This is a genomic window from Vibrio sp. SALL6, assembly GCF_002002385.1.
Taxonomy (GTDB): Bacteria; Pseudomonadota; Gammaproteobacteria; order Enterobacterales; family Vibrionaceae; genus Vibrio; species Vibrio parahaemolyticus.
This window is the reverse complement of the sequence record NZ_MQVK01000010.1, coordinates 57,672-108,912: the sequence shown is the minus strand read 5'-3', so window position 1 is coordinate 108,912 and position 51,241 is coordinate 57,672. Positions and strand designations below refer to the sequence as shown.

The 51,241-nt window shown below is 44.7% G+C and carries 48 protein-coding genes and 1 tRNA gene (1 of these 49 running past the window's edge); 33 read left to right on the top strand and 16 right to left on the bottom strand.

Translation table 11 applies throughout. The annotated features are described in order from the left end of the window. The first annotated feature begins 68 nt into the window (after positions 1 to 68). The 6 genes from rsxD (at position 69) to BIW15_RS06975 (ending at position 4,195) form a co-directional block, all read left to right on the top strand. Positions 69 to 1,115: an electron transport complex subunit RsxD gene (rsxD, locus tag BIW15_RS07000; RefSeq protein ID WP_023585259.1), complete on the top strand. Its 1,047-nt coding sequence runs from the start codon at positions 69 to 71 to the stop codon at positions 1,113 to 1,115. Positions 1,116 to 1,122: 7 nt separating this feature from the next. Further along, on the top strand, positions 1,123 to 1,758 hold the full coding sequence (gene rsxG, locus BIW15_RS06995; protein ID WP_005494487.1) for an electron transport complex subunit RsxG: 636 nt from the start codon (positions 1,123 to 1,125) through the stop codon (positions 1,756 to 1,758). After that, entirely contained in the window at positions 1,755 to 2,447 is a 693-nt protein-coding gene (locus BIW15_RS06990; protein WP_005480817.1) for an electron transport complex subunit E, read from the top strand. Before rsxG ends, BIW15_RS06990 begins: the two co-directional genes overlap by 4 nt. A gap of 79 nt (positions 2,448 to 2,526) precedes the next feature. Continuing rightward, the gene (gene nth / locus BIW15_RS06985) at positions 2,527 to 3,168 is read left to right on the top strand and encodes an endonuclease III (protein WP_005480814.1); all 642 of its coding nucleotides are present in this window, start codon (positions 2,527 to 2,529) and stop codon (positions 3,166 to 3,168) included. Positions 3,169 to 3,200: 32 nt separating this feature from the next. Further along, positions 3,201 to 3,617 (top strand): lactoylglutathione lyase, encoded by a 417-nt coding sequence (gloA, locus tag BIW15_RS06980; protein ID WP_005480812.1) that lies wholly within the window; start codon positions 3,201 to 3,203, stop codon positions 3,615 to 3,617. A gap of 143 nt (positions 3,618 to 3,760) precedes the next feature. Continuing rightward, positions 3,761 to 4,195, top strand: a complete 435-nt coding sequence (locus BIW15_RS06975) for a DUF2753 domain-containing protein (RefSeq protein WP_005490627.1) — start codon at positions 3,761 to 3,763, stop codon at positions 4,193 to 4,195. 212 nt (positions 4,196 to 4,407) lie between these two features. Here BIW15_RS06975 and BIW15_RS06970 read toward each other — a convergent pair whose 3' ends face one another. Next, the gene (locus tag BIW15_RS06970; protein ID WP_077280726.1) at positions 4,408 to 5,289 is read right to left on the bottom strand and encodes an OmpA family protein; all 882 of its coding nucleotides are present in this window, start codon (positions 5,287 to 5,289) and stop codon (positions 4,408 to 4,410) included. A 348-nt stretch (positions 5,290 to 5,637) separates the two neighbouring features. Between BIW15_RS06970 and rnt the strand changes: the two genes are divergently transcribed. Both rnt and BIW15_RS06960 read left to right on the top strand, forming a co-directional pair. Next, a complete protein-coding gene (gene rnt, locus BIW15_RS06965; protein WP_021453389.1) occupies positions 5,638 to 6,282 on the top strand; it encodes a ribonuclease T in 645 nt (214 codons plus the stop codon). A gap of 28 nt (positions 6,283 to 6,310) precedes the next feature. Beyond that, positions 6,311 to 7,636: a Na+/H+ antiporter family protein gene (locus BIW15_RS06960; RefSeq protein ID WP_005490613.1), complete on the top strand. Its 1,326-nt coding sequence runs from the start codon at positions 6,311 to 6,313 to the stop codon at positions 7,634 to 7,636. A gap of 93 nt (positions 7,637 to 7,729) precedes the next feature. Here BIW15_RS06960 and BIW15_RS06955 read toward each other — a convergent pair whose 3' ends face one another. Next, a complete protein-coding gene (locus BIW15_RS06955; RefSeq protein WP_005494474.1) occupies positions 7,730 to 8,359 on the bottom strand; it encodes a DsbA family protein in 630 nt (209 codons plus the stop codon). A gap of 75 nt (positions 8,360 to 8,434) precedes the next feature. Next, positions 8,435 to 8,770 carry a Grx4 family monothiol glutaredoxin gene (locus BIW15_RS06950; RefSeq protein WP_005494473.1) on the bottom strand — a complete coding sequence of 112 codons (336 nt, stop codon included), beginning with the start codon at positions 8,768 to 8,770 and terminating at the stop codon, positions 8,435 to 8,437. A gap of 317 nt (positions 8,771 to 9,087) precedes the next feature. On the opposite strand from BIW15_RS06950, the gene sodB reads away from it, so the two are divergent. The 3 genes from sodB (at position 9,088) to BIW15_RS06935 (ending at position 11,208) form a co-directional block, all read left to right on the top strand. Then, entirely contained in the window at positions 9,088 to 9,672 is a 585-nt protein-coding gene (sodB, locus tag BIW15_RS06945; RefSeq protein ID WP_005485383.1) for a superoxide dismutase [Fe], read from the top strand. 154 nt (positions 9,673 to 9,826) lie between these two features. Beyond that, entirely contained in the window at positions 9,827 to 10,330 is a 504-nt protein-coding gene (locus tag BIW15_RS06940) for a VC2046/SO_2500 family protein (RefSeq protein WP_005494471.1), read from the top strand. Between the two features lie 134 nt (positions 10,331 to 10,464). Then, positions 10,465 to 11,208, top strand: a complete 744-nt coding sequence (locus BIW15_RS06935; RefSeq protein ID WP_005479565.1) for an SDR family oxidoreductase — start codon at positions 10,465 to 10,467, stop codon at positions 11,206 to 11,208. 149 nt (positions 11,209 to 11,357) lie between these two features. On the opposite strand, the gene adhE is transcribed toward BIW15_RS06935, so the two are convergent. Beyond that, positions 11,358 to 14,060 carry a bifunctional acetaldehyde-CoA/alcohol dehydrogenase gene (gene adhE, locus BIW15_RS06930; RefSeq protein WP_077280725.1) on the bottom strand — a complete coding sequence of 901 codons (2,703 nt, stop codon included), beginning with the start codon at positions 14,058 to 14,060 and terminating at the stop codon, positions 11,358 to 11,360. An 803-nt stretch (positions 14,061 to 14,863) separates the two neighbouring features. Here adhE and BIW15_RS06925 point away from each other — a divergent pair. Together BIW15_RS06925 and BIW15_RS06920 are read left to right on the top strand one after the other, a co-directional pair. After that, complete coding sequence (locus BIW15_RS06925) at positions 14,864 to 15,502, top strand: YchE family NAAT transporter (protein ID WP_005461786.1); 639 nt, start codon at positions 14,864 to 14,866, stop codon at positions 15,500 to 15,502. Between the two features lie 35 nt (positions 15,503 to 15,537). After that, complete coding sequence (locus tag BIW15_RS06920) at positions 15,538 to 16,395, top strand: ion transporter (protein ID WP_005461750.1); 858 nt, start codon at positions 15,538 to 15,540, stop codon at positions 16,393 to 16,395. A 74-nt stretch (positions 16,396 to 16,469) separates the two neighbouring features. On the opposite strand, the gene asd is transcribed toward BIW15_RS06920, so the two are convergent. Continuing rightward, a complete protein-coding gene (gene asd, locus BIW15_RS06915; RefSeq protein WP_005479551.1) occupies positions 16,470 to 17,585 on the bottom strand; it encodes an aspartate-semialdehyde dehydrogenase in 1,116 nt (371 codons plus the stop codon). A 434-nt stretch (positions 17,586 to 18,019) separates the two neighbouring features. Here asd and nhaC point away from each other — a divergent pair, with 434 nt between their 5' ends. After that, positions 18,020 to 19,453 carry a Na+/H+ antiporter NhaC gene (nhaC, locus tag BIW15_RS06910; protein WP_005494466.1) on the top strand — a complete coding sequence of 478 codons (1,434 nt, stop codon included), beginning with the start codon at positions 18,020 to 18,022 and terminating at the stop codon, positions 19,451 to 19,453. Between the two features lie 87 nt (positions 19,454 to 19,540). On the opposite strand, the gene BIW15_RS06905 is transcribed toward nhaC, so the two are convergent. The 3 genes from BIW15_RS06905 to yejK form a co-directional block, all read right to left on the bottom strand. After that, a complete protein-coding gene (locus BIW15_RS06905; protein ID WP_021449865.1) occupies positions 19,541 to 20,704 on the bottom strand; it encodes a hypothetical protein in 1,164 nt (387 codons plus the stop codon). Positions 20,705 to 20,812: 108 nt separating this feature from the next. After that, entirely contained in the window at positions 20,813 to 22,003 is a 1,191-nt protein-coding gene (locus BIW15_RS06900) for an Hpt domain-containing protein (RefSeq protein ID WP_373270252.1), read from the bottom strand. A gap of 207 nt (positions 22,004 to 22,210) precedes the next feature. Further along, positions 22,211 to 23,209 carry a nucleoid-associated protein YejK gene (gene yejK, locus BIW15_RS06895; RefSeq protein ID WP_005461746.1) on the bottom strand — a complete coding sequence of 333 codons (999 nt, stop codon included), beginning with the start codon at positions 23,207 to 23,209 and terminating at the stop codon, positions 22,211 to 22,213. Between the two features lie 85 nt (positions 23,210 to 23,294). On the opposite strand from yejK, the gene BIW15_RS06890 reads away from it, so the two are divergent. From BIW15_RS06890 to BIW15_RS06880, 3 genes are all read left to right on the top strand, one after another. Then, the gene (locus tag BIW15_RS06890) at positions 23,295 to 23,522 is read left to right on the top strand and encodes a YejL family protein (RefSeq protein WP_005461743.1); all 228 of its coding nucleotides are present in this window, start codon (positions 23,295 to 23,297) and stop codon (positions 23,520 to 23,522) included. Between the two features lie 23 nt (positions 23,523 to 23,545). After that, positions 23,546 to 25,354, top strand: coding sequence for a DUF3413 domain-containing protein (locus BIW15_RS06885; protein ID WP_017447824.1), 1,809 nt, complete (start codon positions 23,546 to 23,548; stop codon positions 25,352 to 25,354). A 153-nt stretch (positions 25,355 to 25,507) separates the two neighbouring features. After that, a tRNA-Ser gene (locus BIW15_RS06880) sits at positions 25,508 to 25,598 on the top strand. 168 nt (positions 25,599 to 25,766) lie between these two features. Here the strand turns inward: BIW15_RS06880 and BIW15_RS06875 are convergent. Then, positions 25,767 to 26,675 (bottom strand): histone deacetylase, encoded by a 909-nt coding sequence (locus tag BIW15_RS06875; protein ID WP_025442127.1) that lies wholly within the window; start codon positions 26,673 to 26,675, stop codon positions 25,767 to 25,769. Between the two features lie 269 nt (positions 26,676 to 26,944). Here BIW15_RS06875 and BIW15_RS06870 point away from each other — a divergent pair, with 269 nt between their 5' ends. Continuing rightward, complete coding sequence (locus tag BIW15_RS06870; RefSeq protein ID WP_077280723.1) at positions 26,945 to 27,634, top strand: SDR family oxidoreductase; 690 nt, start codon at positions 26,945 to 26,947, stop codon at positions 27,632 to 27,634. A gap of 121 nt (positions 27,635 to 27,755) precedes the next feature. Then, positions 27,756 to 27,962, top strand: coding sequence for a hypothetical protein (locus BIW15_RS06860; RefSeq protein ID WP_005461782.1), 207 nt, complete (start codon positions 27,756 to 27,758; stop codon positions 27,960 to 27,962). 50 nt (positions 27,963 to 28,012) lie between these two features. Here the strand turns inward: BIW15_RS06860 and BIW15_RS06855 are convergent, their stop codons facing one another. The 3 genes from BIW15_RS06855 to BIW15_RS06845 form a co-directional block, all read right to left on the bottom strand. Continuing rightward, positions 28,013 to 29,977, bottom strand: a complete 1,965-nt coding sequence (locus tag BIW15_RS06855) for a DNA topoisomerase III (protein ID WP_077280721.1) — start codon at positions 29,975 to 29,977, stop codon at positions 28,013 to 28,015. A gap of 105 nt (positions 29,978 to 30,082) precedes the next feature. Further along, positions 30,083 to 30,631 carry an NAD(P)H nitroreductase gene (locus BIW15_RS06850; protein WP_005461733.1) on the bottom strand — a complete coding sequence of 183 codons (549 nt, stop codon included), beginning with the start codon at positions 30,629 to 30,631 and terminating at the stop codon, positions 30,083 to 30,085. Between the two features lie 179 nt (positions 30,632 to 30,810). Continuing rightward, complete coding sequence (locus BIW15_RS06845) at positions 30,811 to 32,823, bottom strand: NADPH-dependent 2,4-dienoyl-CoA reductase (RefSeq protein WP_025535494.1); 2,013 nt, start codon at positions 32,821 to 32,823, stop codon at positions 30,811 to 30,813. Positions 32,824 to 33,048: 225 nt separating this feature from the next. Here BIW15_RS06845 and sppA point away from each other — a divergent pair, with 225 nt between their 5' ends. Together sppA and ansA are read left to right on the top strand one after the other, a co-directional pair. Further along, on the top strand, positions 33,049 to 34,899 hold the full coding sequence (gene sppA / locus BIW15_RS06840; RefSeq protein ID WP_005494455.1) for a signal peptide peptidase SppA: 1,851 nt from the start codon (positions 33,049 to 33,051) through the stop codon (positions 34,897 to 34,899). A gap of 164 nt (positions 34,900 to 35,063) precedes the next feature. Beyond that, entirely contained in the window at positions 35,064 to 36,077 is a 1,014-nt protein-coding gene (gene ansA, locus BIW15_RS06835) for an asparaginase (RefSeq protein ID WP_005479567.1), read from the top strand. Between the two features lie 87 nt (positions 36,078 to 36,164). On the opposite strand, the gene BIW15_RS06830 is transcribed toward ansA, so the two are convergent. Next, the gene (locus BIW15_RS06830) at positions 36,165 to 36,449 is read right to left on the bottom strand and encodes a YeaC family protein (RefSeq protein ID WP_017447818.1); all 285 of its coding nucleotides are present in this window, start codon (positions 36,447 to 36,449) and stop codon (positions 36,165 to 36,167) included. Between the two features lie 101 nt (positions 36,450 to 36,550). On the opposite strand from BIW15_RS06830, the gene BIW15_RS06825 reads away from it, so the two are divergent. Further along, on the top strand, positions 36,551 to 37,372 hold the full coding sequence (locus BIW15_RS06825) for a DUF2989 domain-containing protein (protein ID WP_029999776.1): 822 nt from the start codon (positions 36,551 to 36,553) through the stop codon (positions 37,370 to 37,372). Positions 37,373 to 37,478: 106 nt separating this feature from the next. Here BIW15_RS06825 and msrB read toward each other — a convergent pair whose 3' ends face one another. Further along, positions 37,479 to 37,922 carry a peptide-methionine (R)-S-oxide reductase MsrB gene (gene msrB, locus BIW15_RS06820; protein ID WP_011106032.1) on the bottom strand — a complete coding sequence of 148 codons (444 nt, stop codon included), beginning with the start codon at positions 37,920 to 37,922 and terminating at the stop codon, positions 37,479 to 37,481. Between the two features lie 303 nt (positions 37,923 to 38,225). Here msrB and gap point away from each other — a divergent pair, with 303 nt between their 5' ends. The 10 genes from gap (at position 38,226) to BIW15_RS06765 (ending at position 48,379) form a co-directional block, all read left to right on the top strand. Then, entirely contained in the window at positions 38,226 to 39,221 is a 996-nt protein-coding gene (gap, locus tag BIW15_RS06815) for a type I glyceraldehyde-3-phosphate dehydrogenase (protein ID WP_005479552.1), read from the top strand. A 157-nt stretch (positions 39,222 to 39,378) separates the two neighbouring features. Further along, positions 39,379 to 40,263, top strand: coding sequence for a D-hexose-6-phosphate mutarotase (locus BIW15_RS06810; RefSeq protein ID WP_029837540.1), 885 nt, complete (start codon positions 39,379 to 39,381; stop codon positions 40,261 to 40,263). Positions 40,264 to 40,456: 193 nt separating this feature from the next. Next, the gene (locus tag BIW15_RS06805) at positions 40,457 to 42,493 is read left to right on the top strand and encodes a methyl-accepting chemotaxis protein (RefSeq protein ID WP_077280720.1); all 2,037 of its coding nucleotides are present in this window, start codon (positions 40,457 to 40,459) and stop codon (positions 42,491 to 42,493) included. A 147-nt stretch (positions 42,494 to 42,640) separates the two neighbouring features. Further along, complete coding sequence (gene rlmA, locus BIW15_RS06800) at positions 42,641 to 43,480, top strand: 23S rRNA (guanine(745)-N(1))-methyltransferase (RefSeq protein WP_043043467.1); 840 nt, start codon at positions 42,641 to 42,643, stop codon at positions 43,478 to 43,480. An 84-nt stretch (positions 43,481 to 43,564) separates the two neighbouring features. Then, positions 43,565 to 44,512, top strand: a complete 948-nt coding sequence (locus BIW15_RS06795) for a ChaN family lipoprotein (RefSeq protein WP_077280719.1) — start codon at positions 43,565 to 43,567, stop codon at positions 44,510 to 44,512. 242 nt (positions 44,513 to 44,754) lie between these two features. Beyond that, positions 44,755 to 45,114 carry a hypothetical protein gene (locus BIW15_RS06790; protein WP_077280718.1) on the top strand — a complete coding sequence of 120 codons (360 nt, stop codon included), beginning with the start codon at positions 44,755 to 44,757 and terminating at the stop codon, positions 45,112 to 45,114. 386 nt (positions 45,115 to 45,500) lie between these two features. Continuing rightward, positions 45,501 to 47,078 (top strand): alkaline phosphatase, encoded by a 1,578-nt coding sequence (locus tag BIW15_RS06780; RefSeq protein ID WP_005460094.1) that lies wholly within the window; start codon positions 45,501 to 45,503, stop codon positions 47,076 to 47,078. A gap of 136 nt (positions 47,079 to 47,214) precedes the next feature. After that, positions 47,215 to 47,514 (top strand): ribbon-helix-helix domain-containing protein, encoded by a 300-nt coding sequence (locus BIW15_RS06775; protein ID WP_005460130.1) that lies wholly within the window; start codon positions 47,215 to 47,217, stop codon positions 47,512 to 47,514. 152 nt (positions 47,515 to 47,666) lie between these two features. Continuing rightward, positions 47,667 to 48,062, top strand: a complete 396-nt coding sequence (locus BIW15_RS06770) for a VOC family protein (protein ID WP_179115240.1) — start codon at positions 47,667 to 47,669, stop codon at positions 48,060 to 48,062. A 32-nt stretch (positions 48,063 to 48,094) separates the two neighbouring features. Further along, positions 48,095 to 48,379 carry a putative quinol monooxygenase gene (locus tag BIW15_RS06765; protein ID WP_020838681.1) on the top strand — a complete coding sequence of 95 codons (285 nt, stop codon included), beginning with the start codon at positions 48,095 to 48,097 and terminating at the stop codon, positions 48,377 to 48,379. Between the two features lie 70 nt (positions 48,380 to 48,449). On the opposite strand, the gene BIW15_RS06760 is transcribed toward BIW15_RS06765, so the two are convergent. Beyond that, on the bottom strand, positions 48,450 to 50,129 hold the full coding sequence (locus BIW15_RS06760) for a mechanosensitive ion channel family protein (RefSeq protein ID WP_077280717.1): 1,680 nt from the start codon (positions 50,127 to 50,129) through the stop codon (positions 48,450 to 48,452). Between the two features lie 238 nt (positions 50,130 to 50,367). Continuing rightward, positions 50,368 to 50,808: a YcgN family cysteine cluster protein gene (locus BIW15_RS06755; RefSeq protein ID WP_005460092.1), complete on the bottom strand. Its 441-nt coding sequence runs from the start codon at positions 50,806 to 50,808 to the stop codon at positions 50,368 to 50,370. A 187-nt stretch (positions 50,809 to 50,995) separates the two neighbouring features. On the opposite strand from BIW15_RS06755, the gene BIW15_RS06750 reads away from it, so the two are divergent. Continuing rightward, on the top strand, positions 50,996 to 51,241 hold the 5' portion of the coding sequence (locus tag BIW15_RS06750) for a GlsB/YeaQ/YmgE family stress response membrane protein (protein WP_005397239.1). Its footprint extends 3 nt past the window's final position; the window shows 246 of its 249 coding nt (coding positions 1-246); its start codon is at positions 50,996 to 50,998; its stop codon lies beyond the right edge, outside the window.

Below are 51,241 nucleotides of genomic sequence, written 5' to 3'. Positions count from 1 at the left end.
ATTGCTCGTGCAAAAGCGCGAAAAGCTCAACAAGACGCGAATAAAAATAATACCGAGGAGAACGAGTAATGTCGTTTTTTATTGCCAGTTCACCGCATGCGCATAGTCGTCGCAGCACGCCTGACTTAATGAAATGGGTAGCCTTATGTGCTATCCCTGGCTTGGCAGCGCAAACGTACTACTTTGGTTGGGGCACATTAATCCAGCTGATTTTTGCTATCGCCGTTGCAGTATCACTTGAAGCACTCGTGATGATCTGTCGTAAACGCTCGCCAATGAGAGCGTTACGAGACAACAGTGCAATTGTCACCGCATGGCTACTCGCCGTTGCCATTCCACCTTGGTCTCCGTGGTGGATCATAGTTATTGGTTTAATTTTTGCGATTGTGATTGCCAAACACCTTTATGGTGGCATTGGACAGAATCTCTTCAACCCAGCAATGGTCGCTTACGTTGTACTTTTGATTTCCTTCCCGGTTCAAATGACCAGTTGGAGTGCACCAACACTGTTGATTCCAGACCATGTGAATTTCGCAGATACCCTCTCTTTGATTTTTACTGGTTTTGATTATGACGGTCTTTCATTGCAACAAGTTCGCGCTGGTGTTGATGGTGTAACAATGGCAACTCCACTGGATGCCTTTAAAACAGGTATTCACACGGGAGCAACCCCTAGTGAAGTGCTTTCACAGCCGATCTTTGGTGGCTTGGCTGGCATCGGCTGGCAGTGGGTGAACATAGCCTACCTGATTGGCGGCTTAGTGATGATCAAAAAACGCATCATTCAGTGGTACATTCCAGCAGGCTTCCTCGCGAGTTTGACTCTGTTTAGCCTTATTTTCACCGTTATCACGCCGGGAGAGACGGCTTCGCCAATCTTCCATCTGCTGTCAGGCGCAACCATGCTAGGTGCGTTCTTTATTGCGACAGATCCAGTATCGGCATCTACCACAGTAAAAGGCCGCCTTATTTTTGGTGCGCTAATCGGTGCTCTTGTCTTTATTATTCGTAGTTGGGGCGGCTTCCCTGATGGCGTCGCATTTGCGGTTCTTTTAGCCAACATGTGCGTTCCGCTTATCGACTACTACACCAAACCTAGAACTTACGGCCACTGAGGTAAACATGTTAACCGCAATTAGAAAAAATGGTCTGACACTGGCAATCTTTGCTTGCGCCACAACAGGTTTGGTCGCGTTGACTCAGTACTTAACCGAAGATCAAATCAAGCTTCAGGAACAAAAGCAGCTACTTTCAGTGCTTAACCAAGTAATTCCTGAAACGATGCACGACAACGCATTAACTCAATCATGCACTTTGGTGACATCTCCAGAGCTTGGCACGATGCACGCGATGCCTACCTACATTGCCACCAAAAATGGCGAGCCAACAGCCATCGCCATTGAGTCGATTGCACCAGATGGCTATAACGGTGAAATCAAAGTCATCACAGGTATCGATAATCAAGGTAAGATTTTAGGTACGCGCGTACTTAGCCATCAAGAAACACCGGGGCTAGGCGATAAAATAGATCTTCGCGTTACCAGTTGGATTCTTGGCTTCACGGGTAAGCAAGTCACCGAAGATAATTGGAATTCTTGGAAAGTTCGTAAAGATGGTGGAGACTTTGATCAGTTTACTGGCGCTACCATTACGCCTCGAGCTGTCGTCAAAGCAGTCAGAAACACCGTAAACTACGTAAATCAATCTCGTGATGAGATTCTCAGCCAGCCACTAAACTGCGCAGGAGACAATCAATGAGCGAAAACAAACAATTGATGAAGAACGGTATGTGGAGCAACAACCCAGCATTGGTTCAGCTGCTCGGTTTATGTCCTCTACTCGCCGTTTCATCGACGATCACCAACGCGCTGGGGCTTGGTATTGCCACATTACTGGTACTAGTGGGGTCTAACGTAACGGTTTCACTGATCCGTAACTATGTTCCTAAAGAGATCCGAATTCCGGTTTTCGTTATGATCATTGCGTCACTCGTAACCTGCGTCCAGCTACTAATGAATGCTTACGCTTACGGATTGTACCTATCACTGGGTATCTTTATCCCGTTGATCGTAACCAACTGTATCATCATCGGTCGCGCCGAAGCTTACGCTTCAAAAAATGATGTGCTTCCTGCCGCATTGGACGGCTTATGGATGGGACTGGGCATGACCAGTGTGCTAGTTGTGTTGGGCTCAATGCGCGAGCTTATCGGCAACGGCACATTGTTTGACGGCGCAGACTTGCTATTGGGTGACTGGGCTGCAGCGCTGCGCATTCAAGTATTCCAATTTGATAGCAGCTTCTTATTAGCACTATTACCACCAGGTGCTTTCATCGGTGTAGGACTTTTGATTGCGTTGAAAAATGTTATCGACAGCTCAATTCAGGCTCGTCAGCCGAAAGAAGAAAAACCGGCCATTGAGCGTGCTCGCGTAACTAACGCATAATATAAGAATTCTAAAATCAAGGCTCTACCACTCGTAGGGCCTTTTTCATAAACCGCAAAGACGGGTTTGGAAGTCAGCAATGAACAAAGAAAAAAGAATAGAAATTCTTGAACGATTAAGAGAAAACAACCCCAATCCTGAAACGGAACTGAACTGGAGCTCTCCATTTGAGTTACTCATCGCTGTGCTACTTTCAGCGCAAGCGACCGATGTTAGTGTAAACAAAGCCACTGACAAACTCTTCCCCGTTGCGAATACGCCACAAAGTATTCTCGATTTGGGTGTCGATGGTTTGAAGGAATACATCAAAACTATTGGCCTGTTTAACTCAAAAGCAGAAAACACCATCAAAACCTGTAAGATCTTATTAGAAAAACATAATGGCGAAGTGCCTGAAGATCGCGACGCTCTTGAAGCTCTTCCAGGAGTCGGACGTAAGACCGCCAATGTCGTGCTCAACACCGCATTTGGTTGGCCAACCATTGCCGTCGATACGCACATTTATCGCGTTTCGAATCGAACTAAGTTTGCGATGGGAAAAACGGTAGATGATGTCGAACAAAAACTATTAAAAGTGGTACCAAAAGAGTTCAAACTCGATGTACACCACTGGTTAATTCTTCATGGTCGCTACACTTGTTTAGCGAGAAAGCCTCGCTGTGGAAGCTGCATTATTGAAGATTTGTGCGAATATAAAGAGAAAGTATACCCAGATAGTTAACACTATCTGAAAACAGAAGCTAGGAGCTAAAAATGTCAAACGGTCGAATTCTACACACTATGCTTCGCGTAGGTGATCTAGACAAATCAATCAAATTTTATACTGAAGTCATGGGCATGCAGTTGCTTCGTACCAACGAAAACAAAGAGTACGAATACACACTTGCCTTTGTTGGTTACGGTGATGAATCCCAAGGTGCCGTGATTGAACTGACTTACAACTGGGGTAAGACAGAATATGACCTAGGCACAGCATTTGGTCATATTGCAATTGGCGTAGACGACATCTACGCAACATGTGATGCAATCAAAGCCGCAGGCGGTAACGTTACTCGCGAAGCGGGCCCAGTGAAAGGTGGTACAACACACATCGCCTTTGTAAAAGATCCTGATGGTTACATGATTGAGCTTATCCAGAACAAACAAGCTTCTGCGGGTCTAGAAGGCTAGTTCATCTGATTCACTTGCATTGCAAGTCGAACCTCAATTACAGGCAGGTCTGCGATCTGCCTGTCCTTTTGTAAACAAACCACTTTACTTGATAATAATTATCGTTTAGATTCATCCCAAATTCGATACGTGGGACAACGATAATGATCAGTGAATGGGAAAAACACACACTCCTAGCCGATACTGCCCTGCAACTAGATGATCCTGTACGCAGCATTCTTCACTATCAACAAGCTTTAAGCTTAAGTGAAGACATTAGTGAATGCGTGGAAATTGAAGCAGACGAACGCCTTTTGATTTCTGTAATCTCTTGTCACAACCTCGCGCAATTTTGGCGCTGGGCTGGTGATACCGAATACGAACTCAAATATCTTCAGCTGGCATCTGAAAAAGTGCTCACACTTATTCCCCAATGCCCAAACCAGAATTGCGCGAGCTTTATTGACTCCATCGGCTGTTGCACAAAAGCACTTATCGATTTTATGAAGCGTCATCCAAACCCAGCAATTGCGAAACAAGTAGAGAAGATCGATACCGCAACCAATTGCGAAGTGATCGCTAAGTTTCGTTTAAATTAATGAGCAAAGGTCGAAAATAAGCTGACGCTCATCACTTGGAAATGACTCAACGAAAGTTATTCGACAGTAAGTAGATACTCACTAACATATACAAAGTAAGACTTGAGCGTTTTCGATGCTCTTACTTAATTTACAAGCTAACAACGTCAATATACAAAAACGCCGGAGATTATTTCTCCGGCGTTTTTTATGTAAGCATGCTTTACTACGGCCTAAACTTGAGTTCGACCTAAAGAGATGACCACACGACGGTTCTTGTCTTTACCAATCGGCGTGCCATTATCAGCAATAGGTCGGCGCTTGCCATAACCTTGCACTTGAATACGATCCTCTGGCAAACCCAGTGATTCAAAGTAAGTACGTAGAGACTCTGCTCGTCGCTCCGATAGGCTCTGGCTTTCGCTCTTACCATCGGTTGAATCAGTGTATGTCGCCACCAGCACGAGGTCGATATCTTGATTGTGACGCACATAATCAGCAATCTGAGCAAGACGCTTTTTAGACGCTTTCGTCAGTTGGTCGCCCTGACGTTCGTAATGCAAAATCGTAAACGCAATATCTTCGAAACTGTACTTCAACAAATTGGCGATACAGTCACTAAACGCATTGTACTTACTTTGGAATAATACGGATGACAACGCGACTTCAATTCGTTGATCGCGACTTTGCCAATCTTGATAGCTGAATGTTGGGTAACGGCCTTTCTCTAATTCAGATAAAATACCCCAAGCAGTTTGACCACCGACATACCCATCAAACTGTTTGAAAAACTTCAGATTCGTGATGCGGTCGGCGTGCTCACCCGGTCGCCAAGGCGGTGGCATTGAGATCAAGCTGACATTGCGTGTTTCACCCATAGGGCGACGCATCTTAAGTTCAAAATCCAAATTGATTTTTTTACTCGCACGCGACGAAAACACCGCATCACCAAAGCTTGGAATTGGATGCACAAGCTGACATTCCAAAGGGGTATTTACCACCATTTCCCATTGTGATTGCTGCGGAGTAGCGACATAACGCTTGCCCACCACCGCGTAACTGTTTGCGCTAAGCAGTGAAAGCATGACACCACTGGTTATCAGCCATTTATTCATCTAGTACAATCTCTCAAACGGCAGTCTTTTGCCGTTAATTGGAATCATTAAAACTACAACGATTGTCATGCAAAAATCCCGCCAATGCTCTAACTTTCTTGGTGAGAGTATCAAAATGAACGATTCTAGCTCTGATTTCTCCCATAAATGCCGCTAAATCGTATCTATTCCCGAGTTAAATATGCACCTGCGTGATACAAAAATCGGTACTTGTGTTCTTTATCTCAAGCGCCGCGCGAGCTTATTGATTAGGTGGAAAATAGAATTCCGTTTTTCTCCGAAATTGCGGTTTTTCTCATCGATATAATCTGCAATAATGCAGCCTTCGTCACACAAAAATAAGCCAACATGACAATAGAAAATGAAGCCCTAACCCTGAAAAAGCGTTTTCGTGGTTATTTCCCAGTGGTTGTTGACGTTGAGACCGCTGGTTTCAATGCTCAAACCGATGCACTTTTAGAAATCTGCGCCGTCACCCTTCGTATGGATGAAGAAGGCGTTCTGCATCCAGCCTCCACTATTCATTTTCATATTGAACCTTTTGAAGGCGCGAATTTAGAGAAAGAAGCGCTTGAGTTTAATGGTATTCGTGACCCTTTCAGCCCGTTACGCGGTGCAGTTTCTGAACAAGAAGCATTAAAAGAAATTTATAAGCTGATTCGTAAAGAACAAAAAGCATCTGATTGCTCACGTGCAATAATGGTTGCACATAACGCCGCTTTCGACTTAAGTTTTGTTAATGCAGCAAACGAACGCTGCAAGTTAAAAAGAGTCCCTTTTCATCCCTTTGCTACTTTTGACACCGCCACATTAAGCGGCCTTGCTTATGGTCAAACTGTTCTCGCTAAAGCATGCAAAACGGCAGGGATGGAATTCGACAATCGTGAAGCGCACTCTGCCCTTTACGATACACAAAAAACTGCAGAGTTATTCTGTGGCATCGTGAACAAATGGAAGGCCCTCGGCGGTTGGCCGCTTGTTGACGAAGAATAATAAGTAAACACAACATATTGGGAATAGTATGAATCCTGTCGTTATCTCAGTTTGCGTCATGCTCGTGTTAGCATTGATGCGTGTAAACGTGGTGGTCGCCCTCACGTTTAGTGCCATTGTTGGTGGCCTTGTTGCGGGAATGAGCTTAGGCGATACCGTAGCGGCCTTCGAAAGTGGCTTAGGTGGCGGTGCAACGATTGCACTTAGCTACGCTATGCTTGGCACATTCGCCGTTGCCATTTCTAAATCTGGTATCACTGACCTGCTCGCAAAAAGCGTGATTAAACGCCTAAACGGCAAAGAAAGTGCAGCATCGACTACTGGCCTGAAATACGCTGTATTAGTGGCGTTAGTGCTCGTAACCATGTCTTCTCAGAACGTAATTCCTGTTCATATCGCCTTTATTCCAATTTTGATTCCACCTCTTTTGGGCGTATTTGCGAAGCTTAAACTGGATCGTCGCTTAATTGCGTGTGTGCTGACTTTTGGTCTGATTACACCTTACATGGTGCTTCCTGTTGGTTTTGGCGGGATCTTCTTAAACAACATCTTGCTGAAGAACCTGCATGACAACGGTTTAGAGAACGTTGTCGCAAGCCAAGTACCAACCGCAATGTTGCTTCCTGGCGCGGGTATGATTTTTGGTTTGCTACTGGCCATTTTTGTTAGCTACCGAAAACCTCGTGAGTACAAAGAAACAGAACTGACTGTAGTCCACGAAACCGACCACAGCATTAACAAACAGCACATCCTAGTGGCTGCACTTGGTATTATTGCCGCGCTTGGTGTTCAGCTTTACACCGGCTCAATGATCATCGGTGCTCTTGCTGGTTTTATGGTGTTCACGTTTGGTGGCGTTATCGCGTGGAAGGAAACCCACGACGTATTCACCAAAGGCGTTCACATGATGGCGATGATCGGCTTTATCATGATCGCAGCCGCGGGTTTTGCAGCGGTAATGAAACAAACCGGTGGCGTAGAAACCCTAGTTCAGTCACTATCTACAAGTATTGGTGACAACAAACCGCTTGCAGCGCTACTTATGCTGGTTGTTGGTCTATTGGTAACCATGGGTATTGGTTCTTCATTCTCGACGATTCCAATACTTGCAACCATCTACGTTCCGCTTTCTTTGGCGTTTGGTTTCTCACCAATGGCAACGATCGCATTAGTAGGTACAGCTGCAGCGCTAGGTGATGCTGGCTCTCCTGCATCCGACTCAACATTGGGCCCAACTTCTGGCCTAAATGCTGACGGCCAGCACGAACACATTTGGGAAACGGTTGTTCCAACCTTCATCCACTACAATATCCCACTGATCATCTTCGGTTGGATCGCTGCAATGGTGCTTTAGTATCAAGTTTTCGAACAGAAACGACTGATACCTTTGGTAACAAAAAAACCGCTCGATATGAGCGGTTTTTTTAATTCAATCGAAACGAAGCCACTATTGCGCAGGCATGTTTTCGATAATGCGCTCACGAATCAACTTAAGCGTTGGCTCGGTCGAAAGGTAATCCACTTCAATTGGGAAATACGCATCGTTGATTTGCAGCACCAAACTAGGGTAAGAGTTAACACCCAAACTTTTCGCTAAACTCAGTTGGTCTTGGAATACACCTTCCAATAACGTGCCATCCATATCATTTTTAAACTGCTGCACATTCAAGCCAATCTCTTTCGCTAATTGAAGATGCGTTGCTTCTTCATGAGGCGGCATTGCACGTAGATAATAGGCGTGCTGAATCGCTTCGAGCATTTGCTCATACGAATCTTGGAATCCCGCGGCGATAACAGCGCGGCATGATTGATACGTACTTCTCACTGGTGTGCACAGTTTCCAGAAATCGTAGTTAAACTTGGTGCCTAGCTGAGTTTCGATTTGCTTCCAAATCCCTTCAAGCTTTTGTTGCATTTCTGGCGGCATTGGCAAATTAGTATCTGGTGCAAGCCCACCCACCACATACTCAAACTGAATCACACCTGGCAGTTGTTGTTTTAGTTTTTCGATGGTTGGTTTGTATCCCCAGCACCAACTGCACATAGGGTCATGTACGTAGTAAAGCTTTATGTTCATTCCACTAACCTAAAAAAGAAAAAGGAGCCAATGCGGCTCCTTCGTATTCTATCGCCAAATGTGAGTATTTACGAATTACTCAGCTTGACCTTCAGCGCGTGCTGCAGCTTCTTTGATTAGAGGCTGAAGTTCACCCTTCTGGAACATTTCCAGAATGATGTCACAACCACCAATTAGCTCACCTTCAACCCATAGTTGTGGGAACGTTGGCCATTGTGCGTATTTTGGTAGCTCAGCGCGGATGTCTGGGTTTTGTAGAATGTCTACGTAAGCGAACTTCTCGCCACATGCCATTAGCGCTTGTGATGCTTGAGAAGAGAAACCACAGCTTGGCAGTTTCGGTGAGCCTTTCATGTACAGCAGGATTGAGTTTTCAGAGATCTGCTGTTTGATTTTGTCGATAGTTTCCATCGCTTCCTCATTCATGGATGTGAACTTGTTTATTTGCCACATTCTACTCAATAACGACAGAATAAAAACCATATAATTGATACGGTTTATACTGAGATGATTTAAAAGCAAAAAGTTTGACCGCTTACTACCACTTCGTTGGTAAGTGGAGGAGCATGAACAACTCTTAGCATCTCAAAATATTTTCATATCGGGGTTTTAATAAAGTAAAAACTTGCTAAAATACCTAGCAAGTCAGCCGTAAAGGCTACATAGCTATAAAAAAACACTGGAAGCAATCGAAAGGTTAACCTTTCATATCAATGGAGAATCGAGTAATGGCATTTGAACTACCAGCTCTTCCTTACGCGAAAGACGCACTAGAACCACACATCTCAGCAGAGACTCTAGACTACCACCACGGTAAGCACCACAACACTTACGTTGTTAAGCTTAACGGTCTTATCCCTGGTACTGAGTTCGAAGGCAAAACTCTAGAAGAGATCATCAAGACTTCTACTGGTGGCGTATTCAACAACGCAGCGCAAATCTGGAACCACACGTTCTACTGGCACTGTCTTGCTCCAAACGCGGGCGGCGAACCAACTGGCGCAGTTGCAGATGCAATCAACGCAGCATTCGGCTCTTTCGAAGAATTCAAAGCGAAGTTCACTGACGCAGCAATCAACAACTTCGGTTCTTCATGGACTTGGCTAGTTAAGAAAGCTGACGGTTCTCTAGAAATCGTTAACACTTCTAACGCAGCAACGCCACTAACAGAAGAAGGTACTACTCCACTTCTAACTGTTGACCTATGGGAACACGCGTACTACATCGATTACCGCAACGTACGTCCTGATTACATGAACGGCTTCTGGGCTCTTGTAAACTGGGACTTCGTAGCTGAGAACCTAGCGAAGTAATTGACTTCCCCCTAGTTCAATTTAGTCTTATTTTAAAAGCTCGCTGAATCAGCGAGCTTTTTCTTTTCTCGCTTAAAAATACCCATTTAATCTCTTCTTTTTCCTAAAGTTCTTCTTTGATGCGCCGTTATAAAAGCATCTCAAGAGGAACATCATGCAAATTCATACGTTAGACAAAGCAGCAATTATCAACGAAATTCAGTTCGGCAACGGTATCAACCATGCTGTTCACGAAGGTCGTCGTGCCGATTTTTCGCTGATTTTGTCTATGTTCTCAAACGATGTTCGAGATGTCGTACCGGTTGAAGAAATTAAAGAAACGGCCACAAGCGACGAGATTCTTCGTCAACAGTTTGGGCTCTCTCAGCCTCAAGCTTTGCGCTCCGATAGCAGCAGCTACGAGCTCGCCGCATTACAAGCGAAACAATTCCATAATGCGGGTCTGCCATCTGCAAAGTTAAGCCACTACCTAAAACCAGACGCCCTAACCTATTTGCCAGAAGATACGTTCGATCTTCCTGAAGACGTTTATCATAATTTGTCAGGCCACGAGCGCCGCACTTTAGGTGAGCGCAACAAGAGCCTTATTCCTGACGCGGGCCTCTACAATCAGCTAGTGACGGCTCAACGTCAGTATCAGATCCAAGCTCAAGCATAGAGATCAGCTTTTCATCCAACAGCTTGCAGTATCAACACGTCAGAAATGTGACGCCTTACAAATTACCGCACAATAGTCCTTACTCGAAAGCGTTAGTTTGAAGCCTTTCACACTGAGCTCAACGAATTTCAACCATGCTGATAGCACAAACCACTGGTGTATTGTTTTTCACACATGGATACAGTGAAGGTGTTATGGATATTAAAGAGTCAATCATTCTCGTCACATCTGCGGGTTCGGTCATCGGAAGAACGTGCTCCAGCCATTTCGCTCACCTCGGAGCGACGTTGATCCTGTGTGACCAAAATTCAAGCGCCCTAAAGGCGAGTTATGATCAGATCCGCGCATTTACCGACAAAGTCTATGCAATGAATGTGTGTAGTGATAACCCCACATCTATAAACCTATTGTTTGATCAGATCGAATCGCAGCTAAGAGCAACGCCAGATGTTATCGTTAATTGTTGGACGAGCTCACCGATGCCAAGCCTAATGGCGCCAGAACCAATGAGTATCTATATCGACCACCTATCTTCCGCGGCACGTTTTCTCTATACCTACGGGCAAGTCGGCGCCGAACGATTTAGAGCGCGTAATAAAAAAGGCGTGATCGTGAATGTCATTTCGCATGATAACCACGAAGATCTGACTGGTGTTGAAAGCATGGCGGCTTTGGTGTCTGGCTTTACGCACAGCTGGGCAAAAGAGCTCACCCCTTTCAATATCCGCGTCGGCGGCGTGATTCCCTCTGTCAGTCATACACGAGAGGATCTTGACGAAAGGCACTGGGCAGAGATCCAAGACGAACTGGTCCGTAACACAGCGTACATCGTCTCAAATGAATACTTCAGTGGCCGAGTAGTTGCGACCGAAGTGTAAACATACACCATTGTTCTGTGCTTCCCGGCTCCGATGTAAGCAACCTCCAGCTCCTAAACAAAAAAAGCCCCAGTCATTTGACTGGGGCTTTAACCTTTTCCCGATTAAGGTTTCGTGCTAGCGAAAACCTTACTCAAAGCGACTCTTAATTACGCGTCAGCTTTTTCTTTTTTAGCTTTAGGAGCAGATTTCGCTGCTTCTTGGTCTGCTTTCTTCTTGATTACTGTAGTACCTTCGAAAGTTTCACCTTCAACGAAAGCTTTACCGTAGTAAGAAGCTAGTAGAACGTCTTTTAGCTCGCTAATTAGAGGGTAGCGTGGGTTCGCACCAGTACATTGGTCATCGAACGCTTCAATCGCTAGCTCGTCTAGTTTCGCTACGAAGTCAGCTTCAGCAACACCTGCCGCTTGGATAGACATTGGGATGTCTAGGTTAACTTTTAGTTCATCCAACCATGCTAGTAGACGTTCAATCTTCTGAGCAGTGCGGTCACCAGCTTGGCTTAGGCCTAGGTGGTCTGCAACTTCAGCGTAACGACGACGTGCTTGTGGACGGTCGTATTGAGAGAACGCAGTTTGTTTAGTTGGGTTGTCGTTCGCGTTGTAACGTACCACGTTAGAGATTAGTAGTGCGTTAGCTAGGCCGTGTGGCAAGTGGAACTCTGCACCTAGTTTGTGCGCCATTGAGTGACAAACACCTAGGAATGCGTTCGCAAATGCTACACCAGCGATAGTTGCTGCGTTGTGAACTTTCTCACGAGCGATTGGGTCATTTGCACCATTCGCGTAGCTTGATGGTAGGTATTCTTTTAGCATCTTAAGTGCTTGAAGAGCCTGACCGTCAGAGTATTCGTTCGCAAGAACAGATACATAAGCTTCTAGAGCGTGAGTTACTGCATCGTAACCACCGAACGCTGTTAGAGACTTAGGCATGTTCATTACTAGGTTCGCATCAACGATAGCCATGTTTGGCGTGATTTCGTAGTCAGCTAGTGGGTACTTAGCACCAGTCTTGTCGTCAGTAACAACTGCGAATGGAGTAACTTCTGAACCAGTACCTGAAGTTGTAGTGATACATACAAGCTCAGCTTTTTTACCCATTTTAGGGAACTTGTAGATACGTTTACGGATGTCCATAAAGCGCATTGCTAGTTCTTCAAAGTGAGTTTCTGGGTGCTCGTACATTACCCACATGATTTTCGCTGCATCCATTGGTGAACCACCACCTAGTGCTAGGATAACGTCAGGTTGGTAGCTAGCCATTTGAGCCGCACCTTTTTCTACTACAGATAGTGTTGGGTCAGCTTCAACATCGAAGAATGTTTGAACTTCCATGCCTTGAGCTTTCAGTAGGCTTACTACGTCATCTGCGTAACCGTTGTTGAATAGGAAACGGTCAGTTACTAGGAATGCGCGTTTCTTACCTTCTAGGTCGCCAAGTGCGATTGGAAGGCTACCACGACGGAAGTAGATTGACTTAGGTAGTTTATGCCACAACATGTTTTCAGCTCGCTTCGCTACAGTTTTCTTGTTGATTAGGTGCTTAGGACCTACGTTCTCAGAGATAGAGTTACCACCCCATGAACCACAACCTAGAGTTAGAGAAGGTGCAACGTTGAAGTTGTACAAGTCACCGATACCACCGTGTGTAGTCGGGATGTTGATTAGGATACGAGCGGTCTTCATCTTGTCACCGAAGTAACGGATGCGGTCTGCATTCACGTCTTGGTTAGTGTATAGACCAGATGTGTGACCAATACCGCCGATCTCTACCATTGTTACTGCTTGAGCAACTGCATCTTCGAAGTTGTCAGCACGGAACATACCTAGAGTTGGAGACAGTTTCTCGTGAGCAAATGCGTCATCGTAAGATACTTTGCCTAGGCCTTCACCGATAAGCACTTTAGTATCTGCAGGAACTTTAACCCCCGCCATTTCAGCGATAGCTGTAGCTGGTTGACCAACGATTTTCGCGTTTAGCGCGCCGTCGATTAGAAGCACTTTACGTACTTTGTCAGCATCTGTTTTAGATAGAACGTGAGCTTTATGAGAAGCAAAACGCTCTTTTACTTCGTCGTAAACTTCGTCAACTACGATTACAGCCTGCTCAGAAGCACATACTACGCCGTTATCGAAAGTTTTAGACATTAGTACAGAAGCAACTGCACGTTTGATGTCTGCTGTTTCATCGATAACTACAGGAACGTTACCTGCACCTACACCGATTGCTGGCTTACCAGAAGAGTAAGCTGCTTTAACCATGCCTGGACCACCAGTTGCAAGGATAAGCGCGATGTCATCGTGTTTCATTAGAGCGTTTGACAGCTCAACTGAAGGTTGGTCGATCCAACCGATGATGTCTTTTGGTGCACCTGCTGCTACTGCTGCATCTAGAACAAGTTTCGCTGCATCGTTAGTAGAGTTTTTCGCACGTGGGTGTGGTGAGAAGATGATACCGTTACGAGTCTTCAGAGAGATTAGAGATTTGAAGATCGCTGTAGATGTAGGGTTAGTTGTTGGTACGATACCGCAGATGATACCTACAGGTTCAGCGATAGTCATAGTACCTAGGTTGTCATCCTCTTCTAGGATGCCACACGTTTGTTCGTCTTTGTATTTGTTGTAGATAAACTCAGAAGCGAAGTGGTTCTTGATTACTTTATCTTCAACAATACCCATACCAGATTCTTCTACCGCTTGTTGCGCTAGAGGGATACGAGCTTGGTTAGCTGCAAGAGACGCTGCACGGAAGATTTTGTCTACTTGCTCTTGAGAGTAAGTAGCGAACTCTTCTTGCGCTTTCTTAACGCGAGCAATCATTGCATCTAGTTCAGCCATATTAGTTACAGGCATAGGGATTCTCCTAAAATTAACAAATATTAAAAACTTTTTATTAAGGCAATTGTCTTTCGTTTTTACTGTTTATCAGTCACTTAGAGAACAAATATCTTAGTAAATTGCTTTCAGGACTGAGTATAATATTTCAGAGTGTGAAAAAAATTGACTTGGATCAGTTCTCACACTCGAAATACCACCAAAGTAGTGGTTAACCACAACAATTTAATGTAACTATTTGATAAACAAACAAATTAAACCAACTTATTTATTGCATAAAAAACAAGCAAACAGACAAAAAAATAAAAGAAACAACAACAACCTGTAAAAAAGTTTCATTTTTAGCCAACAAAATTACATGTAGGCCTAATTTTTTGTGCTACTGAGAGTATATCGAATCAAATACATCTCTCTACAAACCACCTTTGTTTTTATCAAAAATGTGCGAATGTTAACGTTTGTGTAAAACAGCACAATTTCACAGCAACATCCTATGTAACATTTCACCTTCAGATTAGATACATTTTATTAAAAAATTAGTTTTTCTCACAAATAGTGGGGTCAATACGTTAGTTTTTTTCATTTCTTCCTAATGCACTTTTGCCTTACATTTAGCGCCGAAAACCAATCTGGAATCTGGTAAGTAGATGTTCCAATAATTGCGCAGAAATTCGATAAAAACAAAGGTGCATATCGCAGTTATCCATCCCTTTCTAACTGTAGTCACCTCCCACGAATTTACTTAGCAACAAAACCCGATAGATTGGTGTAAATTTACCCTTTCCGTTTTTCACTAATGTGAACATTTACGAGTACGCAATATGCAGACTTTAGAGCTAGCCATTTTCCTGCAGTTTTTCTTGGGGTTGGTTGCCGCCGTTAACCCTGTAGGCATCATGCCTGTTTTCGTGTCTTTAAGCGGACATATGACACCAGAAGAAAAGATCAAAACCGCGACAACAGCCAATGTGGCAGTGGCCGTCATCCTGATCATTTCCCTGCTTGCAGGTCAGTTACTGTTGGATATGTTCAGTATTTCACTGGATTCATTCCGAGTGGCAGGTGGCTTGTTGCTGTTAAGCATCGCCTTTTCGATGATGAGCGGTAAGCTCGGTGAGGATAAGCAGAACAAACAAGAAAAATCTGAATACGTTAGCCGCGAACAGATCGGCGTTGTACCACTAGCGATGCCACTAATGGCTGGTCCTGGTGCAATCAGCTCAACAATCGTTTATGGCGCGCGTTACCCAAGTATGTTCGATACCGTGGGCATCGTTATCACGATTGGTCTGTTTTGCCTTTGTTCTTGGTTGCTATTTCGTTCGGCACCTTTGATCGTTCGTTTCTTGGGTCAAACAGGCATCAACGTGATCACACGTATCATGGGTTTGATTCTTGGTGCGCTAGGCATCGAGTTTATTGCAAACGGCTTACGTAACTTGTTCCCTGGATTAGCCTGATTTTATTAATGACGTTATGATAGAGCGATTCAACAATGGATCGCTTTGTCATGACGACTCACTCTCTAAAAAATACACTTTACGTCACTATATTTGGCACCCACACCAAAGCAGGCCGTGCTTTTGATATCGCGCTTATTATTGCCATCATCAGCTCATTAGCCGTTCTTGTTCTAGATTCCATTCCCTCGGTACGTGCTGAGTGGGCAAAAGAACTGAAGTACCTTGAATACACCTTCACCGGCCTGTTTACCATTGAGTACTTGCTACGTCTGTATTGCTCGCCAAAACCGGTGGCGTACGCAAAAAGTTTCTACGGTATTGTCGACCTGTTGGCGATTATCCCAACTTACTTAGTATTGTTCTTCCCATCCGCCTCTTTCATGGGCGTGATCAGAGCACTACGTGTGATGCGTATTTTTCGTATCTTGAAGTTGGTGAGGTACCTGCAAGAGTCCAACATTTTGTTGCGCTCATTACTAATGGCTCGCAGAAAGATCTTCATCTTCTTCACAACCGTCGCCATTTTGGTCACGATTTTCGGTTCATTGATTTTTATTGTTGAAGGGCCAGAAAACGGGTTTACCAGTATTCCGAAAAGTATTTATTGGGCTATTGTGACCATAACCACCGTGGGATATGGAGATTTGGTTCCGCAAACTAACTTAGGTAAAGCGCTGGCATCTATAACCATGCTCTTGGGTTACTCGATTCTCGCGGTTCCGACAGGGATATTTACAGCTGAGCTACATCAAGAGATGCAATCCCACAAAGTACTGGTGAAGTGCCCTAATTGCTCTCAAGCTGGACATGACTCGGACGCTATCTACTGTAAACATTGTGGAAGCGAGTTGGCCGACCCGGACAAAAGAGTGGTTCGAGGTGAAGGTTAAAATAGAAGGTTAAAATAGAAGGTTAAAAAAAGAGCTCCTACTATATAGGAGCTCTTTTTACGAAGTTTTGTCGATTACGCTTTTTCAGAAAGGATAATACGAAGCGTACGACGCAGAGGCTCAGCAGCACCCCAAAGTAATTGGTCACCAACAGTGAACGCGTTTAGGAAGTCATCGCCCATTGCCATCTTGCGCAGACGACCAACAGGAACTGACATAGTGCCGGTGACCTTCGCTGGCGTTAGCTCTTGAGCCGTGATGTCACGATCGTTTGGAATCACCTTCACCCAGTCATTGTGAGTTGCAATGATTTCTTCGATTTCATCCATCGGCACATTTTGCTTAAGCTTAATAGTCAATGCTTGAGAGTGACAACGCATCGCACCGATACGCACACATGTACCATCGATAGGAACTGGAGCGCCTTGAGAACCAAGGATCTTGTTCGCTTCAACACCCGCTTTCCACTCTTCTTTGCTTTGACCATTATCGCGCTTCACATCGATCCACGGGATCAACGAGCCAGCTAGTGGTACGCCGAACTTGTCGGTAGGGAATGACGCGCTGCGCATTGTGTCTGCAACTTTCTTGTCAATATCAAGGATTGAGCTTGCTGGATTTGCCAGTTCTGAACTTACTGCATCGTTGATAACGCCCATTTGAGAGATCAACTCACGCATGTTTTGCGCGCCAGCGCCAGAAGCCGCTTGGTAAGTCATCGCACTGGTCCATTCCACCAACCCTTTTTCAAACAGGCCACCAAGACCCATCAGCATCAGGCTAACGGTACAGTTACCACCTACAAAGGTGTTCGTGCCGCCATGAATGCCATGTTGAATTTGTTTTAGGTTCACAGGGTCTAGCGTGATGATCGAATCTTCCGCCATACGCAGTGTTGAAGCTGCATCAATCCAGTAACCTTTCCAGCCTGCTTGACGAAGTGCTGGGTACACTTTTTCAGTGTAGCTGCCACCTTGACACGTAATGATCGCATCAAGCTGTTTTAAACTTTCGATATCAAAGGCATCTTGAAGCATACCTGCATCTTTTCCTAGATTAGGCGCAGGGATACCTACTTGAGAAGTGCTGTAGAAAACTGGTTCAATCAAGTCAAAGTCTTTTTCTTCGACCATACGCTGCATTAGAACCGAACCGACCATGCCGCGCCAACCAACTAAACCTACTCTCATCGCATAACTCTCCATGTAATAAATTAAACCTACCCCATAGTTCATTTTTCGCAGAAAAATCTCAAGCCCTAATTTGTAAATGAGGTCAATTTTTACCCTTTTACCGAGAAAATTAACGTTAGCCGTAATTTCGAACTATTTGTGCTGCCTTTACTCCTCGATTAACAAGTAGGGAAATCCCCTACTCCGAGCGTATTGGTCTTACCACTCAGTGAGAAAACAACAACTGAAGCACAATAAATTCACATCACACAACATTTAAATACATAGATTTTAAAATTAATTGGCAGTTAATTTTACAAGCAAACGTTTTAGCCGACGAACATCAAGATAAAACACCAAATATTCGAAATATAATTTTTGTTAATGTATGTTATGCGCCATTACAACAAGGAGCGCCTTCCTCTATTGCTCCAAGATTGACAGAGGCACATATGAAGCAAGTTACAACACGCCTTCCTAGCTTGATACAGGTATTTATCTCGCTAGGTTTATTTCTACTTCTGGCATTTTCCTTTACTGCCAAGCTAGACCTACCAATTCAGCTCGCGCTGTACATCGGCTGGTTTATCATCATGCTATTGGGTCTTAAACTTGGTCATCAGTACAAAGACTTAGAAAAAGCCGCGCTAAACGGTATTTCTAATGGTCTGGGTGCAGTATTGATTCTCCTTGCCGTTGGTGCACTTGTCGGCACTTGGATTTCAGGCGGAATCGTACCAACCATCATCTACTACGGTCTTAAAGCCATCCACCCTTCTATCTTTTTGCTAGCAACAATGATCATCTGTTCATTGACTGCGTTGGCAACCGGCACATCTTGGGGTGCAGCAGGTACCGCAGGTATCGCAATGATGGGGATTGGCCAAGGTCTTGGCGTTCCTGCCCCAATTACAGCGGGTGCAGTACTTTCAGGTTGTTACTTCGGTGACAAGATGTCGCCTCTATCAGATTCTGTGATTCTTGCTTCATCAATGTCTAACGTTGAAGTGATGGAGCACATCAAAGGCATGCTGCCTATCGCGCTGATCAGCTACGTGATCACTGGCATTATGTTTACTGCTTTTGGTTTCCACTACGCAGGTCAAGTAGACATGAGCCAAGTGGACTCAGTGATTAAAGCGATGGAACAGCAGTTCTACATCACGCCTTACTCATTTGTTCCGGTGATCATCGTATTGTCACTTCTAGCAATGCGTATGCCTTCATTCCCAGTGATCAGTTTTGGTTCTCTGCTAGGTATTATTTGGGCAGTAATGATTCAAGATGTGGACTTCCTGACTGCGTTCAACACTGCTTGGGCTCCGTTTGCAATCTCATCTGGCGTAGATTTCATCGACTCGATTCTTAACCGTGGCGGCATGTCTTCAATGCTTGGTTCGGTAGCGGTTATCGTGTTCGGCCTTGGTTTTGGTGGCCTGCTAGACAAAGTGGGCGTGCTTGAAACTATCGCGAAACTGTTTGAAAAACGCGTTCAAAGCGCAGGTTCACTGGCAACAAGCACAATCGGTACGGCCTTTATGGGTAACGTATTTGGTTCGGCGATGTACGTTTCACTTATCCTGACACCAAAAATCTGTGCGAAGAATTACGACCGTCTAGGCTACAAACGTAAGAACTTATCTCGTAACGCAGAATTTGGTGGCACGCTAACATCAGGTATGGTTCCTTGGAGTGACAACGGTATCTACATGGCAAGTATTTTGGGTGTTGCTACGCTGTCTTACGCCCCATTCATGTGGCTAAGCTTTGTATGTATTATTGTGACTATCTTCACGTCTTACATGGGTTGGTTTGTTGATAAATGCGAACCAACAGCAGAAGCAGTTGAACAAGCTGAAGGCGAATTAAAGCAGCAAACGGCTTAACTTCGCAGAGTTAGGAAGAACCTCCCTTCCGAATGAAAGACAAAGAAAAGAGCGCATTCGCGCTCTTTTTTGTATCTAAACTACACGTTAGCTTTGTTTTACTTTTGTTTTCACCGCCGCTCGCTTGCCAAGCACATAACCTAAACCAAGCGGAGCGAAGAATATCGCAGCAATGAACAGAATAAAGTAGACAATTGTGCTCTTCACTAATTCTATCAACTTGGTCATGGCGAGATTCACAACCTCTTGAGACACTCTATCCATATCCTGAGCAAACTTCTCACGTTCATGAGTGATGATCAGAGCGATCTCTTGGCGCTCTCTTGCCACCATTTCTTCTAATGCTTGTCGCTCTTCACCTAACTGAGACAAACGCGCTTCGGTTTTTTGATCAATGTCGTCCACTAAAGGCTGCAGTTCAACCGCCATTTGTTCAGCCAAATAACGCATATACTCAGGGTTGTTATCGATGAAATCTCTCATTGAGTCAGCAGTCACTTGCAGACTGTTCAAAGCGGCATTCACCTTCTCAATGCTTGCCGAACTGTTCAACGCTAATAACTGCGCCTTCCAAGTCATGATCTTTGGCGTTTGTTCAGAGACCAAACTCAATCTATCGGATACATCTCCCAATGCTTCCGGCATCGTACCCAACGTTGTTACCGCGTCTTCCTCACTGATTTGATTGGCTTCTAACCAAGCACGGTAAGCTGGCGTTCTAATCATGCTTAAATCAGCGAACGGATACTGTTTAACAAAGTCTGCAACAAAAAGCTTCGTTTTATCGTAAACCTCTTTTTTCAACAGTGATTGAGCGAGCTGGTCCACCTCGTTGGCTAAGTGTGCCGAAACTTGTTTGGCTTCATCCGTAGCAAAAATGTCACGGCCAGCGCCCGTTGCATAAAACTGGTTCATTTGATGGGTGAACACCCACGTATCAATCAATGCAGCCATTGGTGATACTTGATATGCTGCAGCTTGCAAGCCTTCTTCTGCATTGATCTTCCACAGCAGGACGTAAGACTGGTTCACTTTATCATTGGGATCATACTGCTCTTGAAGCACATCGGCGGCTTGCTCAACTTGAGCAAAAAATTGAAGTGCATATTCGCGCGTTAAAATGCGCATATTAAGCTCTTGCTTGGTGAGAGGAACGGTCTGGCTGTCAATTTTCACTTCTAACAGGGAGCACCCTGAAAGAGTGGTAACCAACCACAAAACCATTAGTGACGATATTCGACGAATGGACATGAAGCTACCTTTATCAAATTGTATAGAACAGGAATTAAGCGGAACCCAAGTGTAGGTTCGAACGCGCCTTTAATACCTCAACCGCCAACATTTTAAGTCAGAGGAATATCAATCTGTTAGCACTTCTCGTATCTTTTCACTGTTAAGAACTTTCTCTGCGAAAAGTGTTGTTTGTTGTAATACATCCCTTAATTGACAGAGCTTATTATCCGGCACTTCTTTGCCCTGTTTTATCAATAATTCTATCTCACCTGAGATGTAATGCAGAGGCATTGCACCTAAACTTCCTGACACCCCTTTCAGGCTGTGCGCCGCGCGCTGTGCGTTGTCTATATCTTCGTTTAGAAGTTTATGTAATTTAGAACCATCTTCAGCATGATCTTGAATAAAGACCTCGAGCAACATTCGGACAGCGCCTTCATCGCCAGAAAGCGAATCCAGCATTCTGTTTATATCGATAAACGGTTCTTGCGGAGCCTGCAATTCTTGTCGCGAATCAGGGGTTAGCTCTTGCGTTTTATTCGCTTGAGCATCACTTGCCAACTCACGCGCTTTGTTCTCGTGTTCTAAAGAATTGGATGCGTTTTCAGTTTGAGAAACGGCAGGCTCTGATGAACTTGAATTCGCCACCGCATTTTTAGAGAAGACAGCCCATGAAACCACCGCCAACAGACAACCGCTCACGACAATGAGCCAAAAGATAAAAGAAACCAGTTTTTGTTCGAGCGTAGCCTTCATCGACACCAACTGATTAGGAAAATCTGGCTTTAATAACTGATTCGCCAAATAACTGCCCTGCGCATTCGCCGCAAGAACACTTGAGGTTTGTGCGAGTCGACGTTGAAATGCAGAACGCTCCCCTGTCGACAGTGAATCCGATTCGATGAACAGTAAATCCAGTTCGCGATAGGTATCCGTATTGGTGTTGGAATCGCTAAAAATCGATTCAAGAACCAAGGCTCCCAAGCGGTAATACATGTTTTCAATTTGCTGCGAGTTGTTTTCCGCACCTCGGCTGGTGTGCAGTTGCTCCGCCAACGATACCAACTCACCATCACTGCCAATAAAAGAGCGTGCACTTTCCAAAAATCGGTCAGTTGAATAAAGCAATTGCGTGACGTCTGGCCCATTCGCATCAGAGACCTCACTTTCTAATTGAAGACGAACCGCGTACACAAGCTGAAGTTTGAGTGAGACTTGATCGACATGCTTAACTCGATACGGCAACTCAAAATTAAAGAAGTTACGTACTTCCTCAACTTTACTGCCGAGTTCATTCAATGTGGAAAGCGTTTGCATCGTCTGCTTTGCTTGAAACCAAAGAGTTGCAGAAAATACACACCACAAAATGAATAAGAACCAAATAATCCGCTTAATCCCTGCTCTTAATTGATGCAACGCTCAGTCCTCATATAATCCATTGATTACAAGCATATACCATGTTCTGAGCTCTGGCTGTGCTTGCTTCACATAAAAAAAGAGAGCCTAGGGCTCTCTTCATAAGAATTAGTTACGACTTAACTGATCTTTCAAGTTTGGCGGTGTCCCTTTGATCGTCAGCGTATCTGTTTCTGGGTCGTAGAAAATACGCTCGCCCAATAACAAGCTGTCAAAGCTGATATTTAAACCACCGCCAGCACCCACATATTTAGTCAGCTTACGAACCGTTGAGCGATCACCAGGGAATGATTCTTCAAGCTCGTAACCTTGCTCTTTGGTGAAGTCCATAAAGCTCGTACCATCTTGGCTTGGCGGTAACTCACCAGAAAGTTCAGAAATTTGAACCTCTTCACCAGATTTGATCTGCTCGTTACAGTAGTTATAAACCTGCTTTTTGTACTCGTTAACTTCTTGCTTTTCCAACTTAGAATCCGCACAGAAGTCATCCACCGCTTGCATCAACACAAGGTTTTGCTGTTTCGTGTCTAAGCCAATATCGGCTTGCAGAAAGTCAAGGAAGAAGTCAGCGACTTTACGACCAACACGCCCTTTGATGTATTGTAGGTAACGGTTAGATTCTTTATCCGTCTCGTAACTCGAAAGGTCAATGCGCGCCGCGATGTCCATCTTCGTGATATCGAGGTAGTCCGTCGCGCTGATGTCCAAACCCTCAGTCACTTTCAGGCTTTGGTTCATCGGCAAGATACCAATGAAAAGATAATCTGTTGCTAAACTTTGGTACTCAGCAAAAACCAAAATGCCTTCATCCGCAAATGGGTACTTAATCAGTTCTTCTTTCAGGCGATTTGCACTAATTTGTGAGAAGTCGTAAAAATCTCGCTCTCCTTTGCGCATTTCTTGAAGCCAAAATTGAAATTCGCTGTCTGACTGGAAAGAGCCAAAACCTTTACCAGCTTTAGAATGGAATACTCGATGGAGCTCTGCGACGAGATTTTCAGTTGAAGCATCGTTTTCTAGTGATGCTGGACGAAGTTTAACAACCAGTTCGTCCTGATCGTTTTTGCACAGTTGATGCAGAATAACGTTTGAAAGATGAAGGCTCATAGTGATTTTATCTTGCTACAAGGTTTTAGTTGATGGGCATTGTAGGTTATCATAAGCCGCTTTTACTATCATTATTAGAGTCTTTATGCCGATTACATCTAAATATACTGACGAACAAGTAGAGAAAATTCTTGCTGAAGTCGCTTTGGTTCTTGAAAAACATGCCGCTTCTCCTGAATTGACGCTAATGATTGCCGGAAATATCGCAACGAATGTCTTAAATCAACGTGTTGCAGCTTCACAACGCAAACTGATTGCTGAAAAATTTGCTCAGGCGCTGATGTCTTCATTAGAAACACCAAAAACACATTAATAACGGATAAATAGAACACATACATGGTAGACAGCGGAAACTCATACGGCGAACGTGTATCTCGACTGGTTGGTTGGGGTCATTGGTTTGCATTCTTCAATATCGTAGCTTCGATGTTGATAGGCACACGCTACATTGTTCAGTCGCCTTGGCCCGAGACGTTGCTGGGTCAGTTCTATCTTGCGGTTTCGTGGGTTGGCCATTTTGGCTTCCTTGTTTTCGCTCTCTACTTATTGGTTCTGTTCCCGTTGACGTTTGTCCTGCCATCACGGAAGTTATTCCGTTTGGTGGCAGTGATCTTTGCCACTGTTGGACAAACAATCTTATTGATTGATACCCAGGCGTACCAATCCATAAACCTGCACCTAACCCCTGTGGTTTGGGAGCTGTTATTCAGCGATGATAAAAGTGCGTTAAGCTCGGATCTACAACACCTGTTTGTTGTGATGCCGCTGATATTCCTTGTTCAGCTCGCCTTATCAGAATGGGTTTGGCGTAAACAACGCAAACTTTCTCACAAACACGTTGGTCGTCCACTGGCTGCCGTGTTCTTTTTGAGCTTTATGACCAGCCATTTGGTCTACATTTGGGCTGATGCCTATTTCTATAATCCGATCACGAGCCAACGCTCAAACTTCCCGCTTTCTTACCCAATGACGGCGAAAAGCTTTATGGAAAAACATGGTCTGCTTGACCGTGAAGAGTACCTAAAACGCTTAGCGGAGAATGAAAATAACGTTGAGCTGGTGAACTACCCACTAGAAAAACTTGAATTCAATCGCCGTGTAAACAAGTTGAACGTGTTGATGATCAGCGTAAATAACCTGCGTGCAGACGCGCTGAATCAAGAAGAAATGCCAAACCTCTACGAGTTTGCACAACAAAACCAAAACTTCCGTAAACACTACAGCTCAAGCAATGACACCTATGGTGCATTTGGCTTGTTCTATGGTTTACCAACGAGCTACGCATCTAGCATCAAGGCACAAGGTGCCTCGCCTGTACTTCTTGATGTACTTAAAGATCAAGGCTACACCTTCGGTTTGTTTAGCGGCAGCGGTTTTGAAGATGACCTTTATTCAGAAATCGTCTTCCGAGGCGTAAACCTAGCTGAAAAACTGGATGGTACTCAAGCCCATACAGATAAACAATCTATCGCCGATTGGAACATGTGGCTAACGGAAAAAGCGAACCAGCCTTGGTTCAGCTACATCGAAGTTACTACGGTAGATAATTTTGAATCTATCCCGTCGAACTCGAAAGAAGATATGTCGGCAAGTGAACGCTTCAAAAATGCTTATGAGTTTGCCGTGAAATCGGCAGATGACAAAGTCGGCGGTATTATCAAAACACTTGAAGACACTCAATTATTGGCAAACACCGTTGTTATCGTTACTTCCAACCATGGCAGTGAGTTTAACGAAACCAATACCAATAGCTGGGGCGCAAACAGTAACTACAGTCGTTACCAATTGCAGGTACCAATGGTAATCCATTGGCCTGGTATGATGGCTGGTGAGTTTAATCACAGCACGAGCCATTTAGACCTTTCAGTTACGCTACTGCAAGATATGCTTGGTGTATCGTCCAACCCATACGATTACAGCAGTGGTCGTAACTTATTTGACGAAAGCCGTCGCCGGTGGATTCTTGCTGGTGATACTCGAGAACTTGCTCTCATCACAAATAACCAAACTACCGTGATCGATAAGTTCGGGAACTACAAGCTATACGATGAGAACTACAAACGCATGCGTGATGAAACGCCTAAACTGCCGGTTCTTATGCAAGGCTTAACCGAGTTACAGCGTTTTTACTCTAAAAGTGAATAGTTGAACACTCAAAGTTGATAGAAAAGCTCACCAAACGGAGGGCTTTTTGTTTATTTAAGCAACAAACAACACAAAATCGAACAGGAAACACTCAAACGAATAATTTAGGGGTTTACAAGGTTTTCAAAGCCTTATATTATTCGCGTCAACAACGGAGAGATGGCTGAGTGGTTGAAAGCACCGGTCTTGAAAACCGGCATACGTTAATAGCGTATCTAGGGTTCAAATCCCTATCTCTCCGCCACATTTAGAAAAAGCCCGCTAAGAAATTAGTGGGCTTTTTCGTATATTCAGATTTGAAAGGACTTGGACAAATCCCTCCTTGAATACAAGCCCAACACTCCGCCACATTTAGCAAAAGACCACTAATAAGTTAGTGATCTTTGTTCTGCCTAATTACCTTCTTCAACTATCAAGAGGCAAAGACTTCTGTCGCCGCTTTTATTAACTGCATGTGAATAGGTACAAGGTCTGCGTGGTTTGTTCTATATCCACCACCCACAACGGCGGCAACAGGAATCCCTCTGTTTTTCATCAGTTGAAAAAGAAACCGATCACGCTCAAAAATTGCTTGAGTCGATACGTCAAAGTAACCAAGCTCATCATCTTGATGAATATCTACCCCAGCGTCGTAAATCACCATATCTGGACGATGGAGATTCAACGCCATCTCGACCACCTCTTTAAACGTCATCAAAAATGTTTCATCGTCTGTTCCTTTTGCTAACGGAACATCCAAATCAGACTGTGGTTTTCTCGCAGGAAAGTTTTTATCGCAATGAAAAGAGAGCGTCACGATGTCCGGCTCTTCTTGGCACAAGGTGGCGGTTCCATCACCATGATGAACATCACTATCAATAATTAAAACCTTATCAACGTGCTCGTTATCCAACATGTGTTTAGCCGCAATCACTAAATCGTTGAACAAACAGAATCCACTACCAAAATCTTTGTGAGCATGGTGGTAACCACCACTTAAGTGCAGTGCGATACCGTGTTCAAGCGCTTTTTCGGCTGTCAGAAGTGTACCAGCCGCTGAAGTCAGTGTTCGAGTGATCAGAGCTTCACTCCAAGGAAAGCCGATTCGACGCATTTTAGCGGCGGGCATATTACCTTGTGCCAGTAAGTCAACATACTCCGCATCATGCACGCGCTTGATCGCTTCAATTGACAGCGCTTGTGGTTCAAAAAACTGTACCCACTCAGCTTGCACACCGCGACGTACCTCTTCATAGAGATATTGATACTTCATGATTGGGTAACGGTGCCCTACAGGCAATTCAAGTTTTGAGTATATAGGGTGGTATATCAGTGGCAACATGAGACATTCTTTTCATACAACGTTGTGAAATATTACCAACTACAAAGGTTGAATAGAAATTAATTTAATTGATAATGATTTTCATTAAAATTAAATTTCATACTCCAACGATGAAGAAAACGACATTTACGGTCCTAGGCGCTTTGTTTGGTTCCTTCTGTGCTATCTCTGTATTTATATCCCTGTTGTTTAGTGCATGGTGGTTAGTTGATTTTGTCGCACTCAGCTAACACAATAGTTCGATAACGAGTCTTACCAGAGAGTTAAAAATGGCCCATAGTGTTTTTATCACAGGCGCAAATCGTGGTATTGGTTTGAGTCTGACAGAGCTTTACCTTGAACGCGGATGGAACGTCCACGCTACTAGCCGTAACGTCACAGACAGTGACGAACTACAACCTTTGAGAGCACGTTACTCCTCTTTGAGCTTGCATGAACTGGATGTTACTGATTACGTAAAAATCGCGTTACTTGCTCAGAGCCTGCCACCTATCGACCTTTTGATTAACAACGCTGGTTACTACGGCCCTAAAGGTTATGGGTTTGGAAACACCGATGTGGATGAATGGCGTAAAGTACTTGAGATTAATACGATAGCGCCACTTAAACTGGTCGAAACGCTCTATCCACAACTGCAACAAAGACAGTTGAAAAAAATCGCCTGCATCTCTTCAAAAGTCGGGAGTATGACGGAGAATACATCGGGTGGCGGCTATATTTATCGCTCGTCAAAGGCGGCACTCAATTCCGTAGTCAAAAGCTTAAGCAATGACTTAACGCCTGACGGTTTTACTGTCCTTGCTTTGCACCCTGGTTGGGTACGCACCACAATGGGTGGGCCAAATGCACTTATAGATGCAGAGATATCAGCTCAAGGGCTGGCACAAGTTATTGACCAAAGCACCGTTGAACACTCTGGTCAATTCATCAATTACGACGGAACTTCGCTTCCTTGGTAAATATTTTACAAAAAGATGAGAGGTAGGTTAGCTTTATGCTTTCTACTTCTCTGACAACCTTGAATTTCTGCGTTTCCTTTCCAGACTTAGTAAGGCTATCAAACAAATAAGGAGAGTGAGCATGGCTGCGGATAGAGATCTGGTGAATTTTAGTGAAGATCACGAACTCAACTACTGCTTAAGAAGCGCAGGGAAACGTCAAACACAAGCGAATCGCGATGCGTTGGTCGATTTAGGTAAGCAAGTCAAACAAGTCTCGGGCAAACGAGTTCTTACGCAAGATGATGTAAGAGGTGCCATTCAAAATCACGGCGATCTGTTTGAGTAACACCACCACAAACAACAAGCAAAAGCGGCGCTATCATGCGCCGCTTTTGTTTAAGAGCTCTTTCGCTTTGAGGCTCCCGCTTTCGATGCCCCACTCTTTGGGTAGCTTCGCTTTTTACGCTTGAACGCCGGACGTTCGACTTTAGGTAAGTGGCGCAGAGAATCCGGTATTGGCCCTGATTTTACTTGGCTCATCAACCCATCAATACGCTGTTCAAGTGCCTGCATGAAAGGTTGATAAGCTTGATTTCTTTCTGCCATCCCCTGAAGTTGATGCTCCCAATGAGCGGTCATGTCAGGATACGTCGCATCTTGTGGTAATGCGTTGATTAACCCTCGTCCAGCTTGCGAGCTGAGTATGGATTTACCTTGCCTTGTCAATAACTGACGCTTAAAGAGCGTATCCAAAATACCCGCACGAGTCGCTTCCGTACCTAATCCATCTGTGTCGCGCAGAATTTTTTTCAACTCTTTATCGGCAACATAACGAGCAATTCCCGTCATCGCTTGCAGCAGAGTGGCTTCAGTAAAGTGTTTTGGTGGCTCAGTTTTTCGGTCTTTAATTTCACCTTCACGACATGTTAACACCGTGCCTTCACTTAACGGTGGCACCGCATCAATACCTTCGTCTTCTTTATCCGTTTTTCCCATCAGCGCTTTCCAACCCGGCGAAACAAGTTGACGACCTTTAGCAATGAAAATGCCACCAGCGATGTCGAATACCAATTTCGCTTCGGCATAGACAGCCGCAGGATAAAACTGCATTAAATATTGGCGCGCAATGAGCTGATACACTTTCATTTCGTTGCCAGACAGCGCATTAACGTTGGCTTGCTTAGGCGTTGGAATGATGGCGTGGTGAGCATCGACTTTTTTGTCATTCCACGCTTTCGACTTAATCGATAAATCGGCACCATTCACTGCGCTTTGCAGTTCTTTGGCGTTGTTTGCAATAGCGGATGTAACCGTTCCAGCTTGAGAATAATGCTCCAACGGCAAGTAGCGACAATCAGAACGCGGATAAGTGATCAGTTTGTGCTTTTCGTATAGTGCCTGACAAGTATCTAGCACCTGCTGCGCACTCATGCCATAACGCTTTGCTGCATCAATCTGCAAAGCAGACAATGAATATGGCAATGGTGCAGATTGCTTGGTTTGCTTCTGCTCTGATTCCTTCACTATCGCTGGCTGGTTCGCGATCCGATTAGCGACGTTTTCGACTAACTTGCGATTTAATACTCGCCCTTCTTCATCCTGCCATGGTTTGCAAGCCTCACTGGGTTTCCAGCGTGCGCGAATATCAAACGCCCCATTTTGGTCTTGATACGGGATCAATGCGTGCAGCGTGAAGTAATCTTTCGGAACAAAGTTTTCAATTTCTTCATCTCGACGGACGACAAGCCCTAGAACCGGAGTTTGCACACGCCCAACCGAGAGCACACCTTGGTAGCCAGCCTTTTGTCCCAGCAAGGTATAAGCGCGAGACATATTCATTCCATACAACCAATCCGCCCGTGAGCGCGCGAGAGCGGAAACAGACAGAGGAATAAAATCACGATTACTGCGCATTGAGTTTAGTGCGCGCTTCACCGCAGGTAAGTTCAAGTCAGAAATCAGCAAACGCTGTGTCGCTTCTTTCTTAGTTTTGGAAAGCTTGCAGTAGTCGAGAACCTCATCAACTAACAGCTGCCCTTCACGGTCTGGGTCTCCCGCATGAATCACTTCAGTTGCTTCTTTGAGCAATTTACGAATCACGGTTAACTGCTTACTGGCACTTTTTCTCGGTCTAAGTTGCCATTGCTGAGGAACAATCGGCAGATCGGCCATGCTCCATTTTTTGTAGCGTTCATCGTAAGCGTCTGGCTCAACTTGCTCTAGCAAATGACCAATACACCACGTCACCACATCACCATTTCCACAACGGATAAAGCCTTGGTCTTTCTTTTGGGGATTAGGTAAAGCAGCCGCAATAGCACGACCTAGACTGGGTTTTTCAGCAATAAACAGACGAGACATAAGGATTTGGAAATCAAAATAATTAGGGCCACATTATCGAATGTAGCCCTAAGAAATCAAGGAAAAACTGTATAAATGAACAGTAAGCGTTATCTAGGTATGTATTTATTGAAATTCAACAAACTTAGACAAATCGCGCTCTGGCACTTTCATTGGAGTACAACCTGGTGTACCAAGGTATAGAAATCCAACAATTTCATCTTCACCTTCTAGGCCAAATGCTTGATGTACCTCAGGGTGGAACATCCATTTACCTGAACGCCAAAAACCTTGGAAACCTTGCGCAACCGCCGCCATTTGCATTGCTTGAACAGCGCAGCCCGCAGAAAGATATTGTTCCAATGCAGGGACTTTCTCATGCTCGGTTACTTTCGCGATCACGGTAATGACCATTGGGGCACGAAACGGCGCATTTTTCACTTTTTCGATCACAGCCTCATCACTATGGTCTGCAATCGCGGCTTTCACCAAAATATCTGATAGCTTCTTCAAACCATCACCTTGAGCAATCACAAAACGCCAAGGGGTTAAGCCCGCATGGTCAGGAGCACGAAGACCTGCGCGAATAATATTCTCCAACGCTTTGCCCTCTGGTGCTGGCGCAGATAATTTGGCGATAGAGCGACGGTTAAGCAAAAGATCGAGAGCTTCCATGAGCGAGTCCTTATTGAATCTAACTGTTATTTTCTTTGCTGCTCACTTTAGCATAATCCTCTCACTCGAATAACAATCTGTTTTTTAGGGATTATCGTGATGATTCACACAAACCGAGAGTGACAGAAACAAAAAAGCTGCGCATCACACGCAGCTTTTGAGTCATATAAAGCTCGATGTTATAGCTTCACAGCAAGTTTTACGCCTTGGCGAATTGCACGCACTGCATCCAACTCACCGGCATGATCAGCGCCACCGATGATATGCAGTTTTTCACCAAGTTCAGACCACTTGTCTTCAAACGGACGTACTGATTCCTGTCCCGCACAAATAACGACTTTATCAGCCTCTAAAAGCTGCGCCTTACCATCTACATGAATGTGTAAACCGTTGTCATCAATTTTGTCATAAGACACGCCACCAAGTAGATGCACTCCGCGTTTTTCTAATGTGCGTTTATGGATCCACCCTGTCGTTTTACCCGGTCCTTTACCAACACGACCTTTGCGACGCTGAAGCACCCACACTTCTTTGTCACTCACCGCGTCTGGGTATGGGTACAGTCCACCTGGTTGCGACATTTCTTTATCAATGCCCCATTCATGCAGCCAATCATCCAACGTTTGCCCTGCTGGCTCGGTAATCATTGTTGCAACATCAACACCAATACCACCAGCACCAACAATGGCGATTTTTTCACCGACCGGCGTTTTGTCACGAATCAGCGTTTGGTAATCCACCACTTTTTCTGCATTATCAATACCTTCGATATTGACCTTACGCGGTTCAACACCAGAAGCCATCACAACCTCATCGTACTCTGTCAGCAAATCGTAGTTCGCTTCCGTAGACAAATGCAGATTTACACCCGTTTCATCAATTCGGTTGGCAAAGTAGCGAATCGTTTCTCTGAATTCTTCTTTACCTGGGATTTGCATCGCTAAGCGGAATTGCCCACCAATTCGGTCGTTCTTTTCAAACAGGTCAACTTTATGACCACGTTCAGCTAAAGTCGTCGCACAAGCTAAACCAGCAGGGCCTGCGCCTACAACGGCAATATTTTTCTTCTTGAACGTTGGTTCAACCACAATTTCTGTTTCGTAACAGGCAAGTGGATTGACGAGACAACTAGCGCGCTTACCTTTAAATACGTTGTCCAGACACGCTTGGTTGCAACCGATACAAGTATTAATAAACTGCGCTTTCTCTTGTTCTGCCTTCGCGACAAAGTATGGATCCGCCAAGAACGGGCGAGCCATTGACACCATATCCGCCTGACCAGAAGCAAGGATTCGCTCTGCTTCATCAGGAGTGTTAATTCGGTTACAGGTGACGATTGGCACAGAAACGTGCGGTTTCACCTTCTCGGTTACCCATGTAAATGCACCGCGAGGTACTTGCGTTGCAATGGTCGGAATACGTGCTTCATGCCACCCAATACCAGTGTTGATAATGGTGACGCCCGCGTCTTCCAATCCTTTGGCTAATTCAATCACATCTTCGAACGTGCTGCCCTGCTCGACGAGATCCAGCATCGAAAGACGGAAAATGATGATGAACTTCTCACCCACCGCTTTACGTACAGCTTTCACTATCTCCAACGGGAAGCGCATGCGTTTTTTGTAACTGCCGCCCCAATCGTCATATCGCATATTGGTGCGCTTACAAAGGAATTGATTGATTAAATAACCTTCTGAGCCCATTAATTCCACGCCGTCATAACCGGCAAGTTGAGCGAGTTCAGCGCTGTTGGCAAATGCATCGATGGTCTTTTTGATCTGACGCTCGCTCATTTCACTCGGCGCAAACTTCGCGATCGGCGCTTTAATGCCAGAGGCGCTCTGCGCAAACGGGTGCATCGCGTAACGCCCAGCATGTAAAATCTGTAGTGCAATTTTGCCACCATGCTTGTGCACGGCATCGGTAACTACTCGGTGCGCCTTTGCGTGTTTTGGCTTACTAAACTCCGCACTTAACGGGTGCAAACGACCGCGTAAATTCGGTGAAAAACCGCCGGTCACGATAAGCCCGACGCCACCTTTCGCGCGCTCTTCATAAAACGCGGCGAGCTTTTGCAATCCTTCCTTGTGCTCTTCTAGGCCTGTGTGCATTGATCCCATCAGGACTCGATTTCGTAATTGTGTAAAACCTAGGTCCAGTGGTTTTAATAAATTAGGGTACATGGCAGACATCACTAAACATCCATTTTTATTATCATGGTCTGACCAGACTACGTCCGGAAAACCAAAAAATCAAACAGGCGTTTACATTTTTGTAACACCGATCAATCTCGCGCGAAAATATGCCAATTGTTGAGTGAGCGTGATAAGCTAAAAAAATGTTATCTTTTGAGATCTTAGAGATAAGAACCCATACTTTGTAAGATTAGGGAAAGACTATCTCGTTATGGAGACAAGATGAAAAAACTCTTCAAATTTATTGGTTTGATATTTAAGGGGATATGGAAAAGCATCACCTTTATTAGACTCGCGTTGGCAAACCTGATCTTCCTTTTGATGATTGCCGTGTTTTACTTTGCGTTTACCTACACTGGCGAAGGACGACCTGTTATCGAGAAAGAATCCGCTTTGGTTATGAACCTTTCTGGTCCCATCGTGGAACAGCGTCGTTATGTCAATCCAATGGACTCAGTCGCAGGTTCTCTTTTAGGTAACGAGATGCCAAAAGAGAACGTTTTGTTCGATATCGTGGACACCATTCGCTACGCAAAAGACGATGCCAAAGTCTCTGGCTTGGTATTGGCACTGCGCGATCTGCCAGAAACGAACTTAACGAAACTTCGTTACATTGCTAAAGCGTTAAACGAGTTTAAGGCATCAGGTAAACCAGTTTACGCGGTGGGTGACTTTTACAATCAGAGCCAATATTACTTAGCAAGCTACGCCGATAAAGTGTACATGGCGCCTGATGGTGGCGTACTGATTAAGGGCTACAGCGCTTACTCTATGTATTACAAAACTCTGCTAGAGAAGTTAGACGTATCCACTCACGTTTTCCGAGTCGGTACTTACAAATCAGCTATCGAGCCGTTTATTCGTGACGACATGTCGGATGCGGCAAAAGAGTCTGCCACGCGCTGGGTCACTCAGTTGTGGAGCGCTTTTGTCGATGACGTGACGACTAACCGCAACATCAACGCCAAAGTGCTAAACCCAACGATGGAAGAACTGCTTACCGAGATGAAATCTGTGGATGGTGATTTGGCGCAATTGGCAGTCAAAATGGGGTTAGTTGATGAATTGGCGACACGCCAAGATATTCGTACCTTATTCGCCAAAGAATTTGGTAGCGATGGTAAAGACAGCTACAACGCCATTAGTTATTACGACTACCTAGCAACGATTCGCCCTGACTACACACTCGCAAACCATGATATTGCCGTTGTTGTTGCAAGTGGCGCCATCATGGATGGTCAACAACCTCGTGGAACAGTAGGCGGTGACACAGTTGCAAGTCTACTGCGTCAAGCGCGTAACGATGAGAAGGTAAAAGCAGTCGTGCTTCGCGTAGACAGCCCCGGTGGCAGTGCGTTTGCGTCAGAAGTGATTCGCAACGAAGTAGAAGCGCTAAAAAAAGCAGGCAAACCTGTTGTAGTTTCGATGTCGAGCTTAGCGGCCTCTGGCGGTTACTGGATTTCAATGAGCGCAGATAAAATCGTCGCACAACCAACAACACTGACAGGTTCTATTGGTATCTTCAGCGTTATTACGACGTTCGAAAAAGGCTTCAGCAAACTTGGTATCAACACCGACGGCGTTGGCACCTCACCGTTTTCTGGCGACGGCATTACGACTGGCTTGTCTGAAGGCGCGTCTCAAGCGTTCCAATTAGGCATTGAGCATGGCTACAAACGCTTTATCTCTTTGGTTGGTTCAAACCGAGATATGACGGTAGAAGAGGTAGACAAAGTCGCGCAAGGCCGAGTTTGGACAGGTCAAGATGCCTTATCATTCGGTCTTGTTGACCAAATGGGTGACTTCGATGATGCCGTTGAGTTAGCGGCGAAGCTGGCGAACGTGACAGATTACGGTATTTACTGGGTTGAAGAGCCATTGTCACCAACAGAACTATTCCTACAAGAATTCATGAATCAGGTGAAAGTATCCCTTGGTGTTGACGCAACAAGCCTTCTGCCAAAGAGCCTTCAACCTGTGGCTCAACAGTTCGAACAAGATGCAAGTCTGCTTCAAAGCTTTAACGATCCGAAAGGACAATACGCTTTCTGTTTGAACTGCCAAGTACAGTAGATTTTCAGTAAGAAACACAAAGGGCATCTCTACGTGAGATGCCCTTTTTTATTGAGCTCAACATCTCCTCAGATGACTTTCATATGCTGTGCGCCGAGCCTCGCATCTCAAGGTTATTTAGGTATATAATCCCGCCTCTGTTCCCCTACATGAAAGAAAAAACGATGACTAGAAAACACATCTACATCGCTTACACCGGTGGCACCATCGGTATGCTAAAATCGGATCACGGTTACGTTCCTATCGCTGGCTTTATGGAAAAACAGCTTGCCAGCATGCCGGAATTTCACCGTCCAGAGATGCCGGAATACACTATCCACGAATATGATCCTCTTATCGATTCATCAGATATGACACCAGCAGACTGGCAACAAATCGCTGATGACATTCGTGACAACTACGACAAGTACGATGGTTTCGTTATTCTGCACGGCACTGACACGATGGCTTACACCGCGTCGGCTTTGTCTTTCATGCTAGAAAACCTAGGTAAGCCAGTTATCGTTACTGGTTCTCAAATTCCTTTGGCTGAACTGCGCTCTGATGGTCAAGCAAACTTACTAAATGCTCTGCATATCGCAGCAAACTACCCAATCAACGAAGTCACCTTATTCTTCAACAATCAGTTGATGCGTGGCAACCGCAGCACAAAATCTCATGCTGACGGCTTTAATGCATTTACGTCACCAAACTTGCCGCCACTGTTGGAAGCGGGCATCAACATTCAGATTAGCAACAGCATCAAGGTGAACGCGCAACCTGAAGGTGAATTCAAAGTTCACAACATTACTCCTCAACCAATCGGTGTGATCACAATGTATCCGGGTATTTCACATGAAGTTATCCGCAATACCTTGCTTCAGCCAGTAAATGCAATGATTTTGCTAACCTTTGGTGTGGGTAACGCTCCGCAAAACCCAGAACTACTAGGCCATCTTAAAGAAGCCTCTGAGCGTGGTGTTATTGTAGTCAACCTGACTCAATGTTTGGCTGGTAAAGTCAACATGGGCGGTTATGCGACAGGCTGTGCGTTGGCAGATGCAGGCGTAATTAGCGGTTACGATATGACGCCAGAAGCGGCGCTCGCAAAACTGCACTTCTTATTGAGCCAAAATCTGTCTTACGAAGAAGTAAAAGAGAAAATGCAGGAAGTACTGCGTGGCGAAATGAGCCTGTAATCGCTTCTTCGAATCTCTAACAATGCTTCGAATATAAAAAAAGCCCAATATTGATTGGGCTTTTTACTTTGGCATGAAGTGACAGAATCAATCGAGATTCGGGTTTACACGAACAATGTCACTTTCATCGGTATTGAACTGTTTTTTCAGTTCCTGTTTAGACTTAAAACTGATTTCACCACCAGCCGCAACCGTCATATGTTGCGCCTCGGTATTGTGTTTTGATTGATACAACATCACAGCTTGCATACACGAATCTCGCTGCTCTTTAGAAAGTGTTGTACCCTCAGGCCATCTTCCCGTTTCTACTGCATAAACCAAACGATCATAAACTTCTGGAGTTATCGCTTTTAATAGTTGTTCTGCGTCCATAATGTACCTTCTTATTACATTCTATTTACAGAACATAACGGGTTAAGAAACTGAGTCAAGAACACGAAAATGAATTGGTGTAACGGATCACAAGCAAAACCATGAAAAAAACATACTGGTTACTCGCCAGCCTCACTACCCTTACTTTGACGGGCTGTTTTGAAGGCAACGTTACAACAGAAGAGTTGTGTCAAAAAACGCCAGAGCTCCGTTGTGAAAACCTCAATATGGATGACGGCCAATGTCGAATTCCTAGAACCAAGTTAATTTGGCACCGTTTTGAGCTACTGAAAAACCCATCAGAAGCAAACCAAATTACCGAATACAGCATCGTTGCTGATTATCGCAAATGTTTGGAGCTCGCGTCTCAGATCACCCCTATCGATCAAAGTGAGCTAAAAAGGCAACGCTTTAATGCCTTGGTACACAGCATAGATGAACTCAAGCGTATCGTCGAAGAACTGAAAGGTTCTCAACAACCAGAGACACTCTATTTTCTTTGGTCACAAACGGGCGATACACAAGCACGTCGCCAATTTTTACAAATGGAAGGCACACCCCAGTTAAATACTGCAGAAATGCAGTATGCCTTAGCCACTTTCTATACCAATAGAGACGCAAAAAAAACGCTAGTCTTGCTCAATAATGCTTTGGCTCTGTCAAACAAAGACAACCTAAACCCTGTGATACTTAAATCACTGGCAAGCATTAACCAAGGTTTAGGCGAGAAAAAGCAGGCGTACTTATGGGCGATGGTTGCCAAACGATTTGATGTGCCTTTAGCGGATGAAAAGCAGTTGCAGCGTATGTACCACTTCGAGGATCCGAGCCAATACGAAAAGTTAGATGAGTTGGCCGATACGATTGCAAAGGCAATACGCAAAGGCAGTTATTCGCCCGATATGGTCCCTAAAGACATGTAAACAAAAAACTCCCGCTTAGCCGGGAGTTTTTTTCCTATTGCTGGTGATTATGAGTGGTCTAACGGTACGATGAAAGGATAAAACACTCTTAACAGCAAAAATGTCATTATTCGTCAGATTTGTTGAAAATTAACGACACCGAATTTACACAATAACGCTCGCCAGTGGTCTTCGGACCGTCTTCAAAAACGTGACCCAAATGGCTATCACAGCTCGCACAACGAATCTCCGTACGAACCATTCCGTGACTTAGATCTTCCAAATAGCGTATTGCTTCATTATTAAGAGGTGCATCAAAACTCGGCCATCCACAACCAGAGTCGTACTTGTTATCCGAGATAAATAGAGGGGCATTACAGCACGTACAAGCGTAAACGCCCGTCTCTTTATTATGCAGTAACTTACCACTGAACGGCGGCTCTGTACCTTGCTCTCGACAGACACGGAACTCTTCGTCAGATAACTGCTCACGCCACTGTTCATCAGACTTCGTTACTTTTTTTCCGCTTTGTTCCACGAATTTCGGTTCCTTCTTTACTATTTTGGGCATTGACTTTTTTAGCAAAAAACTTGCTTCTCGTAACAGTTGTAGCACATACTTTCTCACCAGGACACCATGTGTAATGAATTTGATACGAGTACTTATCTCGCAAGTTATATTACGCCAACTGGACTACAGAAGATTCAGTAAAAGTTTAAAAAACGAACATTTGCGAAGAATTGTTAAAAAAAGCGTCGCTTTTTTTTGACTTTAAACAAGTTAAGTCCGATTATCTGTTGCAGATGTTTACTGGATTCTGTAATTTTACTACCAGTTATCTTTAATCAGAAATTAAGTTGTGGAGCAACTATAATGACTATCAAAGTAGGTATTAACGGTTTTGGCCGTATCGGTCGTTTCGTATTCCGTGCAGCGCAAGAGCGCGCAGACATCGAAGTTGTAGGTATTAACGACCTTATCGACGTAGAATACATGGCATACATGCTTAAGTACGACTCAACTCACGGCCGTTTCAACGGTACTGTTGAAGTTGAAGGCGGTAACCTAATCGTTAACGGTAAAACTGTACGTGTTACTGCAGAGCGCAACCCAGCTGACCTTAAATGGGACGAAATCGGTGTTGACGTTGTAGCAGAAGCAACTGGTCTTTTCCTAACTGACGAGACTGCACGTAAGCACATCGAAGCTGGTGCGAAGAAAGTTGTTCTAACTGGTCCTTCAAAAGACGCTACTCCAATGTTCGTAATGGGCGTTAACCACGCTACTTACGCTGGTCAAGACATCGTTTCTAACGCTTCTTGTACTACTAACTGTCTAGCGCCTATCGCTAAAGTTCTTAACGACAAGTTCGGTATCGAATCTGGTCTTATGACTACAGTTCACGCTACTACAGCAACTCAAAAAACTGTAGACGGTCCTTCTGCTAAAGACTGGCGCGGTGGTCGTGGTGCTTCTCAAAACATCATCCCATCTTCAACTGGTGCTGCTAAAGCTGTAGGCGTTGTTCTTCCAGAACTAAACGGCAAACTAACTGGTATGGCTTTCCGCGTACCAACAGCTAACGTTTCTGTAGTTGACCTAACAGTTAACCTAAAAGAAGGCGCATCTTACGAAGCGATCTGTGCAGCAATGAAAGAAGCTTCTGAAGGCGAACTAAAAGGCGTTCTAGGCTACACTGAAGACCAAGTTGTTTCTCAAGACTTCATCGGTGAAGTTCAAACTTCAGTATTCGATGCTAAAGCTGGTATCGCTCTAACTGATAACTTCGTTAAAGTTGTATCTTGGTACGACAACGAAATCGGTTACTCAAACAAAGTTCTAGACCTAATCGCACACATCTCTAAGTAATTAGAAATCGTGATTAGCTCTTAACTGAGTTGAAAAAGAGGCGGCTTGATAGTCGCCTTTTTTGTATCTGGAATTTGAGAAAAATCTCAGACGTACTTTCATAAATACTGAGAAGTGCGCCGAAATCTACCTCTTCCCCAGTGTAGGAAACAAGCACATGGATTTAAAAACTCTTCCTCCTCTAACCGTTCTTTCAGACAACGTAACTGTTGTCGAAATCGATAACGTAAAGATCGTTCGTATTATTCATGACAAAGCGACAGCAGGTATTGCTTTACACGGCGGTCATGTAGTCTCGTACGCACCACAAGGTCAAGAAGACTTGATCTGGATGAGCGAAAAAGCCATTTTTGATGGCAAAGCAGCATTACGTGGTGGCATTCCTGTTTGTTGGCCTTGGTTTGGCCGTATTGCTGCACCAGCTCATGGCTTTGCGCGTACATCCGAATGGGAATTGGTTGAGCACCGCGAAAATGAAAATGGTGTCATCGTCGAGTTGGCACTATTCCCAACCGAAGAAACACATCAAATTTGGCCACACATGTTTGATGCGCGTCTTCTTATCGAAGTGGGTGACGAACTCAAAGTAACGCTGAAAGTTCTTAATATCGATGATGAAGCTTGGACGTTCTCAGGCGCATTACATACTTACCTAAACGTGGGCGATATCAAACAAGCGCAAACAACAGGTATGGGCAATGAGTACATCGACAGCTTGAAAAATAGCGAAGTGTGTCAGGGTGGTGAGGTTCTTCAACTGACTGACACCATCGATCGCGTATACACGCAACCAGAAGCTCAAATTTTAGTGAAAGACCCTGTTCTTAACCGCACGTTGAGCGTAACGAACCGCGGCCATAACTCCGCAGTACTATGGAACCCGTGGGCGGAAGGTGCACAAGGGATGGGAGATATGGCTGACAATGGCTATGAAACCATGCTGTGTGTGGAATCTGCCCTTCATGCACCAAGTATTGAAGAAGGCAAGACTCTTGAGCCAGGCGAGAGCTACGAGCTCGTGACAGTGATTGCTGCCCAATAATCCTCCTAGGCCGGCTCATCCGGCCTTTTTTTTGAAATCATTTCCGTTCTTCCTCGGTCACTTTCTAACTAACTCATTGGTTATCTGAGTTTTTTGATAATTTAATTAATAGATATCAAAAAAATTATTCATATAAACCGATAGCATGCCGATATAAAACTCATAAGTTATAAATATATCAGGAAGACATTCCATGTTAGAAAAGTACAGAAATCAAAGTGTTGGCTTTCAACTAAAGTTAGTCATCACTTTGTGCCTAGTAATTGCCTTTTCCAGCATTGCTGCGCTCGTTTATCGAAACGCATCTGGCGTGCTGCTAGAAAGTACGTTGAGAGAACATCAATCCAAAGTCGAGTCGATGGCAAAAACCATTGCCGGTCAGTTCGATGCTTACCTTCATACTGCTCAAGTACTCGAATCAACTTTTCGCAATGGTTACCTTGCAGGCGTTTATGTAGAAAACTACACGGTAGACTTCATGGGCCATGAAGTACCAAATATCACGCAATACAGCGAAAGTTTGATTAACGACACAAAGCTGGTCGACAGCTTCACACGTGATACCGGAGCAATCGCAACGTTATTTGCACCACTTGGTGATGACTTCATTCGCGTTTCAACATCATTAAAAGATCCGCAAGGTAAGCGTGCAGTAGGCACGACTCTTGGACGCAACCATCCTGGTTACCAACTCTTAAAGAGCGGAAAACCTTACTACGCGCAAATCAAACTATATGGCGAACGCTACATTACCTATTACGCGCCAATCAAAGACGCTAACGGTAACGTATCTGGCTTGTCATTTATCGGTTTGCCAGTAGACCAAGCCACACAAACTCTGTTTGATGCACTAGAAGAGATTAAGTGGGGCGACACAGGCTACACCATCATTGTCGATAACGACGAAAACAATCTTGGTAAGTACTTACTCCACCCGACTAAGAGCGCTACCGATCCTTCAATCGTAGAAGTTCGTGATTACGATGGTAACAAGCCTTTCCATAAGATTTTCGAACAAAAGAGTGGTCTGATCCGCTACCCATTCCAATACGGATCAACCGTCGGTGAAAAATACTTAGTGTTCACCGAAGTACCCGGCTGGAACTGGAAACTACTGGGCGGTACATTCATCAAAGAAGTGACCAAAGGCAGCGACACGCTACTTAAACTGATAGCCATCATTTCTTCGGTAGCAGCGAGCATCACTTTTGTTGTGCTCACTCTGTTCTTAACTCGCAGCTTACAGCCTCTAACGGTGTTGAACTCTTACATGACGCGCCTAGCTAATGGTGAAGTCAGCTTACAAATTCCGTCGTCTCGTAAACGTTCGAAAAATGAGATTGTGAATTTGAATAACGGCGTTGCAAGCATGGCAAATCAACTGAATGAGTTAGTTGGCCAGATTCGTTCTACCAGCGATTTAGTCGAAAGTAACTCGACCAGTGTAGCAAGCGATGCTCATAGCAACTTAACCCAAGCGGATCGTCAGCAAGAAGAAGTTGAGCAAGTCGTAACAGCGATCGAAGAGATGGCCTCTTCCGCTCAATCGGTGGCGCAGCAAGTAGAAAGCATTGCTGAGAATGTCCGCTCAGCGAACTTAGATAGCCAATCTGGTTTGACGATTGTTGAAGGCGTATGTGTCGACGTGGCGCAGTTGAATGATCAATTGGATCAATCAGCCGAAGCCATCGAACAAGTCAACCGTGACAGTGAAAGTATCCAAACCGTCACAAGAATGATCGACGAAATTGCCGAGCAAACCAACCTACTCGCTCTCAACGCAGCAATTGAAGCGGCACGTGCCGGTGAGCAAGGCCGTGGGTTTGCTGTGGTCGCGGATGAAGTTCGCACATTAGCGCACCGTACGCAAAGCTCAGTGCAAGACGTAGTTGGGATTATCGAGAAGCTAAAAGGCTCAACACAAAATGCCGTAACCATGATGACTGACAGCCAACGCAGTGCGAATCAGGTGCTAGACAAAGCGCAAGACGCAGGCACCGCACTCGAAGCGATTGCCGTTCAGGTACAATCTATCGCCTCTCAAGCTGATGCCATTGCCGCGACCTCGGAAGAACAAGCTCAAGTTTCACAAGAAATTGCAGCCAACGCGCATTCAATCAGTGAGCTAAACCGAGAGAGCCGTAACACCAGCGCGAAAACATCACAAAGTGCGATCGAGTTACAGCAACAAGCGAGAAATTTAAAAGAGCAAGTGGACTTCTTCCATTAATCCCTTGCCCTTCTCCTCTTATCATTGTTCAAAACGTGTAAGAGGCGCTCAAGAACCTAAAGAGCCGAAGATCTCGGCTCTTTTTGTTTCACTTAAAGCCACGCTTTTTGATAGAATTTGCCGCCCTACTTTCTGTTCGAGATCGTCATGAACTATCAATGCCCTCTATGTCACCAACCACTTTCGCTGACTGAAAAGACGTTTAAGTGTGAAAACAATCATCAGTTCGACCTAGCAAAAGAAGGTTATGTGAATCTGATGCCTGCGCACCACAAACGTTCGAAAGATCCAGGTGACAACAAAGAAATGATGCAAGCTCGCCGCCGTTTTCTCGAAGGAAACCACTACGATCCAATGCGTCAAGAAGTGGCTCGACTATGTGCGAAATACACAGAAGGTACGACACACCAATTACTGGATATCGGTTGTGGTGAAGGTTATTACACCGATCAAGTGCAGCAATCTCTCTTCGAACAAGATCCACAAGCCACTGTTTTTGGTTTGGATATTTCTAAAGTGGCCATTCGTTACGCTTCTAAGCGCTACCCAAACTGCCAATTTAGTGTAGCGTCTAGCCATCGCTTGCCGTTTGCAGACCAATCACTGGATGCGATTTTGCGTATTTACGCGCCATGCAAAGCAGAAGAGTTGCAACGCGTCATCAAAGACAACGGCGTGGTGATCACGGTAACGCCCGCAGGTCGTCACCTTTACCAGTTCCGCGAACGCATCTATCAAGAAGTTCGCTTACACAATGAAGAACCAGAGAACATTGAAGGTTTTGAGCTAGAGCACCAACAAAAGCTGAACTACACCATGGACTTAGAAAATGGTGTTGCATTTGATTTGTTGCAAATGACTCCATTTGCTTGGAAGGCGAAGGATGAACTTCGTGAAGAGCTAAAGTCCGCTACACTTTTCCAGTGTGAGGCCGATTTCATGCTACGCGTTTACCGCAAGAAGCCAGTTCAACAAGAGAATCAATAGAGAATAACGAAAATCATTCTCATTTATATTGATTCATTGCTCAGCCTCCATTAATATCACTCGGACATTTTTGGAGGCTTTTCAATGCGCTTTTCTATTTTAGGCCTTGCATTTGCAAGCGTACTTTCAGGGTGTGTTTCTACCACGCCAACCACATCGGCCCTTTCTTCAACAGATGTCACCACCTTTTACGATTACCAACTGCATTCTCCTTCTGGCAACGCCCTTGCTTTGCAGAACCTGCCAGATGAGTTAAAAAACGCTGACGTGATCTTGGTTGGAGAGTGGCACACTCATGCTGGTATTCATCGCTTCCAAACCGATCTACTGAGGCAGCTTTCTTCTGACGAACGCCGTATTGCCCTATCTATGGAGCAAGTCACGCGTGACAAGCAATCGGTGCTAGACGCTTATCTAAAAGGCGAAATCGGTGAACAATACTTCATGTCACAAAGCAATGCGTGGCCAAACTATGAAAGCGATTACCGCCCACTCGTTGAGTTCGCCAAGCAAGCCAACTTACCTGTTATCGCCGCAAATGCCCCCAAATACATCGTCCGCTGTATTGGTCGTCAAGGTGTTGATTACCTGAATAAATTAGATGATGAAGAACGCAGCTTTGTGGCTGAAAACGTCAATACCGCGAACAGTCCATATAAAGAAAAGTTCATGGCATCCATGCATCATGGCAAGCCAGAGCAAACTGAAAAGCAATACGCCGCACAAGTAACGTGGGACGAAACCATGGCGGAGTCGATTGTGAAATACCTCGATCAAAACCCAAATGCTCAAGTTGTTCATGTCGCGGGGAAATTTCATACAGAAGCAGGTTTAGGTACCGCAGCATCCATTTTACAACGCAACCCTGAACTTAAAGTGGTGGTGGTTAATCCAACGTCTGAAATCAGTACAAACAGCCCCGATTATCAGTTAGAAGTACTCGAACCGCCGGTTCGCTTCGTTCAAGATGTGAACCGAATGGCCGCGTATAAGCACCTATCTACACGTAATGACGATCTTCAATGTAAATAACGCGGCCTATCCTACATTTTAATCTAGTTATACGGTCTGTTTTTTGCTTTGCTATTTAAGAAACAATCTTGGCGGCAAAAACAGGCCCGTTTTCTCCTATCATGAGTTCCAACCTTTGATTCAGAATATCTGCGTCAAATTGGTACAAATTGATTCAAGAAATACCCTATGCCGTCGATATAGAGATAACTGCTTTTTACCCGCACTCAGTGAAAGAGTGTCGATGTTCCAAGGAGTATTCGATGAATCCAGTAGGAAGCAACCCAGTAAACTCTTATGCTAAGCAACCGGCAGTAGTGGCACAAAATCAAGACAATCACGTTGATACGGCTGCCGCGCCACTCAAAGTTGAGCACAACAAAGTGACACTTTCTACGGAAGGTAAGGCACTGCTAGCGGCGTTGCAGCAAATTGACCATGAGAGTAAAAAGGTAGAAGCAGAAAACAAAACAATGGGTGAAAAAGTAGAATCTTTCACTCACGGTGCACTTGGCATGGATCATCCCGACAAGATTGAAGAAGAGGAAGACGGCTCATATTCTGCAGGGCAGTATCTTTCCGCTGCGCTCACTGTTAGTGGTATCATTTTAGCTCTCGTCTAGCCGCAAAATTCCTACTCGACACGATAACAAACCGTGTTTGAATCCGTACTGAAAAGCAGACCATAATTCCTTTCGCTTAAGAACAAGCCATCATACAACATGGATGAATCTTTCATCTATAAGGCATGGTTCTTACTGCATTCACTCGTTTATTGCTCCCTCAATCAAGTTTCTTATGAAGGCGCTAAATGGATGACTTTAGTCCATGCTTTCAACTCCTAAGCGTAATCCAAGCCCACTTCTGTGGGCTTTTTTATACCCCAACATCTGCGACCGAGTTGGCTAGCAACCCAAAATGACAATGCCGTGAATCTTTTATTACCGCCACAAAAGCGTCATAAACCGCTGCTTTAATTTCTGCGCTTTCAATAAACAAGGAAAATATAATGAAGCGTTTAGTTTCTCCGATTATTACTGCAGTGGCTGCATCTACACTTTCATTCAATGCGCTATCCGCTGAAATCAAAAACGTTATTCTGATGATTGGTGATGGTATGGGGCCTCAGCAAGTCGGCTTGCTAGAAACCTACGCGAACCACGCACCAAACTCGATTTACAAAGGCCAAACCACCGCGCTCTACAAGTTAGCGCAAGAAGGAGTGATTGGCTCATCTTTAACGAACCCAGAAGATGCGATCGTTGTCGACTCTGCATGTTCGGCAACAATGCTCGCAACAGGTATCCCAACCGCATCAGAAGTGATTGGTATTGACAGCCAAGGCAATCACGTTGAGACCATTTTGGAAAAAGCCAAGAGCAAAGGCAAAGCAACGGGTCTTGTTTCAGATACGCGCATGACGCACGCAACACCAGCCGCGTTTGCTGCGCATCAGCCTCATCGCTCGCTAGAAAACAACATCGCTTCCGATATGCTAGAAAGCGGTGTCGACGTGTTGTTATCTGGTGGTCTGCGTCACTGGATTCCAAAATCGACTAACGACAAAGGTGAAACTTACCAAGCGCTAGAAAAACTTACGCAAGGCAGTGTTTACCTAAAATCTAAGCGTAAAGACGAACGCAATCTGCTTACCGAAGCGCAAGACCAAGGCTACAGCCTAGCTTTCAGCCGAGACATGTTGGCACAAGCAAAAGGCGACAAACTACTTGGCCTATTCGCTTACTCAGGTATGGATGATGGTATTGCTTACAGTAACAGCAAAAACGATCCAAAACGCACACAACCATCGTTGAAAGAAATGACGGTCAAAGCGCTTGATGTTCTTTCTAAAGACAAAGACGGCTTCTTCTTGATGGTTGAAGGTGGTCAAATCGACTGGGCTGGCCACAGTAACGATGCTGGTACCATGCTACATGAGTTGATTAAGTTCGACGAAGCGGTGAACTCTGTTTACGAGTGGGCGAAAGGTCGTGACGACACACTTATCATTGTTACCGCAGACCACGAAACAGGTTCTTTTGGCTTTAGCTACTCATCAGCAAATCTACCTAAACCAGAAAAACGCAAAGGTGAAGCCTTTGAAAAACGCGATTACGCGCCAAACTTCAACTTCGGTAAGTTTGAAATCCTAGATGGTTTATACAACCAGAAGAAAAGCTACTACGGCATGATCAGCGAGTTTGAAGCGCTAGATAAAGCACAGCAAACACCAGAAAAGCTAGCTGAAGTGGTGAATGCCAACAGCGATTTTTCTATCACACCTGAGCAAGCCGCTCATGTACTAGCAAGCAAACCAAACCCATACCGAGTTGCTGGCCACTCGTACCTAGAAGTAGAAACGGTACCAACAATTAACGACTTTGATGCGTTCTTCCCATACAACGACCGCGGTAACTTGCTCGCTCGCGAACAAGCGACCAAACAAAACACGGTATGGGGAACAGGCACGCACACTCATACACCAGTGAACGTGTTCGCTTGGGGGCCTGCAGAAACCATTCTTCCAGTTTCAAAAATCATGCACCACTCCGAGCTTGGTGAGTTCCTAAAGCAACAAATCAAATAATCATCTTGCACTTACTTCACGTCTTGTGATGTTCCAACGCTCTCTCACGAGAGCGTTTTTTTATCCGCAAAAACAGTTGACGTTTTAAGCAACAATACTCAATATTTGCACGTCTTAAATCATATCTACGAATACCATGTGCGAAATATTTGCTAAACAACCACAGGATAATTATCAGTTTATCACTCGTTCCATCCGCATTGACGGCCATGCCACCAGCGTAAAATTAGAGTCGAGTTTTTGGACGATTCTTGAAGAAATTGCCAGTGCGCAAGACATGACGGTTCCAAAGTTTATCAGCACGGTGTATCAAGAAGCACTGGAATACAATGGTGAAGTGAACAACTTTGCATCCTTACTGCGCTGCGCATGTCTCACGTATGCTCGCCAACCGGAAAACACACTCCATCAAGCGCTTGCTCAACTTAACGCTTAACACCTAACTATTCTTACCAAAATATTCAATGGCATCGATGAGGCTTTACGCCTCAATCGTAAGCTATTGAGCTTATTCTTATTTGTCGTACTCTAGTACTACCCAAACTCCTTTTGTACTCGCTAACCTATGCGGACAATTAAGGAGTACTCATGACAAAAATGATACACACCATGATCCGAGTACGCGATCTGGACCGTTCCCTACAATTTTACCGCGACGCACTTGAGCTAGAGATCAAAGACCAATACGTTTTTGATGGTTTCTCCCTAACCTATCTAGCAAATGAAGAAACAGGCTTTGAATTAGAACTTACCCACAACCACAACCAAAGCGAACCTTATACTCACGGTTCTGGTTACGGTCACCTTGCCGTTAGCGTGGACGACATCGAACAAGCTCACAAACGAATTAAATCTCTAGGTATTGAAGCAGGTGACATCAAAGCGTTTGACCACCAGCAAAAACACCTAGCGACCTTCTTTTTTGTCACCGATCCTGACGGTTACAAAATTGAGTTCCTGCAACGACAGGGACGCTACCTATAACTAAAACCGATAATTAAAAAAGAGTAAAAATTATGATTCACTTGACTGCTACCTTTCACGCACAACTGGGGAAAGAACAACAACTGAAAGAAGTGCTAACCCAAGCGCTTGAGCCAACTCGTAATGAAGAAGGTTGTGTTCGTTATCAGTTGTTCCAAGATAAAGACAACGCGAGCCACTTCGTTTTTCAAGAGCAATTTAAAGACCAAGAAGCGTTCGAATTTCACGGTAAAACTGAGCACTTTGCACGTTTGATCAACCAGATTGAAAACTTGCTTGAATGCGAACCGAAGTTAGCGTTCTTTAACGAACTGTAAGACACAAAACTTACCGCAAATAAAAAGGCACTCTTTATCGAGTGCCTTTTCGTATTTGGATGACACGCGATTACGCGTCTTTTTTCTCCACCATGTGCAAATGCACATCTTGTTGTGGGAAAGGAATCGAAATGCCTTCGCGATCAAAGCGTAACTTCACTTCTTTCGTTACATCCCAATATACCTCCCAGTAGTCATCTGTTTTAACCCAAGGGCGAACGATGAAATCTACCGACGAAGTATTCAAAGTGTGCACTTTAATCATTGGCTCAGGCGCGCGAAGTACCGCAGGGTGTGAAGTCACGATATCCGTTAGTACCGATTCCGCTTTCAATAAATCGTCTGCGTAACCAATACCAAACACCATATCCACACGGCGAATACGCTCATGGGTTACGTTCTTGATCACATCTCCCCAAATCTTACTGTTCGGCACAATGATGATCTGGTTATCGAAGGTGCGAATCGTGGTGTTCACTAAGCTCATGTGACTTACCTTGCCATCCACACCACCAGCGTAGACAAAATCACCCACATCAAACGGACGGTAAATCAAAAGCATCATACCCGCTGCGAAGTTCGACAACGTATCTTGCAACGCGAAACCAATGATCACACCGGCAATACCGAAACCAGTCAGAATTGGCGCTAAGTTCAAGCCAATCTGCGACAGGCCAACCATAATACCAATCACCCACACCACTTTACCGGACATGGAGATAAAGAAGTCCTGCATTAGGTGGGAAAGTTTCAAGTTCTTAGAAGACACCGCTTTGCTCACCACTTTGCGCGTGAGTTTAGCCAGTGCACGAGCAATCAATAAGATCAGCGCGAACACGAATAGCTGGAAGATATGCTGTGGTGCGTTTTCCGCAAACCAATCCACCGCGGAGTTTGACCAGTGACTGATGATGGACCACACCACTTTGGTGTCTAGCAAGTCGTGCGTGATGCTGCCTGTGATTTCAAAGATCTGACGCTTGTACTCCGACGTCTCAATACCCATTTTGTCGCCGATCGACATCAGGTTACGCAAACTTTCCGTTGCGATATTCAGTCTCTGCTTCACGATCAGTTGGCTAAGTTGCAAAGACGCTTTTTCTGATTCAGGGCTGGATGAAAGCTGCGTACCGATGATTTCTGCTTGTTGACGCAGATACGCCATCGATGCCGATAGCAAACGCATGCGCTTATCTAGCTTGTCTTGCAATTCCGCTTCCGCACGCTCATTTTGAACGCCTAATTGCTTGAGCCATGCCAAATTCTGCCAGCTCGAATCAAAGCTCACATCCAAGTAATGTTGAAGCTCGCGGTAGTCGTTAATAAGCGCGAGCTTTTCTTCGTCTTTCGCTTTGTTTAACTCTTCAATGACTTCTTTGGTTTTGGTCGTCAGATAATCGGTCGCGTCTTTTGAATACTTTTCCTGCGTTTTGACGAGCTTAATCAGCTTGTCACGAGGGATGGAGTCACGCTCAATCGCGGACGCTAATTGATTTCTCAACTCTTCATTTTTTTGGAAAAGTTGTAGCTGAAGCGCATCACGCTCATCACCTGCCGTTTGAGATAGGCTTTGCGATAAATCAACAATGTCGATGTTCAAGCTATCTATAGAAGCTTCTGCTTCAGAGATAATAGGAGGCTCTGTGCTTTCTGTAGCTTGCACAAAAATAGGGGTCATCATCGCGATGAATAAAGCGAATATCGCTACCCAAGGTGTCTGGCGATTTTTCAGGGGGAAATGAAACGTCATTTTTACCTCGTAGGAAACGAATCCCGATCGGAGCGATCAAGAATCGGAATGTAAAGCCTTGAAATGATATGCCCTAAGTTTACATCACTAAATTGCAAACCGAGCAGCATTTAGTTAATTAAGCGTCAGAGTTCAACAGTGACCGTCGTTTTGTCATCACTTATGAGAATCCGGTCTTTTATTGACCCTAAAAGCAAACAAGCCTTTCACTGTTGGTAAAAGGCTTGTTTCAATTTGGCTATGGGCGATTTGGGTGATTCAAAATGTGGTCTTCCCAATCCACCACATCAATTTCGTACACCACTTTGTTGCGGACACTTTCGCCCGCCGCGTGCATTGCGGATTTCGAGCCCGTAATCAACGGGTGCCATTCTGGTAATGGCTGATTTTCGGCTAACAGACGGTAAGCACACGTGTGCGGTAACCAAGTGAAATCGTCGATGTCTTCGCGTGTCAGCTTGGTGCACTCTTCGCCAGAGGTAAAGCGATTTGGGTAGTCCTTACATGAACATGTTTTGCTGTTCAGCCAGCTACACGCCACATTGGTGTAGTAGATTTCATCGGTATCTTCATCCATTAGCTTGTGCAGACAACACTTGCCACACCCATCACAAAGAGATTCCCATTCCTCTTCGCTCATGTGTTCTAACGATTTACTTTGCCAAAATGGAGTGCTCATACTTCAGGTCTCACCAAGGGAATTAGGGGCCGATTTATACTCTTCTCGCCGCAAAAGTTCAAGTTTTGAGACGATCTCCAATCGGCATCAAGTATCTAATACGATATTCAACCATTTTCAATTAACTGTTCTATCCTTATACGAGTTCGCATTATTTCATTGATCACGAAGGAATTAAGGAGTTTTCATGGGTATCATTTCTTGGATTATTTTGGGCTTGATCGCCGGGGCCTTAGCGAAATGGTTGATGCCAGGAAAAGATGGTGGAGGCTGGATCGCAACCATGTTGCTCGGGATTGCCGGTGCCTTTGTTGGTGGTTTCCTTGGCGGCATTCTTGGATTTGGTGGCGCGACAGGTGTAAACATCGGCAGCATCATTACCGCAACGCTGGGCGCGTTTATTCTGCTGTTTGTTTACAATCGCTTCTTGAGA

Coding starts and splice junctions, on each gene's coding strand:
- rsxD (WP_023585259.1), top strand. CDS start 69: ATGTCGTTTTTTATTGCCAGTTCACCGCATGCGCATAGTCGTCGCAGC.
- rsxG (WP_005494487.1), top strand. CDS start 1,123: ATGTTAACCGCAATTAGAAAAAATGGTCTGACACTGGCAATCTTTGCT.
- BIW15_RS06990 (WP_005480817.1), top strand. CDS start 1,755: ATGAGCGAAAACAAACAATTGATGAAGAACGGTATGTGGAGCAACAAC.
- nth (WP_005480814.1), top strand. CDS start 2,527: ATGAACAAAGAAAAAAGAATAGAAATTCTTGAACGATTAAGAGAAAAC.
- gloA (WP_005480812.1), top strand. CDS start 3,201: ATGTCAAACGGTCGAATTCTACACACTATGCTTCGCGTAGGTGATCTA.
- BIW15_RS06975 (WP_005490627.1), top strand. CDS start 3,761: ATGATCAGTGAATGGGAAAAACACACACTCCTAGCCGATACTGCCCTG.
- BIW15_RS06970 (WP_077280726.1), bottom strand. CDS start 5,289: ATGAATAAATGGCTGATAACCAGTGGTGTCATGCTTTCACTGCTTAGC.
- rnt (WP_021453389.1), top strand. CDS start 5,638: ATGACAATAGAAAATGAAGCCCTAACCCTGAAAAAGCGTTTTCGTGGT.
- BIW15_RS06960 (WP_005490613.1), top strand. CDS start 6,311: ATGAATCCTGTCGTTATCTCAGTTTGCGTCATGCTCGTGTTAGCATTG.
- BIW15_RS06955 (WP_005494474.1), bottom strand. CDS start 8,359: ATGAACATAAAGCTTTACTACGTACATGACCCTATGTGCAGTTGGTGC.
- BIW15_RS06950 (WP_005494473.1), bottom strand. CDS start 8,770: ATGGAAACTATCGACAAAATCAAACAGCAGATCTCTGAAAACTCAATC.
- sodB (WP_005485383.1), top strand. CDS start 9,088: ATGGCATTTGAACTACCAGCTCTTCCTTACGCGAAAGACGCACTAGAA.
- BIW15_RS06940 (WP_005494471.1), top strand. CDS start 9,827: ATGCAAATTCATACGTTAGACAAAGCAGCAATTATCAACGAAATTCAG.
- BIW15_RS06935 (WP_005479565.1), top strand. CDS start 10,465: ATGCTGATAGCACAAACCACTGGTGTATTGTTTTTCACACATGGATAC.
- adhE (WP_077280725.1), bottom strand. CDS start 14,060: ATGCCTGTAACTAATATGGCTGAACTAGATGCAATGATTGCTCGCGTT.
- BIW15_RS06925 (WP_005461786.1), top strand. CDS start 14,864: ATGCAGACTTTAGAGCTAGCCATTTTCCTGCAGTTTTTCTTGGGGTTG.
- BIW15_RS06920 (WP_005461750.1), top strand. CDS start 15,538: ATGGATCGCTTTGTCATGACGACTCACTCTCTAAAAAATACACTTTAC.
- asd (WP_005479551.1), bottom strand. CDS start 17,585: ATGAGAGTAGGTTTAGTTGGTTGGCGCGGCATGGTCGGTTCGGTTCTA.
- nhaC (WP_005494466.1), top strand. CDS start 18,020: ATGAAGCAAGTTACAACACGCCTTCCTAGCTTGATACAGGTATTTATC.
- BIW15_RS06905 (WP_021449865.1), bottom strand. CDS start 20,704: ATGTCCATTCGTCGAATATCGTCACTAATGGTTTTGTGGTTGGTTACC.
- BIW15_RS06900 (WP_373270252.1), bottom strand. CDS start 22,003: ATGCAAACGCTTTCCACATTGAATGAACTCGGCAGTAAAGTTGAGGAA.
- yejK (WP_005461746.1), bottom strand. CDS start 23,209: ATGAGCCTTCATCTTTCAAACGTTATTCTGCATCAACTGTGCAAAAAC.
- BIW15_RS06890 (WP_005461743.1), top strand. CDS start 23,295: ATGCCGATTACATCTAAATATACTGACGAACAAGTAGAGAAAATTCTT.
- BIW15_RS06885 (WP_017447824.1), top strand. CDS start 23,546: ATGGTAGACAGCGGAAACTCATACGGCGAACGTGTATCTCGACTGGTT.
- BIW15_RS06875 (WP_025442127.1), bottom strand. CDS start 26,675: ATGTTGCCACTGATATACCACCCTATATACTCAAAACTTGAATTGCCT.
- BIW15_RS06870 (WP_077280723.1), top strand. CDS start 26,945: ATGGCCCATAGTGTTTTTATCACAGGCGCAAATCGTGGTATTGGTTTG.
- BIW15_RS06860 (WP_005461782.1), top strand. CDS start 27,756: ATGGCTGCGGATAGAGATCTGGTGAATTTTAGTGAAGATCACGAACTC.
- BIW15_RS06855 (WP_077280721.1), bottom strand. CDS start 29,977: ATGTCTCGTCTGTTTATTGCTGAAAAACCCAGTCTAGGTCGTGCTATT.
- BIW15_RS06850 (WP_005461733.1), bottom strand. CDS start 30,631: ATGGAAGCTCTCGATCTTTTGCTTAACCGTCGCTCTATCGCCAAATTA.
- BIW15_RS06845 (WP_025535494.1), bottom strand. CDS start 32,823: ATGTCTGCCATGTACCCTAATTTATTAAAACCACTGGACCTAGGTTTT.
- sppA (WP_005494455.1), top strand. CDS start 33,049: ATGAAAAAACTCTTCAAATTTATTGGTTTGATATTTAAGGGGATATGG.
- ansA (WP_005479567.1), top strand. CDS start 35,064: ATGACTAGAAAACACATCTACATCGCTTACACCGGTGGCACCATCGGT.
- BIW15_RS06830 (WP_017447818.1), bottom strand. CDS start 36,449: ATGGACGCAGAACAACTATTAAAAGCGATAACTCCAGAAGTTTATGAT.
- BIW15_RS06825 (WP_029999776.1), top strand. CDS start 36,551: ATGAAAAAAACATACTGGTTACTCGCCAGCCTCACTACCCTTACTTTG.
- msrB (WP_011106032.1), bottom strand. CDS start 37,922: ATGCCCAAAATAGTAAAGAAGGAACCGAAATTCGTGGAACAAAGCGGA.
- gap (WP_005479552.1), top strand. CDS start 38,226: ATGACTATCAAAGTAGGTATTAACGGTTTTGGCCGTATCGGTCGTTTC.
- BIW15_RS06810 (WP_029837540.1), top strand. CDS start 39,379: ATGGATTTAAAAACTCTTCCTCCTCTAACCGTTCTTTCAGACAACGTA.
- BIW15_RS06805 (WP_077280720.1), top strand. CDS start 40,457: ATGTTAGAAAAGTACAGAAATCAAAGTGTTGGCTTTCAACTAAAGTTA.
- rlmA (WP_043043467.1), top strand. CDS start 42,641: ATGAACTATCAATGCCCTCTATGTCACCAACCACTTTCGCTGACTGAA.
- BIW15_RS06795 (WP_077280719.1), top strand. CDS start 43,565: ATGCGCTTTTCTATTTTAGGCCTTGCATTTGCAAGCGTACTTTCAGGG.
- BIW15_RS06790 (WP_077280718.1), top strand. CDS start 44,755: ATGAATCCAGTAGGAAGCAACCCAGTAAACTCTTATGCTAAGCAACCG.
- BIW15_RS06780 (WP_005460094.1), top strand. CDS start 45,501: ATGAAGCGTTTAGTTTCTCCGATTATTACTGCAGTGGCTGCATCTACA.
- BIW15_RS06775 (WP_005460130.1), top strand. CDS start 47,215: ATGTGCGAAATATTTGCTAAACAACCACAGGATAATTATCAGTTTATC.
- BIW15_RS06770 (WP_179115240.1), top strand. CDS start 47,667: ATGACAAAAATGATACACACCATGATCCGAGTACGCGATCTGGACCGT.
- BIW15_RS06765 (WP_020838681.1), top strand. CDS start 48,095: ATGATTCACTTGACTGCTACCTTTCACGCACAACTGGGGAAAGAACAA.
- BIW15_RS06760 (WP_077280717.1), bottom strand. CDS start 50,129: ATGACGTTTCATTTCCCCCTGAAAAATCGCCAGACACCTTGGGTAGCG.
- BIW15_RS06755 (WP_005460092.1), bottom strand. CDS start 50,808: ATGAGCACTCCATTTTGGCAAAGTAAATCGTTAGAACACATGAGCGAA.